This is a genomic window from Proteus hauseri ATCC 700826 (genome assembly GCF_001654965.1).
Taxonomy (GTDB): domain Bacteria; phylum Pseudomonadota; class Gammaproteobacteria; order Enterobacterales; family Enterobacteriaceae; genus Proteus; species Proteus hauseri.
Genome location: NZ_LXEV01000003.1, coordinates 57,672 through 115,342 on the forward strand (window position 1 = coordinate 57,672; position 57,671 = coordinate 115,342).

The 57,671-nt window shown below is 39.2% G+C and carries 52 protein-coding genes (2 of these 52 cut by a window edge); 29 read left to right on the top strand and 23 right to left on the bottom strand.

Translation table 11 applies throughout. The features are described from left to right. Positions 1-581: the 3' portion of an amino acid ABC transporter permease gene (locus M997_RS00630; protein WP_064718193.1), read on the top strand. 172 nt of this gene lie to the left of the window's left edge; the window shows 581 of its 753 coding nt (coding positions 173-753); its start codon lies beyond the left edge, outside the window; the stop codon is at positions 579-581. Positions 582-621: 40 nt separating this feature from the next. Here the strand turns inward: M997_RS00630 and M997_RS00635 are convergent, their stop codons facing one another. Together M997_RS00635 and M997_RS00640 are read right to left on the bottom strand one after the other, a co-directional pair. Beyond that, positions 622-1,023: a DUF1240 domain-containing protein gene (locus tag M997_RS00635; protein ID WP_064718194.1), complete on the bottom strand. Its 402-nt coding sequence runs from the start codon at positions 1,021-1,023 to the stop codon at positions 622-624. A gap of 2 nt (positions 1,024-1,025) precedes the next feature. Continuing rightward, positions 1,026-1,430, bottom strand: a complete 405-nt coding sequence (locus M997_RS00640; RefSeq protein ID WP_064718195.1) for a DUF1240 domain-containing protein — start codon at positions 1,428-1,430, stop codon at positions 1,026-1,028. A gap of 252 nt (positions 1,431-1,682) precedes the next feature. Between M997_RS00640 and M997_RS00645 the strand changes: the two genes are divergently transcribed. Both M997_RS00645 and M997_RS00650 read left to right on the top strand, forming a co-directional pair. Continuing rightward, the gene (locus M997_RS00645; RefSeq protein WP_420874848.1) at positions 1,683-3,035 is read left to right on the top strand and encodes an NCS2 family permease; all 1,353 of its coding nucleotides are present in this window, start codon (positions 1,683-1,685) and stop codon (positions 3,033-3,035) included. A 73-nt stretch (positions 3,036-3,108) separates the two neighbouring features. Then, positions 3,109-3,420, top strand: coding sequence for a monooxygenase (locus M997_RS00650; RefSeq protein WP_064718197.1), 312 nt, complete (start codon positions 3,109-3,111; stop codon positions 3,418-3,420). Positions 3,421-3,475: 55 nt separating this feature from the next. On the opposite strand, the gene M997_RS00655 is transcribed toward M997_RS00650, so the two are convergent. Continuing rightward, entirely contained in the window at positions 3,476-4,024 is a 549-nt protein-coding gene (locus M997_RS00655; protein ID WP_064718198.1) for a GNAT family N-acetyltransferase, read from the bottom strand. A gap of 17 nt (positions 4,025-4,041) precedes the next feature. Next, complete coding sequence (locus M997_RS00660) at positions 4,042-5,499, bottom strand: glycosyltransferase family 39 protein (RefSeq protein WP_064718199.1); 1,458 nt, start codon at positions 5,497-5,499, stop codon at positions 4,042-4,044. A gap of 188 nt (positions 5,500-5,687) precedes the next feature. Between M997_RS00660 and yihI the strand changes: the two genes are divergently transcribed. The 6 genes from yihI to M997_RS00690 all read left to right on the top strand — a co-directional run bounded on the left by yihI (position 5,688) and on the right by M997_RS00690 (position 12,184). Continuing rightward, complete coding sequence (gene yihI / locus M997_RS00665; RefSeq protein ID WP_064718200.1) at positions 5,688-6,191, top strand: Der GTPase-activating protein YihI; 504 nt, start codon at positions 5,688-5,690, stop codon at positions 6,189-6,191. Positions 6,192-6,760: 569 nt separating this feature from the next. Then, on the top strand, positions 6,761-8,209 hold the full coding sequence (locus tag M997_RS00670; RefSeq protein WP_064718201.1) for a DUF4026 domain-containing protein: 1,449 nt from the start codon (positions 6,761-6,763) through the stop codon (positions 8,207-8,209). A gap of 426 nt (positions 8,210-8,635) precedes the next feature. After that, positions 8,636-8,872, top strand: coding sequence for a ferrous iron transporter A (gene feoA / locus M997_RS00675; RefSeq protein WP_064718202.1), 237 nt, complete (start codon positions 8,636-8,638; stop codon positions 8,870-8,872). A gap of 49 nt (positions 8,873-8,921) precedes the next feature. Further along, positions 8,922-11,249: a Fe(2+) transporter permease subunit FeoB gene (gene feoB / locus M997_RS00680; RefSeq protein WP_064718203.1), complete on the top strand. Its 2,328-nt coding sequence runs from the start codon at positions 8,922-8,924 to the stop codon at positions 11,247-11,249. 19 nt (positions 11,250-11,268) lie between these two features. Next, a complete protein-coding gene (locus M997_RS00685) occupies positions 11,269-11,499 on the top strand; it encodes a FeoC-like transcriptional regulator (protein WP_064718204.1) in 231 nt (76 codons plus the stop codon). A gap of 214 nt (positions 11,500-11,713) precedes the next feature. Beyond that, positions 11,714-12,184 (top strand): OsmC family protein, encoded by a 471-nt coding sequence (locus M997_RS00690; protein ID WP_064718205.1) that lies wholly within the window; start codon positions 11,714-11,716, stop codon positions 12,182-12,184. Positions 12,185-12,254: 70 nt separating this feature from the next. Here the strand turns inward: M997_RS00690 and bioH are convergent, their stop codons facing one another. Then, a complete protein-coding gene (gene bioH / locus M997_RS00695) occupies positions 12,255-13,028 on the bottom strand; it encodes a pimeloyl-ACP methyl ester esterase BioH (RefSeq protein ID WP_064718206.1) in 774 nt (257 codons plus the stop codon). Between the two features lie 37 nt (positions 13,029-13,065). Here bioH and gntX point away from each other — a divergent pair, with 37 nt between their 5' ends. The 6 genes from gntX to glpD all read left to right on the top strand — a co-directional run bounded on the left by gntX (position 13,066) and on the right by glpD (position 18,395). Next, positions 13,066-13,758: a DNA utilization protein GntX gene (gene gntX, locus M997_RS00700; RefSeq protein ID WP_064718207.1), complete on the top strand. Its 693-nt coding sequence runs from the start codon at positions 13,066-13,068 to the stop codon at positions 13,756-13,758. A gap of 60 nt (positions 13,759-13,818) precedes the next feature. Further along, the gene (gene nfuA / locus M997_RS00705) at positions 13,819-14,397 is read left to right on the top strand and encodes a Fe-S biogenesis protein NfuA (protein ID WP_064718208.1); all 579 of its coding nucleotides are present in this window, start codon (positions 13,819-13,821) and stop codon (positions 14,395-14,397) included. 180 nt (positions 14,398-14,577) lie between these two features. Continuing rightward, positions 14,578-14,904, top strand: a complete 327-nt coding sequence (glpE, locus tag M997_RS00710; protein ID WP_064718209.1) for a thiosulfate sulfurtransferase GlpE — start codon at positions 14,578-14,580, stop codon at positions 14,902-14,904. An 18-nt stretch (positions 14,905-14,922) separates the two neighbouring features. Beyond that, positions 14,923-15,762 (top strand): rhomboid family intramembrane serine protease GlpG, encoded by an 840-nt coding sequence (gene glpG / locus M997_RS00715; RefSeq protein ID WP_064718210.1) that lies wholly within the window; start codon positions 14,923-14,925, stop codon positions 15,760-15,762. A 38-nt stretch (positions 15,763-15,800) separates the two neighbouring features. Then, entirely contained in the window at positions 15,801-16,559 is a 759-nt protein-coding gene (locus M997_RS00720) for a DeoR/GlpR family transcriptional regulator (protein WP_006534541.1), read from the top strand. Positions 16,560-16,898: 339 nt separating this feature from the next. Next, positions 16,899-18,395 carry a glycerol-3-phosphate dehydrogenase gene (gene glpD, locus M997_RS00725; protein WP_064718211.1) on the top strand — a complete coding sequence of 499 codons (1,497 nt, stop codon included), beginning with the start codon at positions 16,899-16,901 and terminating at the stop codon, positions 18,393-18,395. Between the two features lie 127 nt (positions 18,396-18,522). Here glpD and M997_RS00730 read toward each other — a convergent pair whose 3' ends face one another. Beyond that, complete coding sequence (locus tag M997_RS00730) at positions 18,523-18,873, bottom strand: DUF488 domain-containing protein (protein WP_064718212.1); 351 nt, start codon at positions 18,871-18,873, stop codon at positions 18,523-18,525. A gap of 318 nt (positions 18,874-19,191) precedes the next feature. On the opposite strand from M997_RS00730, the gene metF reads away from it, so the two are divergent. Then, the gene (gene metF / locus M997_RS00735; protein ID WP_064718213.1) at positions 19,192-20,091 is read left to right on the top strand and encodes a methylenetetrahydrofolate reductase; all 900 of its coding nucleotides are present in this window, start codon (positions 19,192-19,194) and stop codon (positions 20,089-20,091) included. A gap of 50 nt (positions 20,092-20,141) precedes the next feature. Here metF and M997_RS00740 read toward each other — a convergent pair whose 3' ends face one another. The 9 genes from M997_RS00740 to M997_RS00780 all read right to left on the bottom strand — a co-directional run bounded on the left by M997_RS00740 (position 20,142) and on the right by M997_RS00780 (position 30,384). Beyond that, the gene (locus tag M997_RS00740; RefSeq protein ID WP_064718214.1) at positions 20,142-20,732 is read right to left on the bottom strand and encodes a DUF4291 domain-containing protein; all 591 of its coding nucleotides are present in this window, start codon (positions 20,730-20,732) and stop codon (positions 20,142-20,144) included. 259 nt (positions 20,733-20,991) lie between these two features. Further along, the gene (locus M997_RS00745) at positions 20,992-21,993 is read right to left on the bottom strand and encodes a LacI family DNA-binding transcriptional regulator (RefSeq protein WP_064718215.1); all 1,002 of its coding nucleotides are present in this window, start codon (positions 21,991-21,993) and stop codon (positions 20,992-20,994) included. 54 nt (positions 21,994-22,047) lie between these two features. Beyond that, positions 22,048-23,565, bottom strand: a complete 1,518-nt coding sequence (locus M997_RS00750) for a tripartite tricarboxylate transporter permease (RefSeq protein WP_064718216.1) — start codon at positions 23,563-23,565, stop codon at positions 22,048-22,050. A gap of 19 nt (positions 23,566-23,584) precedes the next feature. Then, positions 23,585-24,046 (bottom strand): tripartite tricarboxylate transporter TctB family protein, encoded by a 462-nt coding sequence (locus M997_RS00755; RefSeq protein ID WP_064718217.1) that lies wholly within the window; start codon positions 24,044-24,046, stop codon positions 23,585-23,587. Positions 24,047-24,100: 54 nt separating this feature from the next. Beyond that, entirely contained in the window at positions 24,101-25,075 is a 975-nt protein-coding gene (locus M997_RS00760; protein ID WP_064718218.1) for a tripartite tricarboxylate transporter substrate binding protein, read from the bottom strand. Between the two features lie 20 nt (positions 25,076-25,095). Further along, positions 25,096-26,148, bottom strand: coding sequence for a sialidase family protein (locus M997_RS00765; RefSeq protein ID WP_064718219.1), 1,053 nt, complete (start codon positions 26,146-26,148; stop codon positions 25,096-25,098). 22 nt (positions 26,149-26,170) lie between these two features. Beyond that, complete coding sequence (locus tag M997_RS00770) at positions 26,171-27,100, bottom strand: dihydrodipicolinate synthase family protein (protein WP_064718220.1); 930 nt, start codon at positions 27,098-27,100, stop codon at positions 26,171-26,173. Positions 27,101-27,110: 10 nt separating this feature from the next. Then, a complete protein-coding gene (locus M997_RS00775; protein ID WP_064718221.1) occupies positions 27,111-28,757 on the bottom strand; it encodes a hypothetical protein in 1,647 nt (548 codons plus the stop codon). 40 nt (positions 28,758-28,797) lie between these two features. Further along, complete coding sequence (locus M997_RS00780) at positions 28,798-30,384, bottom strand: FGGY-family carbohydrate kinase (protein ID WP_064718222.1); 1,587 nt, start codon at positions 30,382-30,384, stop codon at positions 28,798-28,800. Between the two features lie 484 nt (positions 30,385-30,868). On the opposite strand from M997_RS00780, the gene M997_RS00785 reads away from it, so the two are divergent. Beyond that, positions 30,869-31,297: a hypothetical protein gene (locus tag M997_RS00785; RefSeq protein WP_064718223.1), complete on the top strand. Its 429-nt coding sequence runs from the start codon at positions 30,869-30,871 to the stop codon at positions 31,295-31,297. 57 nt (positions 31,298-31,354) lie between these two features. On the opposite strand, the gene M997_RS00790 is transcribed toward M997_RS00785, so the two are convergent. The 6 genes from M997_RS00790 to M997_RS00815 form a co-directional block, all read right to left on the bottom strand. Beyond that, complete coding sequence (locus M997_RS00790; protein ID WP_064718224.1) at positions 31,355-32,107, bottom strand: ABC transporter ATP-binding protein; 753 nt, start codon at positions 32,105-32,107, stop codon at positions 31,355-31,357. Between the two features lie 50 nt (positions 32,108-32,157). Beyond that, positions 32,158-32,961: an ABC transporter ATP-binding protein gene (locus M997_RS00795; RefSeq protein WP_064718225.1), complete on the bottom strand. Its 804-nt coding sequence runs from the start codon at positions 32,959-32,961 to the stop codon at positions 32,158-32,160. Then, positions 32,939-33,808, bottom strand: a complete 870-nt coding sequence (gene opp1C, locus M997_RS00800) for a nickel/cobalt ABC transporter permease (protein ID WP_064718226.1) — start codon at positions 33,806-33,808, stop codon at positions 32,939-32,941. Before opp1C ends, M997_RS00795 begins: the two co-directional genes overlap by 23 nt. A 2-nt stretch (positions 33,809-33,810) precedes the next feature. Further along, positions 33,811-34,737 carry a nickel/cobalt ABC transporter permease gene (gene opp1B, locus M997_RS00805; protein ID WP_064718227.1) on the bottom strand — a complete coding sequence of 309 codons (927 nt, stop codon included), beginning with the start codon at positions 34,735-34,737 and terminating at the stop codon, positions 33,811-33,813. A gap of 81 nt (positions 34,738-34,818) precedes the next feature. Then, positions 34,819-36,393, bottom strand: coding sequence for a nickel ABC transporter substrate-binding protein (gene nikA / locus M997_RS00810; RefSeq protein WP_064718228.1), 1,575 nt, complete (start codon positions 36,391-36,393; stop codon positions 34,819-34,821). Between the two features lie 21 nt (positions 36,394-36,414). Next, the gene (locus M997_RS00815; protein WP_064718229.1) at positions 36,415-37,197 is read right to left on the bottom strand and encodes a class I SAM-dependent methyltransferase; all 783 of its coding nucleotides are present in this window, start codon (positions 37,195-37,197) and stop codon (positions 36,415-36,417) included. Positions 37,198-37,638: 441 nt separating this feature from the next. Between M997_RS00815 and M997_RS00820 the strand changes: the two genes are divergently transcribed. The 12 genes from M997_RS00820 to M997_RS00875 all read left to right on the top strand — a co-directional run bounded on the left by M997_RS00820 (position 37,639) and on the right by M997_RS00875 (position 55,371). Further along, positions 37,639-39,159, top strand: coding sequence for a vWA domain-containing protein (locus tag M997_RS00820; protein WP_064718230.1), 1,521 nt, complete (start codon positions 37,639-37,641; stop codon positions 39,157-39,159). A gap of 565 nt (positions 39,160-39,724) precedes the next feature. After that, positions 39,725-41,206 (top strand): SrfA family protein, encoded by a 1,482-nt coding sequence (locus M997_RS00825; protein ID WP_064718231.1) that lies wholly within the window; start codon positions 39,725-39,727, stop codon positions 41,204-41,206. Positions 41,207-41,209: 3 nt separating this feature from the next. After that, a complete protein-coding gene (locus M997_RS00830) occupies positions 41,210-44,191 on the top strand; it encodes a virulence factor SrfB (protein WP_064718232.1) in 2,982 nt (993 codons plus the stop codon). After that, positions 44,188-46,905 (top strand): putative virulence factor, encoded by a 2,718-nt coding sequence (locus M997_RS00835; protein ID WP_064718233.1) that lies wholly within the window; start codon positions 44,188-44,190, stop codon positions 46,903-46,905. The genes M997_RS00830 and M997_RS00835 overlap by 4 nt, the downstream gene beginning before the upstream one ends. A 3-nt stretch (positions 46,906-46,908) precedes the next feature. Beyond that, positions 46,909-47,919, top strand: a complete 1,011-nt coding sequence (locus M997_RS00840; RefSeq protein ID WP_064718234.1) for a hypothetical protein — start codon at positions 46,909-46,911, stop codon at positions 47,917-47,919. Between the two features lie 9 nt (positions 47,920-47,928). Beyond that, positions 47,929-49,932: a vWA domain-containing protein gene (locus tag M997_RS00845; protein WP_064718235.1), complete on the top strand. Its 2,004-nt coding sequence runs from the start codon at positions 47,929-47,931 to the stop codon at positions 49,930-49,932. Further along, entirely contained in the window at positions 49,932-50,624 is a 693-nt protein-coding gene (locus M997_RS00850) for an ABC transporter ATP-binding protein (protein WP_082918365.1), read from the top strand. The genes M997_RS00845 and M997_RS00850 overlap by 1 nt, the downstream gene beginning before the upstream one ends. Next, positions 50,605-51,840 carry an ABC transporter permease gene (locus M997_RS00855; protein WP_064718236.1) on the top strand — a complete coding sequence of 412 codons (1,236 nt, stop codon included), beginning with the start codon at positions 50,605-50,607 and terminating at the stop codon, positions 51,838-51,840. Before M997_RS00850 ends, M997_RS00855 begins: the two co-directional genes overlap by 20 nt. Further along, positions 51,830-53,386: an SUMF1/EgtB/PvdO family nonheme iron enzyme gene (locus M997_RS00860; RefSeq protein WP_064718237.1), complete on the top strand. Its 1,557-nt coding sequence runs from the start codon at positions 51,830-51,832 to the stop codon at positions 53,384-53,386. The genes M997_RS00855 and M997_RS00860 overlap by 11 nt, the downstream gene beginning before the upstream one ends. A gap of 27 nt (positions 53,387-53,413) precedes the next feature. Continuing rightward, positions 53,414-54,097 carry a hypothetical protein gene (locus M997_RS00865; RefSeq protein ID WP_064718238.1) on the top strand — a complete coding sequence of 228 codons (684 nt, stop codon included), beginning with the start codon at positions 53,414-53,416 and terminating at the stop codon, positions 54,095-54,097. A gap of 11 nt (positions 54,098-54,108) precedes the next feature. Continuing rightward, positions 54,109-54,597 (top strand): hypothetical protein, encoded by a 489-nt coding sequence (locus M997_RS00870; protein ID WP_064718239.1) that lies wholly within the window; start codon positions 54,109-54,111, stop codon positions 54,595-54,597. A gap of 210 nt (positions 54,598-54,807) precedes the next feature. Further along, positions 54,808-55,371, top strand: coding sequence for an Ail/Lom family outer membrane beta-barrel protein (locus M997_RS00875; protein ID WP_064718240.1), 564 nt, complete (start codon positions 54,808-54,810; stop codon positions 55,369-55,371). 175 nt (positions 55,372-55,546) lie between these two features. Here the strand turns inward: M997_RS00875 and chbG are convergent, their stop codons facing one another. After that, on the bottom strand, positions 55,547-56,308 hold the full coding sequence (gene chbG / locus M997_RS00880; RefSeq protein WP_064718241.1) for a chitin disaccharide deacetylase: 762 nt from the start codon (positions 56,306-56,308) through the stop codon (positions 55,547-55,549). A gap of 39 nt (positions 56,309-56,347) precedes the next feature. Next, positions 56,348-57,671, bottom strand: partial view of a 6-phospho-beta-glucosidase gene (locus tag M997_RS00885; protein WP_064718242.1) — the 3' portion only. 32 nt of this gene lie beyond the right edge of the window; only the last 1,324 of its 1,356 coding nucleotides appear in the window; the start codon falls outside the window, past its right edge; it ends in the stop codon at positions 56,348-56,350.

Genomic DNA, 57,671 nt, shown 5'->3' on the forward strand with positions numbered 1-57,671 from the left:
GGGTTAACCTATTTGCTGCATTTTTAGGTTTTTTCCGCGCCATTCCCGTCATTATGTTGATATTTTGGGTCTATTTTTTATTACCTGTTGTACTTGGAATGGATATTCCTGAAATTACTACCGTGATTTGTGCCTTGGCGCTTATTACTTCCTCTTATATCGCGCATGGTGTAAAAGCTGGCATTTTAGCAATAGGCAAAGGGCAATGGCAGGCTGGATTATCACTCGGGTTGAATCGTTGGCAAGTACTATGGCATATCGTGTTACCACAAGCATTACGCATGATGGTGCCTTCTTTTATTAATCAATGGATAGCATTAATTAAAGACACTTCTTTAGCTTATGTTGTGGGGGTAGGAGAACTTTCTTTCTTAGCCACACAAGTCAATAACCGCAGCATGGTCTATCCAATGGAAGTATTTTTATTTGTTGCTTTTATTTACTTTGTGCTCTGTGTTTCATTGGAAATTATCGCCAACAAAATAGCCAAATTATTTTCAACACAAAAAGAAAAACATCCTTTTTGGCAAATAATCTTTCCTGTTAAAAAACAGAAATTCATTGAGAAACGTTTAGGTTAATCACTCAAAAGCACTCATTTTCTAAGTAAAAGTTATGCTGTTAACGGCATAACTTTGGCGATATCACATAAGTATTTGATTTAGGCGAGGGGCCTTCTTTACAAATAAAATATCCCTGCGAGACAAGTTCATATCTCACATATAAATTAAAAAAAATGCCGAAGACAATACCAAAAAGAAATATCATTACAGTTGCTATAAAGAGTTTATTATTAATTTTTATTAACTTATCTTTTATTGCAGATATCAATAACAAAGAAAAAAGATAACAAACAAAAGGCAGCGTAAAAGGTATGCTTGCAGTGACAACAGAAAATTTTATTTTTTCTGCTAAAAAGAAATAGTCCGCATAATCCATGATTGACGCATAGATAACAAAAAGAATGAGAGGGAGAACAATTAATGAGATTAAATAAATTTTATCTTTAACTTCAGTATCCATAATTAATTACACATCATAAGTGATTTAACATAGAGATTAGATTCTGTAAAATTGTTTGTTTCACAAATAAAATAGCCTTTAGAAAGAAGATCTTTTTCGACATAATTGGAAAAGAAAAAGCTAAAGATATAGCCAAAAAGAAAGAGCATGAGAAAAAACATCATTAATCTTTTACTTTTTTCTATGGTTCTCTTTTTTGATGATGGAAAGACCAATAAATAAATAAGATAAAAAACAGCAGGTACAGTAAATAAGAAAATAGATGTTTTAAATGAAAACTGAAACTTTTCAACAAGAAGAAAATAATTGATATAGCTCTCTATTGAGAGATATAACTCTATAGAGAAAATAACAAATAAAATACCTGATACTAGATATATTATTTCCATTAAACGCCTACCCGACATTCCCTATCTCCTTTTCTATCCTTAAGGAATAAAATATACGGAAAAAACTTATAATCAATACTGTATAAAAATTTAATATTTTTAAGATAATACGACTATTTGTTTCTACGTATTAATAACAAGACATTTCCCCAGCTTATCTAAATTTCATCCTTTACAGACGCAATCGATTACTTTTTTAGGTGCAGTTCTAGTTTTATTTGTGTAGGATAAAGCGAAAAACATTTTTTTTGGGATCTTTTGTCTATGAGCATGTCATCACCAAACTCTGCACCGCAGGGTTTGCTTCAGCGAGTATTTAAGCTGCAAGAACACGGCACAACAGCCCGCACAGAGCTGATTGCGGGTATCACAACTTTCTTAACGATGGTTTATATTATCTTCGTTAATCCTCAAATCCTCGCTGCGGCGAATATGGATATTAAAGCAGTTTTCGTTACCACCTGCTTAATTGCTGCTTTTGGCAGTATTTTAATGGGATTAGTGGCTAATCTACCTATCGCGGTCGCCCCCGCTATGGGCCTTAACGCCTTTTTTGCTTTTGTGGTTGTTGGTGCTATGGGTTATTCATGGGAAGTCGCTATGGGAGCGATTTTCTGGGGTGCAGTTGGATTATTTCTTCTCACTTTGTTCCGTATTCGTTACTGGATAATTGCCCATATTCCACTAAGCTTGCGTGTCGGTATTACTAGCGGTATCGGCCTTTTTATCGCTATGATGGGATTAAAAAACTCCGGTATTATCATTCCTAATAACGATACCATCGTTACCATTGGTAACTTCGCTTCCCATAACGTTTTACTTGGTGCTTTAGGCTTTTTTATTATCGCCATTTTAGCTGCGCGTAATATTCATGCAGCAATTTTGATTTCTATTGTGATCACCACCGTTATTGGTTTGCTATTAGGTGATGTCCACTATCAAGGTATTTTCTCTCTTCCCCCTTCTATCACTACCGTTGTAGGTAAAGTTGATATTATGGGTGCCTTAGATATCAGCTTGTCTGGTGTTATTTTTGCTTTTATGCTGGTTAACTTATTTGATTCGTCAGGTACTTTAATTGGTGTAACTGATAAAGCAGGTCTTACTGATGATAAAGGTAAGTTTCCTCGTATGAAACAAGCACTTTATGTGGATAGCTTAAGTTCTGTTGCCGGCTCTGCAATGGGAACATCTTCAGTAACTGCATTTATTGAAAGTACATCTGGCGTTTCTGTCGGTGGACGTACAGGCTTGACTGCGGTTGTTGTGGGTATTTTATTCTTACTCGCTATTTTTCTTTCACCGTTAGCGGGCATGGTGCCAAGTTATGCCACTGCGGGTGCACTGATTTATGTTGGGGTATTAATGACCTCAAGCTTAACGCGTGTAAAATGGGATGATTTAACCGAATCTGTTCCAGCCTTTATCACAGCAGTAATGATGCCATTTAGCTTTTCTATTACTGAGGGTATCGCTCTTGGCTTTATCGCTTATTGTGTGATGAAAATAGGGACTTTCCGCTGGAAAGAAATCAACCTGTGTGTCGTTGTTGTATCATTACTCTTTATTTTAAAAATCCTACTTATCGACACTCATGTTATTGATTTAAATAATTTATTTTAAACTAAATTGATATTGTTAGATAAATAGCAAAGCGGCACTTATGTGCCGTTTTGTATTAATAGAAGAGGTCATTATGCAAGTTATTCTACAAGTAGATTTCCCTTATCAAGGGCCTTGGGGCGAAGAAATGACTCAGGCGATGGATGCATTATCAACCTCGATAAATCAAGAGCCTGGTTTTATTTGGAAGATTTGGACAGAAAATAAAGAGACTCAAAAAGCGGGCGGTATTTATCTTTTTGCATCTGTTTCAGATGCACAAGCTTACCTAAAAAAACACAGCGCTCGCTTAAAATCTTTTGGTGTGCCTGAAGTTCGCGGTGAAATATTTGCGATAAACCAAACCTTAAGCCAACAAAATCAAGCATTATTTCTAGCAAAATAGTCAGTAAGAAAACACAAGTGGTACACACCACTTGTGTTCGATAGCAAAACAGGGGTTATTGCGTTTTCGTAGTGAGTAACAAACCATAAATTGCAGAATCTGAAATTTCATCACCCACAACCCAGCGCTGTTTAAGATACCCTTCTTGTTCAAAACCCAGCTTTTCGAGTAATGCAGCAGAGGCTTTATTACTTGGATGAATATCAGCTTCTAAACGGCGAACAGATAAATAGGTTTGCAAATAATCAATAAATGCAACCATCGCCTCTTTCATAATCCCTTTGCCCTGATATTGCGTATCAAGACAATAGCCAATTTCGCCACGTTGCGAATTAGGGTAATGATTAAAAAAGACGCACATTCCTTGCATAACGCCACTGGTTTTATCTATTACCGCTAAACGCAAATACTCTTTTCTCTCCATGTGAGTAATATCTTGAACAATATCTTCTTTTGCTTCTTGCAAGGACAGCCAAGGAAGATGGCTCCAGTAACGAGTCACCTCAGGTGAACTCATCATCTGAAACCAAGACTGTGCATCATTCATTTCAAATGGACGCAATAACAACCGCTGCGTTTCAATACGAACATCTGCATAACGCATGATTTATTTTCCTTTTTTTATTTCGGCGCAACAAAAGCAATGCATACTGGCTCTGCTATAGCCGTTGGTTCAGAGCGAAATAAAATTTCTTGAGTACTCGCTATTTTCAAACTTGGCCAATGCTTTAATCCTGTATCAAAATGCGCATTTGTACAGTTATCACCCACTTCTGAAACCAATACAACGCCTTTATCTTCAAGCTGTTGTAAGGTGATATGTCGATTATAAATATTTGGCGGTTGAATATTTTCTTCTAATAGCCAGGGTTGCGATGATAAAGGCCTATCTTTGCCATAAAATGTAACCCATTCATGCATATACTCACCACCAACATATGATAAAGGTGTGTGATAACGTTGATGCCAAGCCTGTTCAACCTCTTGCACAAATGTTTTTATACCAATAAATTTTTGCCCTGCATTACGCACGTTTGCAGCTTGTACTACGGTATAGCCTGACAACACCAACATCCCAAATACACCTAAACCATAGAGTGCGCCACGTAATGAGCGCTTAGGCATAACTGTAATTGAGCCGACAAATAACGCTGTTGCTACCGACATAAAAGGTTGTAGCCACTCAGTAATTCGTCCACCGTCATTAAAACTAAACCAGACAAAAATAATCGCCAATGGAAATAGCAAAATAAAATTGAGTAACCGGCTATCTTGAGATGCCGACCAACTAACACGCCCACCATATAAGTGCAAAATACCCCACATAATAATCACAGGGTAAAATACCGTTAATGCAGCACGCGCAGTACGCAGATTAAAGCGGTGATCTATTTGTGAATCGACCCATTTAAAAGCGGCAAAATCGTTATGCCATAACCAAATAAAGTTGGGTATAACAAAAGCAAGCCAGATAGCGATAGCCAGATAAAAATAAGGTGAACAATAGCTTTGACGTACTTTAGGAACAAATAGGCTTAATAAGAAAACGGAACCTATAATGGCTAGCGAAGAATATTTTCCCATGGTCGCAATACCCATGGTGATAGCAAAACAAAGCCAATACTTAGGATTCTCATTAATAGCAAAAACAAAGAAATAAAGTGCCCAAGCCCAACAACCAACTAAAATATAATTATCATTGTAAGGAATAATATCAAAATTAATTATTCCTGATAAATTAAGCCCTAACAGGGCAAACCAAGCTAAGTACTGATTTTTTGTTAGTTGATAAGCTAAATTCCAAATACCTAATAACCCTATGGCAATCACAATAAAGTGGATAAAATACCAATAAAAGCTAAAATCGATGCCACCATAGATAGCAGGCCACATTAAAAAGCCAACAAACCACGGATTCTTAGGGGAACCCCATTCTCCATTAGTACCCCAATTGACCGCTTCCACTGCATCATAAGGCACAGTAGGATCGAACATATAACTGACGATAATCCATAACGTCGCATAACCAATAATCCACCAATATACTGGTTTGCGTAATTGAGCAGATGATAATGTCATAATAAAAAAAAAGTTAAGTTGATAAATTTAAATTTATAGTTAATTGATGTCACAACACAGTAAAGTATAGTGAAACGAGCCGTGTATTGTACGTGAGCAAAAATTAAATTGTCTTAAATTCGCGCTTTTATCGCAAAATAGTTTCTGATAGATTGCGCAACCAGAAGATCACAAGCCGAGTTACCATTATGAATATGATTAAAAGAAAGCCAGCCGCAAAAGTTCGTAGAAAAACGCGTGAAGAGCTAAATGCGGAAGGACGCGACCGTAAGCGTCAAAAGAAACACCGTGGCAATCCTGCTGGTAACCGTCAGCAGGAATCCATTGATAACAAAAAAACACAAGCTCAAGAGCCGAAAGATCCACGTATTGGTAGTAAAAAACCTATTCCGTTGATCGTGGCTGATAAACCAAAAGTAACAAAAGCAGTTAAAAAAGCGGCTCCAGCAAAAGCTGAACCCGTTCGCTTATCACCCGCAGAAGAGCTAGAGCTGTTAGAAAATGATGCTCGTTTAGATGAACTTCTATCTCGTCTTGAAAGTGGTGAAAAATTAACGGCCGAAGAACAAGCTTATACTGAAAAAACACTTGATCGTATTGATGAGCTAATGGTTGAGTTAGGTATTGAGTTTGAAGATGATGACGACGAAGAAAAAACCGAAGACATCATGCAGTTATTAAAAGGTAAGTAATTTATCTTACTGAATTTTATCTGACAGAAACCAATAACAGGTTTCTGTCAGATTTTTTATATTTTAATTTAAAAATTGAATATCTCTCTTTTTTATTTATTTATACTCATGTTTATTAATATATTATTAATTGGACGTAAAAAGCTTCACACATATAAATAAAATTTAATTTTGATGGCATTTTTATTAATCTATTACTGATCTGTATTGCTTTATCATATTCTAAATATGTGATTACAATATTATATATACATAAACACTCATAGAGTATTTCAAATGTTACGCAATTTTCTCTGTACTAAACATAGGCTAGCACAGCAGATAAGCGTTCAATATCCCATTGCTCATCAAATCATTTTTAATAAAAATCTTATCTATTTTTTTATTATGATATCCTGTTTTTTAGATAAATAAATCTTTAATGATAATTTTGCCGTTAATTACTCTTTATAAGTGTAACTCGCGATAATTTAAATAAATAAATAAAAGCTAAGATTACTCTATCTATTTCTTCGCTACTAACCCTGATATTATTATTTCCTATTTTAAATATACGAGTAATAAAAAACATGGATAATAAACAACAATATTTAGATATCATCACAGGGCAAGGAAAAAAAGAACCCTCTCGTATAGTGGCATTCCCTGCACAGCCGCTAAACTATGCTTTAATTGAGCAACGTCTAGAACAGCAAAGCGATTATACAGAAGGTGAAATTGATTATTTAACTGAAGATATTGAAGACGGTTTCTTTTATACCTGTCAGCAAGATGGCGATGAACTGCGTTTTTTTGTCTGTCTATTAGCTCGTTCTCCTGATTATAAGATTTGCCCAGCTTATTCTACAGATACACTCACTCCGGAATTACTGGCACATGCTAATGCGACCACTCAAGATATTTTATTAGAAACCTTATTTTCGGATGCGTTGCACCCTCTTGCAAGTTATCACCATCAGCTTAATTTTCTCAATATCATTGCGCCAGAAATGGTATTGGCACTCGATGAATCCGCAGCAGGTAAAGCATTAACACCTGAGTGGATACGTTTTCAGTTAGAAACACCGGATCTTTATCCTGAAGTTGAAAGTCTGTATGTTATTCATGCAGTTTATGATACTGAAAATGATCCACCAACAATGTTTTGGTTCCATACTCATGGTTTAGAACGTTGTGGTCTAACCGAAGTCGATTTAGTCATTCCTAGTATGCTTGAATCTTATTATGGTATTCCTGATATTTTTCGCTGCTTTGTCAATAACAGCATCAATCATCAGCAAATCGAATTTGGTGAACCTATGCTTTGTGGGCAAACATCCTCCGGCTTAGAATACCTTGTGGCATTACCTTACGAAGAAGGTATTCGTCACGTAAATCAATCTACACCGCTAGATAATCTTCGTCCTTTAGAAGAAATGCGTTATGACACCAATGATGCACCTAGTGGCATATTTTTAGGTGATATGGCTGACCGTGATGAATATCATCAGCACCCCTCCTCGATGCTATTTCGTACCAATGAAGAAAATCCCGTATTGGAAACTTTCTTCAAAGGCTATGAAGAACAACAAGCAATAATGCTATTGCGCACCAATGAAGAAACGTATGAAATGTCAGAAAAAGCGAAACTTCGTTGGGAATATTTTGTATCGATGTTTGATAATTATAATCAGCCCCCTGTAGAACAAAAAAATAACTTATTCTCAAAATGGCTGAGTAAAGGTAAAACGGAAGAAACCGATAACCCATGGCAATTTATGATTAAGTTTGGCATCCCTTATGGTAAAAATGAAAAAGAAAAAGAACTAGAACATATGTGGTTTATTCCTCAATCTCTCGATGGTAATACGGTATATGCCAAATTGATTAACGTACCATTTTATATTGAAGATATGGACGAAGGAAAAGTATATCCTATTGATATTGCGTTAATAACAGATTGGGTGATTACTTATCAAGATAATAATTATACCCCTAATAATATTTATCAATTATTTAGCCATCAACAAACTCACTAATTTTTCATTATCCCTACGAATAATGCGGGCTATTTCAGCTTTATTGTGAAAGAAAACCCGCAAATTTATTATTTTGGCAATCTATTTTAGTGTCGTGACCCGTTAACACCATTAATTAGTTGTTACTTTGTTGCTACATCATCAGCCAAAAAAAATACATTTCATTTTTTTTCTAGTAACAAACAGCGCCCTCTCTACATTTAACGCTCAGTTTCCCTTGGTTATCTTTTCTAGGATTGATTTAAATCAAGAGTAGGTAAGCCTAGAGTAGGCTAAATTATACCCAATAAGGATAGTTATAATTCTCATTAGCATTAAAAATATTTATTATAATTACCTTAATTATCTTGTGTGATCATTTTTTACATGCGTTAATAATTATCAGTATCATTATTTTTTGTATCAACATCTGTGGAAGGACGACTTATGTCTCTAATCCCAAATCATAGTTATAAAATCCTGGGCTATTCACCTCAGATAAGCCCCGCTTATCGCCAAAAATTATTATCATTAGGAATGCTACCAGGAGCTGTATTTAACGTTATCCGTATCGCACCACTTGGCGATCCCATTCAGATAGAGACACACCGCGTATCTTTAATTCTGAGAAAAAAAGATCTCGCGCTAATTAATCTTAGCGAAGTGATCCATAACGAAAAATAACCGTTAATTTCTCTCTCACTCTGGCAACGCAACTATTGGCATCACAATTATGACTCCTCTCACTATTGGTCTTATCGGTAATCCTAATGCCGGTAAAACAACACTCTTTAACCAGCTGACAGGTTCCCGCCAACGTGTGGGAAACTGGGCGGGTGTAACGGTTGAACGTAAAGTGGGCCGCTTTACGACGGCTAACCATAAAATTGAGTTAGTTGACTTACCAGGCACTTACTCATTAACCACAATTTCAGAACAAACATCTCTCGATGAGCAAATCGCCTGCCATTTCATTCTTAGCAATGAAGCCGATATGCTTATCAACGTTGTTGATGCCTCGAACTTAGAACGAAATCTTTATCTAACATTACAACTACTTGAGCTTGGTATTCCCTGCATTGTGGCGTTAAACATGTTGGATATAGCAGAGCATCAAGATATACAAATTGATATTGAGGCGCTTTCACAACAACTGGGTTGCCCTGTTATTCCGATGGTTTCCACCAAAGCCTCTGGTATTGATAAATTAAAAGAAGCTATTGATGCTTTTCCTGCTGAAAAGAAAAAACCTCAAGAACTCCTTACTTCATACCCAATTTGGTTATTAAATGAAGTAGAGGCATTAGCGGGAAAAATTAATCATGATGAATTCAATATTCAACAACGTCGTTGGATGGCATTACAGTGCTTAGAAGGTGATATTTACACCCACCAGCGCGCACAAGTAACTGCGGAAGATATCAAAACTATTCGTCAACGTATTCAAGATGAGCATAATAACGAAGCTGAATTAGTCATTGCAGATGCCCGTTATCAAAATATTGAACGTATTTGTCATGCTGTTATTAATATGGAAGCGATAAAACCCAATCGACTCACGCAAAATATCGATAAAGTGATATTAAACCGTTGGTTAGGTGTCCCTATCTTCCTATTTGTGATGTATTTAATGTTCGTGCTAGCCATTAATATTGGTGGTGCTTTGCAGCCTGCGTTTGAAGGCGGCTCTGAAGCTATCTTTATTCATGGTATTCAATGGATTGGGGCAACCTTTAACTTCCCTGAATGGCTGACTATTTTCCTTGCTCAAGGTGTTGGTGGCGGTATTAATACTGTTTTACCATTAGTACCACAAATAGGGATGATGTATCTCTTTCTATCTATTCTTGAAGACTCAGGTTATATGGCTCGAGCTGCCTTTGTAATGGATAGATTAATGCAGGCATTAGGTTTACCGGGTAAATCTTTTGTTCCTCTCATTGTTGGCTTTGGTTGTAACGTTCCTTCTATTATGGGTGCTCGTACATTAGATGCGCCTAGAGAACGTTTAATTACCGTTTTAATGGCACCGTTTATGTCTTGTGGTGCTCGCTTAGCAATCTTTGCGGTTTTTGCCGCTGCATTCTTTGGCAAAAATGGCGCGAGTGTTGTTTTCTCTCTTTATATCCTTGGTATTTTGGTTGCCATCTTAACGGGTTTACTACTGAAACATACCATTATGCGCGGTGATGCATCTCCATTTGTGATGGAGCTGCCGGTTTACCATGTGCCTCATGCAAAAACATTATTACTGCAAACATGGCAGCGTTTAAAAGGCTTCGTTGTCCGTGCGGGTAAAGTCATTATTATCGCCAGTATGTTTATCGGTGCGTTAAATAGCTTTACCTTCTCTGGTAAACCTGCAGATAACATCAACGACTCTGCACTTGCTTCTGTTAGTAAAGTTATCACTCCATTACTGCAACCTATTGGTGTGCATAATGATAACTGGCAAGCGACTGTCGGCTTAGTTACAGGTGCAATGGCAAAAGAAGTGGTCGTGGGTACATTAAATACCCTTTATACCGCTGAAAGCATTGTTAATGAGCCATTTAATGCCGAAGAGTTTGATCTTTTGGGCGAAATTGGCGATGCCTTTGGTGAAACATGGGATAGCTTAAAAGAGACTTTTACTTTAGCCGCACTCTCTAATCCAATTGAAGCCAGTAAAGGTGATGGCGAAATGGATACTGGGACGATGGGCACCATGGGTGCTAAATTTGGTTCCGGTATTGCAGCTTATAGCTATCTAATTTTCGTTCTGTTGTATGTGCCTTGTGTTTCTGTCATGGGTGCAATTGCCCGTGAAACTAGCCGTGGATGGATGACATTCTCCATTCTTTGGGGCTTAAATATTGCTTACTCACTGGCAGCATTGTTCTATCAAGTAGCAACATTTAGCGAGCACCCAGAAAGTAGCGCTATTACCATTGCTGGCGTAGTCATATTTAACTTAATTCTCTTTCTTCTATTGCGTAAATCGCGTAATCGCCTAACAATTAACTTAAGTAACAAACATTCATTCGCAAAACAGTGTTGTTCTAAAGGTAATTGTCACTAAGTGATAAAGGAAAAGTAAGATGGCAAGTTTGATACAGGTCCGTGATTGTGTCGCACTTAATGGCCGAGCTGATGCTCGACTCATTAGCCATCAATTAAACGCACCAGAACCATTGGTGCAGGCTATGCTTGAGCGACTCACACTGATGGGTAAGCTTGATGAAGTGGATGTGGAAGAGTGCCTTAGTGGCAGTTGCAAAAGCTGCCCTGAAGCCACTGCGTGTCAGACAAAGCTTTATCAATTAAGCTAAACTCATTCGTCTTGATAAAAAATCCCCGACAAAATTGGGGATTTTTTTTATCCATTATCACCCGATTTTTCACACAAAGCGCCAAAATGAATCACTTTCATCTTCCTACTTCTTGATTTACTTTTCTCACCATCACGGCATAATTTCATTTATCTTTAGACGTAAAGACGTCCATTCACATTAAAAATAATATATTACAATAAGGATATGAAATATGCCGATAACCGAATTTTCATCAATAGTCACAAGTGGCGAACAAGGTGGATTACAAATGCAGTGCGCGTCACGCCAGTTTCAGCTTTTACTCGATGAACCTACATCATTAGGTGGAAAAGATAGCGCCATGAACCCTGTGGAAGCGCTATTAGGAACCTTAGGTGCATGTAAAGGTATTGTCGCTAAAAGCGTTGCTCGTATGCATCGCATTAAGCTCAACGATATTCGCATTGAAGTCAAAGGTGAACTTGATACAGATGGTTTTACAGGTAAAAACAAACAAGCCAAAATTGGCTTCAGTAAAATCACAACACACTTTTTTATTCAGGCAGATAATAGCGAAGAAGAAATAGCTGCGTTTATTGCCTTTATTGAACGTACTTGTCCTGTCTTTGATACCATTAAAAATCCCCCTATTTGTGAGACGTCATACAGTCTCGAAAAGAGTACTGAGGATATTGCCATTTAAATAAGTACAGCCCTAAGATCAGGGCTGATTATAAAATCAAAACGATGTAGAAATAACATCACTTGGCTATTTAATGGATATCTTTAACCGCATTAACTAATGCCTGACTAAACTCATCAGGGTGTGAAATAAAGGGTGCATGAGCCGCATTACGGAAAATAACACTCGGAGAATCGGGATATATTTCATCTAATAAATTAGCCACTTTTCTCGGCACTAGCCCATCTAGATAGCCATAAAAACGAATAAATGGGCAGCTCACTGTTTTTAATTCTTCACGTAAATCTTCTGTACGAAGTATTTCTAAACCACCATTAAGTATTTCAACAGATGGCAAAGGTTGTTCTAATACCACTGATTTTAACGCTTTCATATCTTCACGAGCACTTTGTGTACCTAATGTTTGCAAGGCTAAAAAACGCTCAACAGTACGATGAAAATTTTCACTGAGCTGCTGTTCAAAGCCTTTTAATACTTCAGGTTTGATACCCGGCCAATCTTGATGAGCACTAAAACAGGGTGAAGAAGCAACGGTCACTAACGCTGCAACTTGATGTGGATTATCTAACACAATGCGACTTGCAACTAATCCACCTAATGACCAGCCTAGCCAAATTGCATTTTTCGGCGCTTGTGCAAACACAACATCAGCCATCTCTTGTAACGTTAATACAGGAAAACCTTGGCTACGCCCATATCCTGGTAAATCCACAAGATGCAAAGTAAATGTCGAGTTCAATCGCATTATTAATGATTGCCAGACCTGTGCGTTCAAGCCCCATCCATGCAATAGCACAAGATGCGTTTTACCTTCTCCAATTGTCTGCCAATACAGCTTATTCATTGTTATGCTCTCTTCTCTTCTTACTAAGGCTTTCTTTATGCTTATAACGATAGCAGGATATTGCTGGGTATGTCGCCAACCATTGCATTATGATAATAAAGGTATTTGTTCGATTTGTATTCGCCATTTACCACTGCAAAAAAATCGTTGCCCTACCTGCCTGTATCCTTCAACGCATTCAATGATATTATGTGGGCGATGTTTAAAATCGCCCCCGCAGTGGAAACAGATGTTGACGGTGGCAGATTATCGCCCGCCATTAAATAAATTATTACACCTTTATAAATACCATCCTCGCCCTCAAATAGCTTTATGTCTTGCACGACTTTTTTTATTACGGTGGTTATCACATCGTCGAGAAAATATCGTGCATAAACCAGATAGAATTATTAGTGTGCCTTTGCATCGATACCGTCGTTGGCATCGAGGATTTGACCAAGTCAGCGTTATCGCTAAGCCTTTGGCTACGTGGTTAAATTGTCCTTATCAGTCAGATACCTTGATAAGAACTCGTGCTACACTAGTGCAAAGTCATCTGAGTGCCCGTCAAAGGCAACAGAATTTAGACCATGCATTTGTATTAAATAACACAGTGTTGGTATCAGGGAAAAATCTGGCACTGATTGACGATGTTATCACTACAGGTGCGACACTCAATGCCATCGTGCCGTTGTTAATTCGTGCGGGAGCACGCTCTGTTGAGGTATGGGCAATTTGTCGAACCTTGTAGTTAACCGCCAATTGGGCGTATGATAACCAACCAGAACAGTCAACTATTGAGCAAGACGATATGATTACAATTACTGATGCCGCACAGGCGCATTTTGCCAAACTACTGGCTAACCAAGAACCCAACACCCAAATCCGCGTATTTGTTATTAATCCCGGAACGCCTAATGCTGAATGTGGCGTTTCTTATTGCCCACCAGATGCAGTTGAACCTAACGATACTGAAATTAAGTTCGAAAAAATTTCTGCCTACGTTGATGATATTAGCGCCCCTTTTCTGGAAGAAGCTGAAATCGACTTCGTTACTGACCAATTAGGTTCACAATTAACACTGAAAGCACCTAACGCCAAAATGCGTAAAGTAGATGCTGATGCTCCATTAATTGAACGCGTTGAATATGTGCTTCAGTCGCAAATTAACCCTCAATTAGCCGGTCATGGTGGTCGTGTTAGCCTGATGGAAATCACTGAAGATGGCTATGCTATCTTACAATTTGGTGGTGGTTGTAACGGTTGTTCAATGATAGATGTCACTTTAAAAGATGGCATCGAAAAAGAACTTCTCAACCTATTCCCTGATGAATTAAAAGGCGTGAAAGATTTAACTGAACACCAACGTGGTGAGCACTCCTACTACTGATCCTCAGTTTCAAATCCCCTTTGGTACTCACCTGCACTGATATCATTGGGGATTTGTATACAAAAAATTATCATTTACAAAAGCTAACGTCATTTTTACTAATTTGACGCTATTATAGATGTATCGTTCTCTCGCTCAGAACATAATAAATTACTTAACAATATAATAAACAAGACAATTATGGATCGTTTTCAATTTCTTAGTATTGAACAAGCTTATCAATTCTGGGTATCTCAATCAGCCATTTTAGTTGATGTAAGAGATCCACAGAGTTACAGACTTGGTCATGCAACAGGTGCTTTTCATCTCACCAATGAAACTATAAATCAGTTCTTACAAGATGCTGATTATGATATTCCAGTAATGGTAATGTGTTACCACGGCCATAGCAGTCAAGGTGCCGCACAATATCTGGTCAATATGGGCTTTGAAACCGTTTATAGTATAAATGGGGGTTTTGAAGCGTGGCGAAGAGAGTTTCCACAAGCGATAACTTCTCTGCAATAACTACAGATGAGTTTCCCGATGATCCACATTATCACGCTATCCAATCCTCAACTCGCTGATCTATTTGTTAATTATATGGCGACTCAACATGTTCGCATTCATACACAAGTAGAATCTCAGCAAGTCAGCCTTTGGTTAGAAGACCAACAACAGTTGGAAATGGTTGAAAAAGAACTAAAAACTTTTCTTCGTGAACCTTTCCACCCACGATATCAAGCTGCAAGCTGGCAAGCGGGTAATCCGCAAAGCACGGGTATTAAATATCGCCCATCCTTTTCACTAAAAAACATGGTGCAACAATCAGGTCCTTTAACTGTACTTGTGGTGATCTTATGTGTGCTTATTTATATTTGGCAGCAAGTGGTTGGTGACTACGATGTTATGATTCATCTGGCCTGGCCATATGATGAAAGTTTAAACCTAGAAATTTGGCGTTATATTACCCCTGCATTTGTCCATTTTTCACTCACTCATATCGCGTTTAACCTTGCGATGTGGTGGTATCTGGCAAGCCAAACCGAACAAAAATTAGGTACCGGAAAGCTTTTTGTCATTATGTTGGTTTCCGCGCTGTTTAGTAATTGGGCGCAATCGCTGTTTACTGAATCCAATTTTGGCGGGCTATCTGGCGTGGTGTATGCGCTCATTGGTTATGTGGGGCTGACGGGTTTACGTCACCCAGAAAAAGGGATTGGCGTACCAACAGGGCTGATTATTTTCTCGATTATTTGGATTGTTGCCGGCCAAATGGGAGCATTAGGTGATTCAATTGCGAATGCTGCACATTTCGCAGGTTTCCTTATCGGCTTATTGATGGCTTTGTGGGATAATCGACACCAATTATCTCGTCGATCATAATAAAATTAACATGATATTTTTAACATTAGGGGATACCTGTGAAGCAAACACAACGACATGATGCCATCATCGAACTGGTACGCCTACAAGGCTATGTCAGCACCGAAGAATTGGTGGAGCATTTTGAAGTCAGCCCACAGACAATCCGACGTGATTTAAATGAATTAGCGGAAAAGAACAAAATCCAACGTCATCACGGTGGCGCAGCATTACCTTCTAGCTCCGTCAATACAGCGTATCATGATCGCAAAATCATGTGGTCTGATGAAAAATCACGTATAGCACAACGTGTCGCCAGTTTAATACCTGATGGCGCAACGCTATTTATTGATATCGGCACTACGCCAGAAGCCGTAGCACATGCGCTAATTAACCATAAAAATCTGCGAATTGTGACCAATAATCTCAACGTTGCTACTCTACTGATGGGAAAAGAGGATTTTCGATTAATTCTTGCGGGTGGTGAAGTTCGCACACGAGATGGCGGTATTGTAGGCGAGGCAACCCTTGATTTTATCTCTCAATTCCGTCTCGATTACGGTATTTTAGGGATAAGCGGTATTGATATGGACGGCTCATTACTTGAGTTTGATTATCATGAAGTTCGCACAAAACGCGCAATTATCGAAAATTCACGTTGTGTCATGTTAGTGACAGACCATTCAAAATTTGGTCGTAATGCAATGGTTAATCTTGGCAATATGAACCTCATTGATTATCTCTTTACAGACCAAGAGCCACCCGCCGGTATACAAAAAATAGTAGAGCAACATAACGTCCAGTTAGAGCTTTGCTAACTTTATCTCTGACTAGAAAAAAGTACCTTCTAAGGTACTTTTTCTTTTGTATTTCGACCTATTAACTTTTTCTCGTTTTCCTTATTGTTTTTCTATTTTCGTCTATTCTTTATACTTTCTCTTCATTAATTATCTTTTCTATTTTTATCAATCAATTAGCCATGTTCCCTTTGTACCAATAAACACACTATTTGTGGGGATATGATAATAAATTGTTATCTATATCACGCACTAATGTTTTTTATCAGTTATATAGTTGGCATTTTCTGCAAATATCATTACAATTATGAGCGAAAACGAACATTAAAGAATTTTTTCGCGCATTCTTAGGAGGATGTTATGGAAACCAAAGACTTGATTGTCATCGGCGGCGGAATAAACGGCGCTGGAATTGCGGCGGATGCAGCAGGCCGAGGCCTTTCAGTGTTAATGCTGGAAGCTCAAGACTTGGCAAGCGCAACGTCTTCCGCTAGTTCAAAACTAATTCATGGTGGCTTACGCTATTTAGAGCATTACGAATTCCGTTTAGTTAGCGAGGCGCTAGCTGAGCGTGAAGTATTATTAAGACTGGCGCCACATATCGCATTTCCAATGCGTTTTCGTCTGCCACATCAACCCCACTTGCGCCCAGCATGGATGATCCGTATTGGTTTGTTCCTTTATGATCATTTAGGAAAACGCGTGAGTTTACCAAGCAGCAAGGGCATCAAATTCGGTGCAAATTCTGTACTAAAACCTGATTTTACTCGTGGTTTTGAATATTCAGACTGTTGGGTTGATGATGCACGTTTAGTCGTACTTAATGCGCAAGAAATCGTTCGTCGTGGTGGTGAAGTACTAACTCGCACCAAAGTCACTCGTGCATGGCGCGAAAATGATCTGTGGATGGTCGAAGCACAAGATATGCGTTCTGGCGAAACCACGTGTTATCAAGCCAAAGCTTTAGTTAATGCGGCTGGGCCTTGGGTTAAAACCTTATTTGATGAAGGCTTAAAACTCAAATCACCTTATGGTATTCGTCTCATTAAAGGCAGCCATATTGTTATTCCTCGTGCCCATAACGAGCCACAAGCATATATCTTACAAAACGAAGATAATCGTATTGTCTTCGTTATTCCTTGGATGGATGAGTTCTCTATCATCGGTACAACAGATGTAGAATATAGCGGTGATCCTAAAGATGTGGCCATTGATGACAACGAAGTTCAATACTTACTGAAAGTCTACAATGATCACTTCAAGAAACAACTGACTAAAGATGACGTTGTTTGGAATTACTCCGGTGTTCGCCCATTATGTGATGATGAATCTGATTCACCGCAAGCCATCACCCGTGATTACACTCTTGATGTACATGATAACAATGGTAAAACGCCACTGCTGTCTGTTTTTGGTGGTAAATTAACCACTTACCGTAAATTAGGTGAGCATGCCGTTGATAAACTTAATGCCTATTTCCCTAATATGGGTAAACCTTGGACTAAAGAGGGGCAGTTACCCGGCGGTAATTTAGAAGGTTGTGACCGTGATGGTTATTCACGCTTAATTCGTCAACGTCATACATGGTTACCAGAAGCATTGGCTCTGCGTTTTGCTCGCACTTATGGTAGCAATACTGAATTGTTGCTTGAAGGTATTAGCGATTTAGCCGGTATGGGCGAGAACTTTGGCCATAATCTGTATGAAGCTGAATTGCGTTATTTAGTAAAACATGAGTGGGTAATTGGTGTTGATGATGCTATTTGGCGTCGCACCAAACTCGGCATGTGGTTAAATGACGAACAAAAACAACGTATTACCCAATGGCTAGAGACCAATACAAAAGTAACTGTTTAACTCACAAACGGTAAACGTATTCTCTGACTCTGTTTAATGTTCTTATTAGCAATTTTTGTGGCGCCTTATACCGCGCCACTTTTTTTGTTTTTTCACAAAGAGTCTCTTAAATGATAACCTACTGATATCACAATTTTTTATCTAAAAAATCCTTTAGTACTATTGCGTTATTTTGCTGCTCATTTTTACCTGAATAGAGTAAAACTAATGTTTTCTCTTTGGCTATTTGCAACAACGGCTGCCAATTTTCAGGAGCGACTTCCAGCTCTTTAATATAGCGCTGAGTAAACTCAATAAAATCGCCTTCACCGCCATGAAACCACTTTCTTAATTCAGATGATGGTGCAACGTTTTTATTCCACTCATCATAATGAAAATCTGCTTTTTTAATACCTCTAGGCCAAAGTCTATCAACCAATACTCGATAACCTTCATTCTCGCCTTCTTTATCACCATAAACTCGCTTACATATAATCATTTAGCCTCCAATGACAACTTAATTTAGTTTTATTGTAGAAGATAACGACTTTTATTTATCAGACAAAGTCCTTATTTTTTCGCCTTAAGTACCCTTTTTCTTTCTTAAACTCTACGTAATCCATTACCTCAACATGAAATTTTTTCTTATTTCCATTGAATTATCCTCATCAAAAATAAGGTGAATAACTGTTGACTAAATAACCTAATTAAGAGAATCTACTTCTAGACGTCTAAACGTTTGGACGGTTAAATAAGTGGTAATACGTAATAAAATAAAAATAAAAACACAGTGACATTACATCAATGAGGTATAGGTATGAGCTTTTATCACGCAAGCCAACATGAGGCACTTAACCAAAATCTAGCTGAGTTAAATGGCAAGATTGATGTTTCTTTTGAGTTTTTTCCGCCTCGAACCGAAGAGATGGAAAATACCCTTTGGCAATCGCTCGCACGTTTAAATACCTTAAAACCTCGTTTTGTTTCTGTGACTTATGGTGCAAATTCAGGTGAGCGAGATAGAACACATTCGATTATTAAAGGAATTAAAGAACGTACAGGATTAGAAGCAGCACCACACTTAACCTGTGTAGATGCAAGCCGTGAAGAACTACAACATATCGCCCAAGATTATTGGCAAAACGGTATTCGCCATATTGTTGCATTACGTGGTGATTTACCTGATAACTCAAAAAAACCGCAAATGTATGCCACTGATTTAGTGCATTTACTGAAAAGTGTGGGCGATTTTGATATTTCTGTCGCTGCTTATCCAGAAGTTCACCCTGAAGCAAAAAGCGCCCAAGCTGATTTAATCAATTTAAAGAAAAAAGTGGACGCCGGAGCAAACCGAGCAATTACACAGTTTTTCTTTGATGTAGAAAGCTATTTACGTTTTCGTGACCGCTGTGTTTCAACAGGAATAGACGTCGAAATCATTCCGGGTATTTTACCCGTGACCAACTTTAAACAGCTTACCCGTTTTGCTGGATTAACTAATGTTAAAATTCCTGGTTGGATGAATAAAATGTTTGATGGGCTAGAAAATGACGCAGAAACACGTAGTTTGGTGGGCGCTTCTATCGCTATTGATATGGTGAAAATTTTAAGCCGTGAAGGCGTGAAAGACTTTCATTTTTATACACTTAATCGCTCAGAATTAACTTATGCAATTTGTCATACACTGGGTGTACGTCCAGAACTGGTAACAGCATAAAAAACAATTACCCCGCCAATCAATATAGCGGGGTGACTTTTTGGCAAAGACTACTCACCAAAACAGTAAGGTTTTTCTACTGGCAATAAGCGGTAAGCTGTATCTAAATCACCATTTGCGATACAGGCATCAATTTGATGAACCTTATCAGTGATATCTGTAATATTCACAATCCAATCTTTGCAATATTGTTCAACGGCTTGATTACGTAAACCGATTTGAATAGTGCGATAATTTAATCGGTTAAGATAAATATCTCGCTCTGGATCCCATTGAATGCGAATATCACTAGCTTCGGCTGCTTTTTTCCATGCTTCACCACTTGCGTAGCTGTCTGGATCAAAATGACTTATAACGCCTTTGGTAAGCATCGTTTGAAACCCTTCATGGGTAATATCAACCGCTAAAATAGAGGCTTGATTAGGATCTTTACGTCCCCAACCAGAACGATACATCATCCAAAGAAAAGAGGGTTTTACCCATGTCATACGCGTTAAGCTGAAAGGTGGGGAAACAAAAGTCCCGTTTGCGACTGCGCTCTGAGCAATTGTATTCGAGTAGGCTTGATAAACACGAACAAATTTATCCGTATAAAATGCCCTTACTTGACACTCAGGACATCGGTCAACATCATCGTTCATCTTTCTTTAATATCCTTTTATATTAATAAAATGGAACTATCTGCCTAAATTATGAGCCTCTGATTAATGATAATCAAGGGCTGCTATTTTCATTAAGACAACAGATAGGGTAACGCGCAATAAAAGAAATAAAAAAAAGAATAGCAATAAAACAAGCGGACTAATGTCACGATAGTGTGTTAAATACACCACAATGAGACAAATACTGACTCTATTTAACTTCATAAAGTAAGCAAAATAAGAAAATTAATTGCCTTATCTAAGCAGAAATAAGGCGTTCGATCAGCTGAGTTTTAACCAATGGCGGCGATTTTACAGTTTCACCTGAAATTTTTGCAGCCATGATTTTAAAGGCTTTTTCTACCAGTAATGCCTCGTCTTGCTTCATTGACCACACATTATTAGGCAAAAAACTCAGCATAATATGTTCATCAAATGTGCCAATATGCAAATGCTCAGGAATAGCACCCTGTTGTTGACGTATTACGCTTAATATTCCTTCCAAAACAGGCAATGAAGACGCAATGAAATGGGAAGGTATTTGTTGGTATTGCGCTAAATATTGCCTCATCATCTGCTCACCATCTTTTGTGGTGTTGTGTTCAGCATAAGAGACCGTCACTTGGTTATCATCGCCATAATGCGCTTTAATAGCTTGAATATAACCACGTAAACGCGCAGCGATAGTCGGCAGCAAAGCATCTCCCGCAAAAAAATGAATGGGTGAGTTCTCTCTTATCATTGCTTTGGTTAGTTGCAAACCACTGTCGCAGTTATCTGAAGCAACACAAATTGCATCAGGTACAGAAAAATCTCTATCTAAAAAAACTAAGGGTTTTTGGCGATGTTTAACATGATGTAGCTGATTTTTTCGGCTTGCCGATACAATAAAAATACCATCAACATTGCGTTCATCCATTGATTTAACAAGCTTATTTTCATTTTTGATATCACCATAGGTACAGCTAATCGTTAGCTGACAACCAATTTGGTGACAATGCATTTCTAATTTTTCAGCTAAAGCCGCAAAAAATGGATTGGAGAGACGAGGAATAACCAGACCATAGGTATCTGTTTTATTCAGTTTTAAGCTTCTTGCTGCATGGTTAACGGTATAACCAAAAACTTCAACATAATCAGCGATTTTCTTTTGTGTTTTTGCACTGATCCGATATTGGTCACCTTTACCATTTAATACTAATCTAACTGTGGTAATAGACAAATTCAGGTCGTTTGCAATCTGTTCAACTGTTTTTGCCATTAATATTCCATCATTAAGATTGCCCTCACCTTATCAGTGAGGGCGGGTTAACCATTATTGAGCGGGTTTAGCTCGCCATTTCTTCCACATTGATTTTAACGTTAGCCCCACTATCGGCAATACCAGCGTTAATAGTGCAATTGCTAAAAATGTTGCGGTAATTGGGCGTGTATACAGAATAGATAAATCACCCTGAGACATCATTAAAGCACGACGTAAATTAGATTCCGCCATCGGTCCAAGAATAATGCCAATCACAACCGGTGACATAGAGAAATCAAGCTTAATCATGATATAAGCTAATAACCCAGCCCCCATCATCACAAATACATCAATGATACTATGATTAACTGAATACGCACCGACACTGCATAGTACAAAAATAATGGGGACTAAAACGCGACGAGGTACATCCATCACTCGAACAAAGAGTTTCATACATAAGAAACCTAAGATACCGAGGAATATATTCGCCATCATTAAGCCAATAAAAATACTATTAACCTCAACGGGATTATCAGTAAAAAGCTGTGGTCCTAAAGCAAGTCCTTGCACCATAAAGGCACCCATAATAATGGCTGTTGCACCATCACCGGGGATCCCTAAGGTCATTAAAGGCACCATTGTTCCGCCTGTTACTGAGTTTGCACCAGCTTCTGGTGCAGCAACACCTTCTGGTGAACCGTGGCCAAACTCTTCAGGGTGTTTTGACCAACGCTTTGCTTCGTTGTAAGAGATAAATGATGAGATATCTCCACCCGTTCCCGGAATAGCACCAATGGTCGTACCTATTGCAGATGAGCGGAAATAGGTTGGCAGTACACGTTTAAAATCAGACCAAGTTGGTAATACACGATGAATACGAGCATTAATCTTTTCACTCTTCTTCTGTTTACGCTCGCGGTATTCCTCTTCAAAGCTAATCAATCCTTGAGAGAATGCAAACAGCCCAACCAGAATTGGAATAAAAGAAACTCCCCCCATTAAATACACCGTATCAAAAGTAAAACGAGGGCCTGATGTCATCGGGTCTAGCCCAATAGTTGCGATAGCTAAACCAATTGCGCCCCCCATCAATCCTTTCACAATCGATTGCGATGATACACTGGTAATAATACTTATGCCAAATACAGCAAGTGCAAAGTATTCAGCAGCAGAGAACCCCGTTGCCACTTTGGCCAACTGTGGCGCAATCACAATAAGTGCGATGGTACTGAAGATCCCACCAAACATGGATCCCATCGTAGATAAACCTAAAGCGCGCCCAGCTTCACCTTTTTTCGCCATTGGATAACCATCCAATACCGTTGCAGCTGATGCAGGTGTTCCCGGTGTGCTAATTAATATTGCTGTAATAGACCCGCCATATACCGCACCGCAATACATACCAAGTAGTAATAGAATTCCTGTCATTCCTTGAAAGGAATAAGTTAATGGAAGAAGAAGGGCAATTCCCATATTTACTGTTAGACCAGGTAATGCGCCGATAATAATACCCGCGAATACCCCTAACAGGATCATCGTTATCGTTTCCAAGCTGAAAACGACCATTAAAGCATCTAATATTTCCATACCAAAGCTCCTTTACCGCTTACTCAAAAAAGACAGAGGTTGGCAGAGGTGAATTAAAGATAATGTCAAAAAAGACATAAACAGCAGCAACAATCACGATAGGAATAATGACCATTGCGATAGGTTTTCTCTCATTCATCAACCACATAATGATTGGGATAAGAAGCAATGACGGAATAATAAAACCTAAGAAATGCAAGCCGGTTGCATACAGCAGCATAAAAATACCTAAGCCATAAGCACGCTTAACCGCAGTCGAACTTAGATCAACAGATTGATGGATATGCTTAACTTTTTGCACAACCACACTTATCCATTGAAAAATCCCCAGTAAAACAAATAAGATGGCTAAACCATAAGGCCAAAAACGCTCCCCTGGTACACCATATTCATCAAACATACTCATATCACGGGAGAGATAGATAATTAGTAACCCAAAAGCTACTGAAATCGCACCGATGATTGTATTGATTTTAGTCATGTCGGGATCTCCCCGACCCTATCCGGCTAGCGGATAGGGTGGTTTATAGAAAGGTTATTTTTTCAGAGTTGTTGAAATTAATTCAGCGTACATCTCGTGGTCTTCTTTCATCATTTGGTAAGCATCGTCACCCGTGATGAATACAGGCATAATACCTTGTTTTTTCAGCGCTTCTTGATATTCAGGTTTTTGAACAACTTCAGAGAAAGCACCCACTAACTCGTTTTTAACGTTATCTGGCACACCTGCCGTTGTTGCTAATACAGCCCAAGCACGCATTTTCACGTTAGTATCTAACTTCAATGCTTCTTTAAAGGTAGGAACGGCTGGGAATAATGGAAAACGGCGCTCATCCATTACACCTAATACACGTAAAATACCAGCATCAACTTGGGATTTTACTGCACCCGGAGTCGTTAATACGCCATCAATATGATCACCCACTAAAGCTGCGATAGATGGCCCAGTACCTTCGTTGTAAGGGATATGGTTAAACTTAGTTCCCGTAGTACGTTCGATATTCACACCCGCAAGGTGGAAGATTGCTCCCATACCAGAGTTACCTACTTTTAATTTACCTGGATTCGCTTTCGCACCATCGATAAATTCTTGTAGTGTTTTATAAGGTGAATTAGCATTAACGACTAATACAACAGGGTCAGCTATTGTGGTCGCAATCGGTGTAAAGTCTTTATAAGTGACCGGCGATTTACCCTGATGTGGGAACATCGCCAACTCAACCGTTGTCATGACTAACTTAGTACCATCAGGACGAGCATTTGCGACTTCAATCAAACCTGTTAAACCATTACCTGCTGGTTTATTCACTGGAACAAAAATACGACCGGCTGGCATAACATCTTTCGCAAACTCAGCGATAGTGCGCGCAGAAGTATCTGTACCACCACCCGGATTTTTCGGGATAATTACATCAATATTTTTTGTAGGATACGTTAACTGTTGGGCTACTGCATTCCCCATGCCCAGTGTCATCGTAATCGCCAACGCTGCGAGTAGACTCTTTTTCATAAAACCCTTTCTCCACTTTTTTATTGAGTAGCTACTAGTTGCTGATAGACAATGTTTTTTCTGTTCCACGTAAAGGTAACATGTAGGGTATTGTCCTGAGCAATAATAGCCGGATATGAAAATTCGCCTTCCCCATCCAGTAAATCGAACGGTTCAGACCAAGTACTGCCATTATCGGATGAAAGACTGACAGAGATGGGATAACGTCGGCTCCAGTTTCCTGAATTCGGGTTATACACCAATGCCAACTGACCATCTGCGAAGGAGACGACATCAATGCCGCTATTATTATTTGGTAATATTGTTGCATATGCCGGACACCAATTGCGGCCATAATCCGTTGAATCGCTGCGATAAATAGCGCCGCGAGTACTTCGCATCATGGCATGCACATGTCCAGGCCGGGATTCCCATAGTGTTGGTTGTATTACGCCGTCCCATTGAAAAACGCGCTGTAGATCTGTCTCCCATAAGGCATCATCCTTTAAGCCTTGCCAGATTTCATGTTCCGCTTGCCCACCTTGATGGTGTTCTATTGGAATATCCACTCGCTGCCAGTGTTGACCATTGTCGCCAGAAATATCGACAAACGCATCCCAGAATTGGTCATCCTCGACCGACCCTGGTGCCAACCACTCGCCATTTGACATCACTAATACTTTATTTTTCACAGGACCTCTAGGTGTCACATCACCAGAAACCAGCTCACTGGGTAAACTCCAGCTATTTCCGCCGTCCTTCGAAATAACATAGTGGGTTGTCCAACTATGTACATCGGGGCCAGTTTTGTAAAACAGCCAGATATTACCTGTTGATGGCTCAACATGTAAGACCGGATTCCAATGTGCAACGCCCGGATTTTTAACAACAGGCTGAGCATGTTGCCAACTATCACCTTTTTTTATCGCCAGCCAGATAGCAGTATTACCGCTACCTTCTTTATCACCAGCGAAAAAAGCGGTTAACAAACGCTCAGTATTAGGCACACGCACAATCGTTGAAGCATGGCAGTGATTAAAAAGTGAATGTGCATTATCTAGCACAAACTGAGTTTCCTTCATCACGAAAGGCATATTCCTACTCCTGTGTCCTAAATTAAGATAACGAAAGCCATTTCTTCATGTTTTCACCTAACGCCGTCATACTGTTAACGGCACTTGGGAAAAATGAATTTTCAAACTGACTGCTGTTACGGGAACGGCAGACCAGCGTACTGAAATTACCAATAAGGCGCTGATGATATTTGGCGCACGCTGGATAATCCAGTGTTTCGGTCATCGCTGCTGTTGATAAATATTCAGCTAATACTGCTGCCTGCTCTGGTTTATCCTGCCAATTCTCATAAAGCCAAACATAAAGCTCTGGATGGAAATTGGCCATTACACCGCTATAAGCCTGACATCCTGCTTGGAAAGAGGCTAATAATGTTTGGCTGTTTGCATTGGCTAAATGCAAGCGACTACCTTCGGCTAATGCCAGACGACGTTCTATCATCGGCAGAGAACAACAGGTATCTTTGATAAAGGTAAAGCGATTGCTTTTCGCACACCACTCGACAATTTCTTCTGATAACAATCGTTTATATGGATAAGGGCATTCATAAATGCCCAAATCGATCTCTTGTGGTACAACAGCAGTTAAAACTTGTAGTGTTTCTAACGCTTTCTCATCAGGCTCCCCGACTAAAGCCAAGCGGTTACTGATCATAATGACGCCATCGACGCCGGTAGCAGCCATTGCTTGCAATTGTTCTTTTTGCTGACTCAATGCTGTTGCAGTATGACCAGAAGCAACTACAGGTACTCTTCCATCTGTTTTTGCGACGATAAAACGGGTCAGTGCTTGAGTTTCCTCATCACTTAAATAAAACATTTCGCTTGATTGACAGGCGGCAAATAACCCATGTACACCCGAATCGATATACCAGTCTACAAGGCGTTCTAATGACGCCCAATCAATCTCCCCTTTAACATCAAAGGGGGTTAGCATAACAGGCCAGATACCAACGTATTTTTGCTGACTCATCGTGATGTCCTTACAGTAAGTTAATGGCATCGCCTGCCACTTTCACTTTGATACCTTGTGTTAATGCCTGAGCAACAAATGCCTGCAGCACAAACGCCAGTTTATCTTCATCGATATAAGCCACAGTAATGTGGTTACTTTGATGTCCACCCATAAGGTCATCACGAGTGACGCCATCTAACGTACAGTTCAATAATGGCCATTCATAGTTAGTTGCTCTACGGCGGCGCTCAAATTCTGCTTCTGGTAATTCAACAGCAACACCCGTACCAATATGCATAATCACATCAGTACCTTCATAGTGTGCACGACCCCATAACAAGCGTCCTGCCTTGCCTTGACCTGCGATAGTAGAACCCCCTTTAGGGAAGAACATTGCAGGCTGTCTATAACCTGTCGCACCTTTAAGGCCACCTTTGAGATGCTCGAATGGAACAGAACCTGAAATTTCCATATCCCAGTAGAATGTTCCTTCGTATTCACTACCCCAACGAATATCATGCAGCGTGGTTTCTGCTGGTAATCCTAACGAAGTTAATAAACGCCATAACATCGTTTGAGGAATAGCCGTTCCCATATCCACTTCATTAATACAAGGAATTGGCGTATTAGGGCAGATTATTTCGCCATTTTCGTCAGGCAGAGGGAAGCGTGCGGTTGAACCAATTGCACCTTCAGCAAAATCAGATGCAGGGCAACAATCTTTTAAGCCCTGCTGATATTGCACACCCACTGCGGTTAAACCGAAACGTTTAACGAAACGCGCCATTGCAATCATCATGGCGCACTGCTCCATTACCTGTTCGCGAGTCAGTTCAGTTTTGTCATCCTGACCAAACATAAACGTCATCCCGTTATCTTCATACCACTGCAAACATGCTTCTCTTAATTCCACTGGCACTTTGGCCATTTCGACCAGTAACGCAGACTGAGAAAGTGATTCAATTGGCATACCAATATTAATCATTGCCTGTTGTGGGAAGACCCCGTTAATCATTCCCATACAGAATGTATCGAACAAACCAATGATTTCTTTATTTTTAATTATGTATTCGCCGACTTGACGACCAACATTTCCGGCCTCTGTCGCCATCACTTTATGCGTTGGTGCGATATCTTTTAAATAGCTAAGCTTATGATTTACCGAGCCATAATCTAACCAAGTAGCCAATCCATCAACAAAGAATTTGTCATCAAAATTCTCTGACCATAAACGTGAATAATTTTTACCTAAGCTGGTCATGGTGCCGGCTAAACACAGCATTCCAACTAAACCTGGCCATGTACCATCAAAGTTAGCCAATAGTAAAATTGGGCCACGGTGATGCGCTAATGAAGAAGCAATATGATGTGAATATTGCCATGCGGTTAATAACACAATAACGGGTGCATCAGGGTCGATAGCAGCAAACATATCGCAACCTTCGCGCTGACTACTGATAAAACCATGACCACGTGCTTCATTAATTGCATGAGCACGTTTCATTTTGTAGCCTTGCGCAGCTAATGCTGACTCTAATTTATCTTCAAATTTTTTCTGTACGGGCCAACAAGTCACGTTTGCAGGCTCACGTAAGTCTGCGTTAGTTACCATCAAGATCTCTTTCGGACCTGCGGTGATGGTTTCTGGTAATTTTGGTAGGTTTAAGTTCAACATAAGATATCCCTGGTGAAGTAAATTCGTTCGTTATCGATGCTCAGCAATCTGACATCATCTCGTTGTAGCGCTGCTGATCTTGATACATCTGTAAATAAACTTGATATTTGGCTTGATGGAATGCGTAAGTATCGCTATCGGGTGAAATTACACCGCCTTCACGCACCATAGCACTGGCTGCTTGAGAGAAATCATCAAATGCTTTACATGCAACAGCACCTAACAAGGCAGCACCTAAATTCACCGCATCTTCTTCTTGTGCCAAATGAATTTCACGACCTGTTGCATTGGCATACTCGCGTAACCACAATGCATTTTTCGTTGCACCACCACACATAACAATACGGTTGATTTGGTGCCCTGCATCTTCAAGGGTGTCGATAATATGGCGAGTGCCATAAGCGATAGATTGCAATGTAGCTAGATAATAACGAGCCAGTGATACACGGCCACTTTCGAGTGTTAAACCGCTTACCATTCCTTTTGCTGATGAATTAGCTCGAGGCGAACGATTACCGTGATGATCGGCTAAAACATGAAATTGGGCTGTTGGATAAGCTTCTAATGTTTCTAATTCTGCAACCGCATCGTTAAGCAATGCGTAATAACTCACGCCTTTTTGTTCAGCTTCTAGCGATAATTCAGCCCATGATTCATGGCGACGAATCGACCATTCAACCAATGCACCAGCAGCACTTTGTCCACCTTCGTTTAACCATAAATCAGGCAACATAGCGCCAAAATAAGGCCCCCAAACTCCCGGAACCATAATTGGATATTGGCTAACAATCATATGGCAATTAGATGTGCCGCTAATAATTGCCAAGCTGCCTTCAGGCTGTGCCGCTGTTAAAGCAAGTCCACCTGCGTGGGCATCAATAATGCCGGAAGCAACAATCACTCCCGTATGTAATCCGAAAGCCTCAGCCACAGAATCACTAAGGCAGCCGGCCTGTTCACCTAAAGCAAGGATGGTTTGAGGTACTTTTTCTAATAATTCATCCAATCCTACATCGGCTAACAAGGTCTCGCTAAACTGGCTTTGATGAGCAAGGTAATTCCATTTACAGGTTAATGTGCAAGTACTTGCTACATCTCCTGCGGTTGCTTTCCATACTAAAAAATCGGCTAAATCAAAGAATCGCCAAACATCCTGATAACGTTCAGGGTAGTTATTCTTCAACCAAAGAATTTTGGGTAATTCCATTTCAATACTGACTTCACCACCGACATATCTCAGTGAAGAATCATTGGTCAGATTAATCGTCATCGTTTCTTCGACTGCACGATGATCCATCCACATGATGATATCTTGCTCAGGATGACCACTTGGCGAAACTGATAGCGCTTTTCCCTGCTCACCAACAGCAACCAAAGAACAAGTGGCATCAAAGCCAATAGATTTCACATGAGCAGGGTCAATAGCAGATTGCTTTACAGACTCTTTTACTGTTGTGCAAACCTGTTGCCAAATATCACGCGAAGATTGCTCAACAAAATCTGTTTTAGGACGAAACTGAGCTATAGGCCGAACAGAAAAGCCTAAACGCTTTCCATTGCGATTAAATACCGCTGCACGGACACTGGCTGAGCCAACATCAACGCCAATAAAATATTGTTGTTCCATGCGAACCCTCATCATTTGCTAACGCTATGCTAATTTTTGCTACTTCGAGTTAGCAAGTTAATTCGAGCATGATGAAAAAACAATCTCAATGAGACTATATTGTGATACAGATCTACATAGATAATTTATTTGATTGATTTAATTGAATATTTAATAAATGAAGAAAATTACATAGAAATATAGCGACTGAATCGATTATGTTCGTTATTAAAATAACGAGCATTACTAAATAAAAGAAATATAAATAATACTAAGTAATAACACTCAAATTAAGCTTAATTAGATAATTAATTTACTTATTTAAAGTCGTTATTGATTAAATAACAAATAAGAAGTGTATTTTCAAAAAGTAATATTATAAATACAATTTAAATATTATTAAAATAGTAAAAAATTAACACCATTCTTATTGATATCAATTTATATACGACTACATTAAATAGATATTAATTTTTATGTCTATTCAATTTTGGAGCATCTTAATATGTTTAAAAAATACATAATGACTTTTTCTTTATTACTCATTTCAACTTCTGCATTTTCAGCCACATTAGCTGAAAAAGAACTACAACAGAAATTTGAAGATAATATTCAATCTCGTATCGCCGATGTTAATAAAAGCTGTAACGCTAATATTAATGTGGCATTTGATTGGGCTGCATTTACTGCTGATGACCTAAAAACAACAGGCGTTGATGGCTATTGCAACGAGGGTTTAACCGGTGTTATTCATGTGTGTGAAAGCTCCAAAGCAGCACAAGAAACAGTAAAAGAGAAAATTCAGAATATTACCTGCACAAAAGCAACACCACGTACTATTGATATAAAAGAAGGTACACTGTTATTTGGTATCGATTTTAATGCGAGCAATGATGCAAAAGCAGTACAAGAATATTTAATGAATAATCTTTAATCACTCTTCTATACCTATCTGATAAATAGCGATTTAACTTTTTTAAATCGCTATTGTTTAAATAACACTAGCTAAAAGTTGTTTAGAATAATCTTGAGTTACTTGATTAAGCTCCGTGATATTACATTGCTCAATCTTTTTTCCTTGAGAGAAAAACATCACTTTATCGCAAAAATAAGCCACTGTTTGAATATCATGACTAATAAAAAGATAAGATAATTGAAACTCTTCTTTTAATGATTTTAATAGATCAAGTATTTGTACTTGTGTCGGTAAATCTAAAGAACTCAGAGCTTCATCTAATACAATAAATTGAGGATAAGAAGCCAAAGCTCGACATAAACAGACCCGTTGTGCTTGCCCACCAGAAAGCTCATAAATATAACGTTGATAGTGACTTTTAGCTAAACCTACTCTATCTAATAAAGAAAAAATAAGCTGTTGTGTTCCTTGATTCGTCAACGCGCTATTCATGATCCGTATTGGCTCAGCAATAATTTCGCCCACGGTTAATGTAGGATTGACCGATGTCGTATAGTCTTGAAAAACAATGCTAATAATACCTTGGCGATGCAATCTTTGGCTGACAGGCTTATTATTTAAATAAATAGCGCCACTGTCAGGTAATTCTAAACCACCCACTAATCGTGCTAAGGTACTTTTTCCACTACCACTTTCACCCACCAAACCAAAAGCTTCACCACTGGCAATATTAAAGGAGAGTGAATCTATTACAGTTTTATTTTTACGCCCAAAAAGAGAACCATTTTGTGAGTAATATTTACTGATATTATCGACCCGCAATAACATTATTTATCGCCCCCTCTTTTTAAGTATGATTTTCTATTACTCTCGATTAATTAATTAATTAATTGATTAAAACGTATCGAAAGCCGTGTTCTCGCATCAATAAGATAACGGGTATAATCCTGTGTGGGATAATTTAATACTTGGTTTTTTTCACCATATTCCACCACTCGCCCTTTTTTCATCACTAAAATATCATCGGCAATTTCATTAACTAATCCCAAATCATGAGAAATAAAAATCAGTGTCGATTTTTGACTTTCAATTACCTGCTGAAGTAATTGTAAAATATCTCGTCGCAGTGGTGCATCAAGAGCGGTTGTTGGTTCATCTGCAATTAAGAGCTTGGGTGATAACGCCAACGCTATAGCTATCATCACGCGTTGTAATTGGCCACCACTTAATTGGTTTGGATAAGCACGCATGACTGTTTGATATTGTGTCGGAAAAATATGAGATAATACGTCACGGGTTTGAGCTTCTGCCTGCTTTTTATTTAATGAAAAATGATAAATTAACGTTTGGCTAAATTGTTTACCAATGGTCATTAGGGGATCAAACGCACTCATGCCATTTTGTACAATCACGCCCAAAGTAGTACCTAATAAAGCGCGTCGCTGAGATAAAGATTGATGCTCAATAGGTTTTTCTTCTAAGTAAATTTCACCGGAAAATTGCAATGTTTCTGGTAATAAACCCATTATCACTTTACTAAGAAGGCTTTTTCCGCAGCCACTTTCTCCAACAATAGCTAAAGTGCGCCCCTTATTTACAGAGAATGAAATATCCTCAATCAATTTTTTTTCTGAGTTTTTATGTTTTATTGAAATTGAATTAAGCGTCAGTAATTTGTTCATCTTTTTTTCCTACTGACTGACGATTATCAGGATCAAACACATCTCGTAAAAAATCACCCCAAAAATTAAATGCCGTCACAACCACGGTTATCGCAATACCTGCGGGTAGCATTTGTTCAGGGTGTAATATCATCACGTTTTTAGCTTCGCTTAGCATATTTCCCCATTCTGGCGTTGGTGGTTGCACACCTAGTCCCAAAAATGAGAGTGCAGAGATCATTAAAATAACACTACCAATATCAGCTGAGGCTAAAACAATAGTTTCTGCCAGCGTCACTGGTAATAAATGACGACGTAAAATATGGCTAGATGGCGCACCAATAACACGAGCATAAGCAATGTAATTACGATGAGAGTATTGTCGTACTACGCCGCGTATCATTCGGGCATACCATGCCCATTTCACTAAAATAACGGCAATTAAAATATTACCAATTCCAGGACCCATAATTCCTACTAATGCCAAAATCATTATTTCAGCAGGAAATGACAGCACCACATCACATAATCGCATAATAAAGGTATCTGTTTTGCCCTGAAAATATCCGGCTAACATCCCCATTAACCAACCCATTATTAAGGTGACGCACATTGCCAATAACGCGTAAAAAACCGTGGTGCGTATACCAAATAATAAGCGCGAGAAAATACAGCGCCCAAGATTGTCAGTACCTAGTGGGTAATTAATACTTATTGGCTGAAATTTTAAGCGTATCGAGGTTAAAGTCGGATCATGTGGCGCAATCCAAGGCGCAAATATTCCAGCAAAAATAACAACAATAATCACAAAAAAGCACAGTTGTGCACTTTTATCTTGAGAGAGTCTTTGCCAGAAAAGTTGCCACATAATTATTTCCTCAACCGAGGATCAGCCGCAATTTGAATGATATCCATTAAAAAATTAAAAAAGAGAAAGAGTAAAGACATCAATAAAATATAGGCTTGTATCATAGGATAATCACGACCAAATATAGCGCTAATACAAAGACGCCCCACGCCTGGCCATGCAAATATATTCTCAATAACCACTGTTCCTGCAATAAGTTTAGGAATACTCATACCCAAGGCAGTTAATGATGAATAAAGCGAATTGCGTAAAATATGGCGGCGTAAAATTAGGTTATCGGGTAAACCTCTTGCTCTGGCATAAAACACATAAGGCTGATGCCATTGGTTCAACATCGCCCCTCGTAATAAACGCAAATAAGTACCGATATAACCCAAAGCCAATGCTAATGCAGGCAAAATAACCGATTGTGGCGACAACATACCACTAACAGGTAACCAATCTAAATAAACAGCAACGCCCCAAATTAATAAAAGCCCCAGCCAGTAGTTAGGAATTGCAGTTAAAACAAAAACAACAAACCGAATACTTTTATCAGCAAAACTTTGTGGTTTAGCAACACACCATAAAGCCAAAGGCAGTGCCAGAATTATCGTAAAGAAAAGTGCCGTTGATGCCAGCCACAATGTTGGCGGTAACGCTCTTAGCATCTCCTTAATAACAGGTGTTCGAGTAAGAAACGAAGTACCAAAATCAAATTGTAAACTGGCAGCCAACCATAAGAAATAGCGAGTAAAAAAGGGCTTATCAAGGCCTAATTCTTGACGCATTCCTTCAATAGCTTCTGGTGTGGGTACAATTTCATTAATGCGCAAAGCGACTTCCGCTGGATCTGACGGCGCAAGATCCAGCAAAATAAAAGCAACAAATGAGATCATTAATACTAGCGGAATTATCGCCAGTAAACGCCAGAATATATAACGCAGCATAGTTTTTCATCAGTGTGGTAACTCATTTAAGTCACCACACTTGTTAAAGTTAAATAACCTATTTCTAATAAAGTCTAAAAGTTAAGGTTTAAAACGCATTTTCTCAAACGGTATTTCATATTGTGACGGATTAAAGCCAACATTTTCCAGCTCACTACGGTGAATCGCCTTAGTTCGTGAATACGTTAAAGGAATATAAACCGCCTCATCTGCTAAAGTAGTAAACAAGGTTTTATAAAGTGTCTGACGCTGTGTTTCATCTGGTGTAATTAATAATTCACCAATCATGGCATCAAGTTGTGCTTTATTAGCTAATCCTTTTTGCCCTTGATAATCAGCATGAGCAGGAATTCTAAAGGATGAAACAAAAGAGGCAGGATCATACGGCGTTCCCCATGAAAGCGAATACTGTAAATCAAAATCACCATTTTTTTGTCTATCTAAAAAGGCTTGTTTTTCTTCACCTAATACCGTTAAAGCAACACCAATTTTTTTGAAATCATCTTGAATAAGCTCGGCTATCTCTTTTTCAACCGCGTTATTCACATTGTAAGAGAGCAATAATTGCAGCTTCTGCCCTTGCTTTTCACGAATAGTTTCACCCTTTGGTAGCATCCAACCATCGGCCTCTAGCAACATGGCCGCTTTTTGTATTTCGTAATCATAGGTTGGTGAATCAAAATCACAATAAGGCACACTACGCGCCATTAAAGTATCTGCAACTTTTTCACTACCCGCCAAAATACCCTGCGCAATGCCTTCTTTATCTACCGCATATTGCAAGGCTTGGCGTACTTTTTGACTTGATGTAATAGCACGACTGCTATTTAACACCAAAGCACGAGAAGCAATAGGTGCACTCATTTGTGTTTTAAACTTATCTGAATTCATTAATGCTGCAAAAGAGTCCATATCCAACATGTCGCCATCTGCACCAAAAATAAGCTGAATATCGCCTTTTTGCAGAGAAAGTAGCATAGTTTGTCTATCGGGGATCACTCGCCATACCACACCATTTAATACGGGTTTTTCACCCCAATAATTCGGATTAGCTTTAAATTGGGCATATTGATCTTTTTTATGTTCTGTTAGCACCCAAGGACCTGTACCAATATAATCGCTGACACCTGTTTTTGTTTTGCCATTAATAAATGATTTTGGCGAAATAAAACGAAAAGGTCGGGTTAAACCTAGTTCAGTTAAGGTTGGATAATAAGGATTTTTAAGGTTCAGCTTAACCGTAAATTCATCAACCACATCCACACTATCAATTTGGCGCACTAACTCTAACCATGCATGGCGCTCATAGTTATCTAATACCGCATCCATATTCAGTTTTACTGCTTGCGCGTTAAAGGGCTCACCGTCACTAAAAGTCACATCATGGCGTAAGAAAAAAGTATAGATTTTGCCATCAGGTGAAATATCCCAACGCTCAGCCAAATAAGGTGCTACGCCTTTATCCGTATTTAATACTAATGATTCAAATACCATATTCTGCGCGGCCATTTCGCCAGAATAAAGATGCGGATTAATATCACGAATATCTTTTGTGCTGGCATAATCCAACATATTATTGCTTTTATCTGCTAACGCAGGGAAAGCACATGCCAACGTTAATAATAGCGTTGGGATCACTGAAAATAAGGACTTCACACTCATCTCCTTCTTTTTTTATTAACGTGTTTTCTGTTTTTGTGCGTGGATCATAAACATTGGTGTCGAGCCATAATTAATCTTTTCTTCTTTATCCCAGACTAAATCACCAATATTGAGATCCACCATATAACGACTAAATCCAATATCCATTAGAGTATTAAGATCCCATTGAGGGCGTTTAATTCGACTTAAGGGGAGTTGGCGCGCAATTCTTTCCATCTCTTTGGTATCCGTATTGACATAATGGTCAGAGACTTGCTGGCTTGCTGCTTGTTCTCTATCAGCAAGAAAACCCTGCCAATATGCATCATCAAAAAGATGTAAATACCAATTAGCATCAAAATTAATCAAACTGCCACCGGGTTTAAGTACTCGAAACCACTCTTGGTATGCCTGTTGTGGTGCTTTTAAATTCCATGTCACATTACGACTCACAACTAAATCAAACTGTTCATGACCAAAAGGCAGTTGATGCACATCGCCACGAACAAATTGAATGTTGGCATTATGATGAGCTGCATTATTTTTTGCTTCTAACAACATGCCTTGAGTTGCATCAATTGCCGTGACATCGTGCCCAGATAACGCTAATAAAATAGCGAAAAAACCAGGCCCAGTCCCAATATCTAATACTTTTAAGGTTTCACCTTCTTTAACGTGACTTAGCAGCAAATGACGCCATTTTTGTTGTTTTTCACTGAGTAATTCTTGCTGATTTGACTCGCTATAGCTCTCTGCTCTGATATTCCAGTAGCGGGTAACATCATTAAGTAATTGGCTATTGTTAATATTATTTGTCATCAGAAACCTGCTGTTGTATCAACGTAAAGAGAGGAATTTATTCCCAAAAAAAGAGGGGTTGACTATTTTTTAGTGTGGCTAACATACCCTGTAACCCCTGTATGCTCTATGTGCTATATCAATGAACATTAGTGATCAATTAAGGCTTATCATTAGTTTGTGAACATATCGATACTCAATAATGTGCATCCTAAGATGGAGTAAGATAACTAAGCAAACAGATTATGTGCAGAGAAAGGGGATTGCGAAGATATAGTAATAATTTGCGCGAATTCTTAAATAAAAGCGCAAAATAAAACCAAAATCTGATTTTTAATCCGTAGTCTGAAAGATTAATACGTTAATTTTACCTTTTTTATAAACGCGTTATAGTCAATAATCTTTATAGACAATAATATCCATTATTAAACAAATATAGCCGTAGAATAAGGCTCGCTAAATATGAATCGAATATCACGATTAACGGCTGATATAACACGCGCCGATTTTGCCTTAACCCATCAACAGCAATTACTTCAATTGTTGACGCAACATTTTCCGATAAAATATCGCACTCTTTTTGCGACGCCTGAAAAAAAATCAGATGGCGTTATTGAATGGTATAGCGCGGTTTCAGGCAATCCTATCGCTCTCTCTTTATTGCAAGGGCAAGAGCAACAAGAAATAAGACGTATTTTAGATGAGCGCCTTAATGATATTAAAACGCAAACAGCGTTATTAGCATCACAAAATAGGATCACAGATGAAGAACGCCATCTTTTAGATACTGCGTCCACACTACCCGATACTGAAAGTATATATGTAATTAATGGCCAACCGGTTATCACATGGTGGCCAAGAACAACACCGTTACCACCTCCTATTGCACAAATCACAGGGGGTGCTTCTGCCGCTGCGGCAGGCGCTGCACTTGCTAATATTCCAGCCCAAACGCGTCGCCGTTGGTTACGCTGGTTATTATTATTTTTATTCTTACTCTTTTTACTGCTATTGGCGTCTTGGCTAAAAGGCTGTTTTGACCCTAAAGCTGTTCCCCCTGTTGTTGACGAAAAGCCACAACTGGTTACGCCACCAGAACCTGTACCCGAGCCAGTTCCTGAGCCAGAACCCACGCCTGAACCTGTAGCTGAGCCAATACCAGAACCTATTCCTGAACCCGTTCCTGTGCCTGAACCTAAACCAGAGCCAAAACCAGTTGTACCGCCGAAAAAACTCACTCCACTAGAGGCTTGTGTCCAAGATGAGCTAAAACAATCAGGGGTGAGCGAGAAAACGGCAAATGTAACTTGTCAAAATCGTTTAGCCAATAAGATTAAACAGATGTGTCCATCTGAACGCCCTGCTGAGTTGGCTCCACAAGTTATTTTAATTTTTGATGCATCCGGTTCGATGGCACTTAGCATGAACTTAACGGAAGACGATTTAGACTTTATTGCTAATACAGGTACGTTATTTGCAGGCTATGATGCAGAACCTCGCCGAATTACCGTAGCAAGAAATGCCGCGACTAAAATTATTAATAGCATTCCATCAGATATGAAAATCACTACCGTGGTGGCCTCTGATTGTGGTGTGGTTAAATCAAGCCCTGCTTATGGTGGTAATGAACGTTCTAAACTGTTGAGCTATATCAAACGTATTGAACCTGATAGCGGCACACCTTTAGCCGAGTCAATTAAACGAGCTGGCTCGTTAATTCAGAGTAACAACCGCGATACACTGATTGTGTTGTTATCAGATGGCTTAGAATCTTGTGACCAAGACCCTTGCGCTGCCGCGAGTGCATTAAAACGTGCGCACCCTCGAGCGGTCATTAATGTTGTTGATATTTTAGGTACTGGTGCAGGTAACTGCGTAGCTAAAGCAACTGGTGGCCAAGTCTTTACTGCGCGCAATGCTAACGAAGTTAATGTGATGATGAAAAAGGCAATTGATGATTATATTCCTAAAAACTGCCGATAATCATTGATAACATTTACTAATAATTTCTTAGCCCTCTTTAGTTAATAATTGAGGGCTTATTCTTTCGAACACTAATATACGCTGGGTTAATCAATCACCAAGCTAATTAAGACTATTCTTTATTTTTAGCTTTTCTCATGTTTTAAATATTTTTAACATGATTAAAAATAAGAATATTTTGTGATTATTATCGCACCAATCTTATATTTTTGATGGGCTATTCTTTTATATTCCTTATCAATTCAATCCAAAAGCGTTATTTTTTAATGAAAAAGGTAATATATCGGTGGTTTACGCCATATATTTAAGAAAATATAGCGCATTATGTAATGCCACACGGTTATTCTCTATTATGTTATTTCAATATTCACCATTGTTATCAAGAAAAACTAAAAAGTGTTTAATAATAATTAGTTAGCTATTATTAAATAATCCGCTAGATAGACACTCAATTTCTGATAATATAAAATACATTCAAATTATATATGTATATTTTTAGCCTCAAAGCCTATTTACGGATAAGCCAACTTACCCATAGATAATCTTGCCTAGCGGAATGATCGTCGTGAATAAAGCATTCTTACGAAGTGGTAAATTAGAAAGTTACCTCCCAATGGGGGAAAATGGACAGGCTGTTTATATCTCTGCATTGCAGCTGCGTGAAACACTCCGATTAAGAGGAAAAGCGCACATTTCTCAATGTCTCGCTATTCCTCAACCAAATGAAACCGGAGAACGTATTGATTGGTATTCAGCTATTGATGGTTCTGTGATCCCTTGGTCCGCAGCATCAGAGGAAGAGCGGACATCAGCTTATGAGATATTAAAGCAGAATCAAGCTGATTTACTGGCTTTTAGCGAGAAAGAACAGCAAAAAGCAGACAAAGAGAGTCAACTGTTTGGTGCCTTACTCAGTAAAACGATCCAATTTCCCGATGAAAACCACGTTTTTATCGTTAATGGGCAGCCTGTTATCACTTTTTGGGGCTTTGTTAGCGCAAATCAGGTATTGAGAGTCGACCCTGTTGCCTGTCTTAAACCGGCTGTCGCAGCCCCGCTACAACCTGCCGCAACAATTATTCCATCAGTACAAGAAACCGCTGTAATAACCGAACGAAAACGCCCTTGGTGGCGCTTTTTATGGTGGTTACTGCCTTTGTTACTTCTTTTGCTGGCAATCTTATTTTTACGAGGCTGTTTCTCAACGCCATCACTGCCATTGGTGAATATCAATACGCCAACTATCGAAAAACCAGCGTTGCCTGATCCAACATTAGAAAAACCACAACTGCCTACAGTTGTTACCAATGGACACAGTGTTAAAGTACCTACTGGCACTATTGCTACCGGAACAAATGGTGTCATTAGTGGTGTTGATGCGAATGGACTCGCCATTGATGGTACAGCCATCGATCCTAATACGGGGCTGCCTTTAGTTGATGCTCAGACAGACAACAATCAAGGTGCTTTACCAGAAGGCACGCAACCGCCAGAAGTGCCGCCCGTTGACCCATCAGCGCAAAATGAACAGCCTAAAACTGACAACAATAAAACCGATGATGGCCAAAATAGCAGTGCTGAAAACAAGGCCACTGATAATAAAACTGCAAATAATCAGGAACAACCCTTACCTCCTGATGTCACACCACCCGCTAGCGCCAATAACACCACGCCGCTGACCATACCAGCTAGCGCATTAGCCAATGGTTCAACTGACTTTTTAAATGGTCAATGGCGTGCAGGTGCCGGCATCCAAGATCAAAAAACAGGTAAACCATTAAGCCTAGATTACCAATTAGATAATGGTAAAGGGCAAGTCGTGATGACGCGTAGTGATGGTGTGACCTGTAAGGCACCTGTTAATGCAGCCGTTAATCAAGGTGGCTTAAATATTAACAATCAAGGTCAGGCAAATTGTAGCGATGGTTCTAATTACCTCATGCCAAATATTATCTGCCAACCAGGAAGTCAAAATATCGCTGATTGCCAAGGGAAATATGACAACAGCCAGCCATTCCCATTATCAATGAAGCGGGAGAATAAATAATTCATGTTAGCGCCACTGACCGATTATAAAGATAAAATTACCCTTATCCGTGACAGTAATATTCAGTTTCTGGATTTTGGCTTTACACTGCCTCAGCGTAAAGAGTACGGTGAATTTGTTAAAAAAGGCGAGAACGGCCCGTTAATGCGACTCATCTATAATGAGCGTGATGATAACTACCTTTACCCAGCGCCAAAAAATCAACCTCAAACCCCAAGAGAAGCTGAACTTAGCTTTTCACTTGAAGAATCACTCACCTTATTAAATGAAACATGGCTACCAGTGCCATTTTTCCGCTTTAATCCACCGCGTGCTTTTTCTCAAGGCCCTGATAACTGGGTAAGAATGATGTTTCATCAACTGCCAGAGCCTGATGAAGATGGTCATACTCATCGCATTGTTGTGGCGTTTGATACCCGTATTGAACCTAATCGCGCCAATACCGCTTATCTTGCTCCTAACGAAGAAGATATTCGCTCTGGCGTCGCGTTTGCTCTTGCCTATTTAGGCTATGAAGTTGAAAACTTTCTTGAAACACCGTGGATTGATGGTTGGTTAAAAGAAGTGTTTAGCGAAAAAGCACTGACTGTCAGTAAGATGTACCACGATGAGCTAGAAGAGGCGCTAAAAGAGTTTCAACATCAAGCGCATTATCTTAATTTGCTCAATATATTAGGTGAAAAAATTCGCCTACCTGAGATCAAAATTAATGAAACCAAAGCACAAGAGCCTGCGATAGAAGTAGACCTTATTCTTGATGTAGGCAATTCTCGTACTTGTGGCATTTTAATTGAAGACCATATCAACGATAACAAAGGGCTCACGCAACTTTATGAAATGACGCTGCGTGATTTAAATCGCCCTTATCAAATCTATAATGAGCCTTTTGAAAGCCGCGTTGAATTTGCTCAAGCTGATTTTGGTAAACAAGATTTCTCAGTGAGCAGTGGACGTAATAATGCCTTTATGTGGCCGACAATTGGGCGTGTTGGCCCAGAAGCTAATCGCATGGCGGCACAACGTTTAGGTACTGAAGGATCAACCGGGATTTCAAGCCCAAAACGTTATTTATGGGATGATTCGCCTTATTCGCCGGGCTGGCGTTTTAGTCACTCTTTTGGTCAAACCGACAGAGAACCTTTAGCTACCGCTGTTCCAATGACCTATTTATTAAACGATCATGGTGAGCCACTATTTCGCTTAGATGCTGATGATCGGATGCCTGTTTTTACGCCAAACTATACGCGTAGTTCACTAATGACCATGATGCTAACCGAAGTGTTAGCACAAGCATTAACGCAAATGAACAGCCCAGCTCAGCGTCTTAAAATGAGTCATGCAAGCGCCCCTCGCCAATTGCGCAATATCATTTTGACCATTCCACCAGCGATGCCAAAACCAGAGCGCGCCATTTTTGAAACCTGTATGGAAAACGCATTAGGTTTAATTTGGAAAGCAATGAATTGGGATCCAACGGATGAAAAGCTGCGTTTTGATGGCAAAGATGAACAATGTCGTCCACCACTACCAAAAATTCACGTTAAATGGGATGAAGCAACCTGTGGTCAGCTTGTTTATCTTTATAACGAAACTCAAATTAAATTTGGTGAACGTACTGAAGCCTTTTTTGCCAGCCAAGTACGCGAAGACAACCGCTTACTCACCGGTGATAGCACATTAAAAATCGCTTCTATTGATATTGGCGGTGGTACGACCGACTTGGTTATCACACGCTATAAACTCGATACCGGTACAGGTAGCAACGTTAAAATTATTCCAACACAACTATTTCGTGAAGGATTCAAAATTGCTGGTGATGATATCTTATTAGATATCATTCAAATTTGTGTTTTACCCGCGTTGCGCACGGCATTAACAGATGCGGGCATTACGGATGCTGATGCATTAATGTCTTCACTCTTTGGTAGTGAAGGATTAGATGCCGGACAGCAAGTATTACGCCAACAGCTCACATTACAAATCTTCAGCCCTATTGGGTTGCGTATTTTAAGCCAATATGAAAATTACGACCCACTGGTTCCTCATGAGGGGATTAACAGTACCTTTGGTGAATTATTAGCGGTTCAACCGACTGAACACGTTCGTCGTTATATTGATGACGCAGCCAATAAAGAGCTAGGCGGTGGCGATGCATTCTCTGTTTTAAATGTGCCTGTTCAAATCAACTTTGCACAACTTCATGCTGAATTTATTTCTGGTGAACGGATCAATATCACTCGTAGCTTAAAAGCATTGTGTGAAGTGCTCTATTACTACTCTTGTGATGTTTTATTACTGACGGGTCGTCCATCTCGCTTACCGGGTATTCAGGCACTATTTAAAGTTTTACAACCTGTACCACCATCGCGCATTTTACCACTACATGGTTATAAAACGGGTGGCTGGTATCCGTTTAATAAAAAAGGTCGTATTGATGACCCAAAATCGACAGCCGCAGTAGGCGCAATGCTATGTTTAATGGCTGAGAATGCACGTTTACTCAATTTTTATTTCTCAACGGGTAACTTTAAAACTTACTCAACAGTACGCTATTTGGGCATGTTAGATAACAACAATACTATCTCTGATAACGATGTTTATTATCGTGATATCCAAGATAAGTTTGAGCCAGATCCTGATACCTACTTTGAAGTAAGAGGTGGTATTCGCTTAGGTTTCCGTCAGTTAGATAATGCTCGTTGGCCAGCATCGCCACTTTATACTTTACGTATTAAGAGCCAAAAACTTGCACAGCAATTAAGCCAAGAAAATAGCGTATTGCATATCAAACTGGGTAGCGAAAGAGGGGCATCTAGCCATGAAAATGATGACAGTAAATCAGAGAAACTACGAATTGAAGAAGTCAGCATTACTAACGGCAGAGCAACGAAAAATGAATTAAGTTTTAAACTCAATACGTTAGCAGATAGTGGTATTGGTGAAACATCCTATTGGCTAGATAGCGGGAGTGTATTAGGTAAATGAATATGATTGATGAAAAACAGTTAACCGCTAAGTGGGATGCAATTTATCAAGGTGCAGATAAAGCTATCGATTGGATAACCTCCGTCAGAGGTAATGCTCCACGCTTAAATACTGAAGCCGATAGCCTGATTTATCGCCTACGCCGTAGTCGTAACATGGCAAAAAACTTGTCATTAGCAACCCAGCGACCAATGTCTGTGGGCTTTTTTGGCTTATCACAAGCAGGCAAATCTTACTTAATTTCTGCATTAGCTGCGGGTGAAGATGGCCGACTTAAAACCAGTATGTCGGGTAAAACCCTTGATTTTATTGAGCATATTAACCCACCGGGTGGTGGTAAAGAAGCGACCGGATTAGTCACACGCTTTAGCCGCAAAGCAACCAAAGGCACGCAAGATTATCCTGTTGAGCTGCATCTATTTAGTGAAATCGAAATCATCAAAATTCTCGCCAATGCTTACCTGTATGATTTTAATCAGGAAAAAATTGATTTTGAGTTAGATGAAGAGAAGGTTTCTCGCTTAATCAATACCTTAAGTACCCAACGAAATGCAACGCCTATCGCGGGCATTACACATGATGATGTTGTCTCGTTATGGGACTATTTACAACGTCATGCTGAGAAAAGTCAGAAGAAACTAGCAACCACATTTTGGCCTAAAGCAATTGAACTCGCGCCTTACCTCACCATTGCACAACGTGCAAAATTATTTGCTGTATTGTGGGGTGAAATTGATGAACTTACCGCAGCTTATCAACGTTTTAGTACCACATTAAGCCAACTTGGTCATGCGCCATTAGTGTTAGCACCACTGTCTGCGCTAGTCAAAGAGCAAGACGGTATGTTGGTGCAAAACGACAGCATTATGAACGTTGATATGCTAGAGCGTCTGAATACTGAAAACGACAATCAAATTAGCGTTTGTCCTGTTAAGGCTGACAGCATCGGAGCTCCTGTTAGGCTCTCATTAGCAGAGCTAACCGCATTAACGGTCGAATTAGTTGTGCCACTGTTAGATGCACCAAGTAAGGCGTTATTTGAACACGTTGAACTACTCGATTTTCCGGGTTATCGCGGTCGTTTAGGCGTTGAAACAATGGATGATGTACGTCGCCAAGTTAATGATGATAGTGCAAACCCGCTGGCTCAGCTTATTTTACGTGGTAAAGTTGCCTACCTTTTTGAGCGTTATACCGATAATCAAGAAATGAATGTACTGGTTGTTTGTACCGCATCAAATAAACAATCTGACGTAAAAGAAGTCGGTGGCGTATTAACTGAGTGGATCCATAACACTCAAGGTAAAGATGCCCAAACACGCGCTAAGCGCCCTTCAGGTTTAATCTGGGCGATGACAATGTTTGATATGCGTATCACCAACTCACTGAATATGAATGAAGCATTGCTTCGTCAGTCATGGGGTAAAGGTGGCATGATCAAAATGGCCATGTTAGAGCGTTTTGGCCAATACCCTTGGATGTCTGATTGGGTGAATGGTGAAGCCTTTAATAACACCTTCTTAGTGCGTAAACCGGGTGTGCCCACACCATTTATTCAAATCAATAACGGCAAAGAAATCGTCTTAAATGATGGTAGTGTTTCACAGCTACGCGTGATGAAAAAAACCTTTGCTGAAGATGAGACCATTCAACGTTATATTAAAGAGCCAGACCAAGCTTGGGATGCCATGCTATCGCTTAACGATGGTGGTATGCAGCGCCTTGCAAGCTATCTTGAAACTGTTGCACTAAAATCTCTAAAATTAGAGCGAATTAACGAGCAACTACAAGAAGTACAGCGTGACTTAATTGGTCATCATCTTGAAAAATGGTATCAGTCTGGTGGCGAAGAAGAGTTACTGGTGAAGCGTCGTAATGCAGAAACTATTTTACGTTTTATGCAAAGCCGTCCTTATCTTCAAGGGGCACTGTTAGATTATCTGTTGCCACCTCGTAAAGCGCTTTACGACTTGTATATGCAAGAAAAAGAAGTGCTCAATACTTTAAATAGCGCAGATAAAAAAGCGGTTTCACCGGCACCGGTTTCTGCCTTTGCCGCAATGGAACAACCCACTTTTGATTTGCTGGGTGATGCACCAATTTCATTAGTACCACAAGAAGATGAAGCGCCGAAAGGGCATGGTAACGAAGTCGCTTATCCTCGCAAAGTAATGGCGCTATGGATAAACCACCTACGCAGCTTGCCTGATAACAATGCCTTATTAAGTTATCTAGGGATTGATCAAGAAATCATGGTGTTATTAGTTGATGAACTAATCACCGCAATTAATCGCCTTGGTGTTGAACAACGTATGTTAAAAATACTCGCGGGTACTGAAGCCATTGCTCGTCGTGACGACTTAGCAGAACAGCAATCTTCTCGTGTTCATAATGTTCTGGGTGATTTTATTACTTGGTTTAATTTCAAAGATGTCGATGCCGAGCGTCCTGATAGCAAAATTAACGCAGGTCATAAAATCTTTGAACGACCTGACAGCAACAGCGTGCAGTGGGGTAACGATGAACGTTTAGTTCGTTTACCTACCACGCCTGTTAACTACACCTTTTTGTTTGTATTTGACTGGCTTATCGCTCTATCAGCAATTATCACTGAGAATGCAGGACATTCCGCAGGTAGAGAAATCAGTGCTGAACAAAACGCACTGTTAGGTCAAATTATTCAAACCATGAAATCCTCTGTCGTGGAGTCATAATTCGTGTTTAATCCAGAATTAAAACCCGTACAGCCGGCTCGCCCTGGCTTTGCGGTATTAAGTATTCGTAATTGGGAAGGCGAAGCTTCCCCTGTTTATTTAAGTATTCAGCGTAACCAAGACCGTTATTTTCTAAATGATCAAGGTGAATGGGTAGGTAATGCCTTTTTTCACCAACTTTCTCTTGATGAGTGTGATGACGGCTATCAAATTGTTCTTGATAAAACCTTGGTCGATCCATTAGTCAGTAATTTACAAATGGCGTACCAGTTTACGTTAAAAGACGATAACGAAACGCAAGATATTGGCCGATTACGTATTCGCGATGGTGTATTAGCATCACAAGCACAGGGCCAGAGTGAGTCGTTAAAATCAACGGCAACGCTTAATCAGCAAGCAATTCCACCAGCACCAGTGGTAGAAAATAGCCCTGAACCCGAGCCAATCAAAGCACCAGAACCTATTGTAAAACCCGAACCTATTATTCCTGAAATAACAGCAGATGAGCCCCCTTATCGCCCTACACCCACACCTAAAAAATCAAAAAATGGCCTTATTTTCGCCATTATTCTAATTGTTATTCTGGCTGGCGTATTAACATGGTTCTTCTTACTTCGTGGTAATCCTGCCGGAGAACCCGCACCAGAACCGACCCCAGAACCATCAGCGCCTGCGGTTTGTAGTGTCGAAAATATGAAAACAGGTACAGCGCTAGCTTTTGTTCAAAGTTGTCTACAAAGCCAACCTGATAGCAAAGCAATTATCACGATTATTGAACAAGCAAAACAAAATCAACAGTGTGATATCGCTCAGCGTTTATATGCTTATAAAGCACAGGCTGGAGATATTGAAATCGCACTAAATTATGCCCGTGAATACGACCCTGCGTCGGCATCTTCACAAGGTTGTTTTAATGCTGATAAAGAGACTGCTATTTATTGGTATGAAGCCGTGTTAAATCACGACTCACAAAATAGCGAAGCAAAAACGCGTCTTGAAGCACTGAAAAAATAGGAAAGTCAGATGAAAAAAGCTCATTGGCTCACGCTTATTCTCAGTAGTTTAATACTGGCAGCACCCGTAAGTGCTGAAGAGAAAAAACCACTGTTACAAGATGGCAAAAAAACGTTGTACCAACGTGTATTAACTTATCCTGGCTGCCAAATTACAGATGCAGTGGGTAAAACAGGAAAAGAACAACCTGCTTTTAGCCGTTTTTATGTTTATCAGCGCCAAAAACAAGGTACAGATGAGTGGCTACAAGTAGGGCCAGATAGTTTAGGTCATGTTAGTGGTTGGATGAATGCTAACTGTACTTCTGAGTGGAAAATGCAATTAACGCTGGCATTTACGAACCCAGCAGGTCGTAATCCTATGTTGTTTTTTAAAGAGAAACAGACCTTAGAAGGCTTATTAGATAGCCCTGATCCTAAAAAACAATATCAGCCATTTTTAACTGACATTAAAAATCAAAAAGTTAATCCGGCGATTTTAGCAAAAGAGCCTGATTATATGATTGATCAGAAAAGTAATTTTTATCTATTACCTGTTTTAGATTCAGATGAGGTCTTTACTGATGCGGGCTATAAAGTACGTGTATTAAATGTAGCTTCCGTCTCTTCACAAGCCAAAGACAACAAAGAAGCGCAAAATACCAATACTACGGCTAATAAAACTAAACCAACCTCACCAGAAGATGCTAATGCAGAAAATATGATGCAAGGTTTCTCTGCGGCAGTGGTGTTTGTTATTGACTCGACCATTTCAATGGATCCTTATATTGATAGAACCAAAGAAGCGATTCAAAAGGTTTATGCTCAAGTCGAAAAAGACAACATGCTTGATAAGGTAAAATTTGGCTTAGTTGCATTCCGCTCTAATATCAAAGCCGTACCTGCATTGGAATATGACAGCAAAATGTTTGTTAATCCCAATGATGTGAAAGATGGTCCTGATTTCCTTAATAAAGTAAAAGAGCTACGCCAAGCAAAAGTCTCAAGTAGTCGTTTTGATGAAGATGCTTATGCTGGTGTTATGCAAGCGCTAGATGATGTTGATTGGACCCGTTTTGGTGCCCGTTATGTGATTTTAATTACTGATGCTGGCGCGTTAACTGGCGATGACCCGCTTTCATCAACCAAACTCGATGCAGAGCAAATTCGTCAAGAAGCCGCTTATCGTGGTGTTGCGCTTTATACTTTGCATTTAAAAACACCATCAGGTGCTAAAAATCACGCCTCTGCGCAAGCGCAGTATGAAGCGTTAACGCTAAATCCGTTTTTACACAAATCACTTTACTACCCAATCAATTCAGGTGACGTAAATAATTTTGGTAAAATGGTCGACAGCTTAGCCACGGCGGTCACGACACAAATTCAGACCGCTTATCGTGGTGAAGCAACCGTGGGTAGCGCATTAAATGCCGATCCTACCTATAGCAAAGATAAAGAAACCAACACCTTACTAAACGATGCTCATGATTTAGGTTACGCCATGCGTTTGGCCTATTTAGGCGAAAAACAAGGTACGAAAGCACCGCCTGTATTTAAAGCATGGATTAGTGATCGCGATTTATTACAACAAAATGTACCCACCACAGAGGTTCAGGTTTTACTGACCAAAAGTGAGTTGAGCGATTTAAGTGATGTAATGAAAAAAATCGTTAATGCCGCTAACGAAGGACTGATTTCACCTGACAATATGTTTGCAGATTTACGCTCTATTGCTGCAACAATGGGTAACGATCCAAATCAAATCAAACAAGGTACAGCCACTAAGCTTGGCGAAATGGGCTTATTAGGTGAATACGTCGAAAACTTGCCTTACCTTAGTGAGGTATTGGGTTTAGATGAAGAAACATGGAAAAGCTGGGATGGCCTTGAGCAAGAGAAATTTATTCGCCGCTTAAATACGAAACTACAGTATTATCAGCGTTATAACGAAGATGTAGATCGTTGGATATCCCTTGCACCACAAAGCGATCCTCGCGATCACGTTTATCCCGTGCCTCTGGAAAACTTACCTTAATGATCCAGATTGAAGGAATGGCAATTACCCGTGGTGATGCGCAACAAGGTTTTCGGGTTGCGCTTCCTTCACTAACGCTTGATAAAGGCGAAATTGGTGCATTAACGGGATTAAGTGGTTGTGGTAAAAGCACTTTACTAGAGATGATTGGGCTTATTTTACGTCCTGATGAACTCAGTCAATTTCAATTAGGTGATAATCTCTCGATAACACAAGCCGTATTAGGTAATGAACAAGCTCAACTTTCTGCACTACGTGCTGAAAAGCTGGGGTTTATGCTGCAAAATGGTGGGTTATTGCCTTTTTTAACCGTCATGCAAAATATCCAATTACCACGAAAAATGTTGGGATTATCTCCTCATTCTGACTGGCTTGATCACGCTATCGACCATTTACAATTACGCTCTTTTCTTAATCGTCTACCTCGCCAGCTCTCTATTGGCGAACGCCAACGTGCTGCTTTTATTCGAGCTATCGCCCACGAACCGGCATTATTGCTCGCTGATGAGCCAACAGCAGCGCTTGATCCTCATAACGCACAAGCGTTATATGCGCTTATTGTTGAGATGGTAAAGCAACTTAATATTTCGGCATTAGTGGTGAGTCATGATTGGTCTTTGGTTGAACGCTTTGGCTTTAGCCATTACCACGCTCAATTAGAAGGAGGCGGCAGTGTCTTTATCAAACAATAATCAGACACCTAATCGCCTTGGATTACTCTGTTCATTAGCATGGCGTGACTTACTTTATGATCGCAAGGTCGCGTTATGTATTGTGTTTTCATTGGTTTCTGTGATTGCACCTTTACTTCTGCTATTTGGTTTGAAAAATGGCATTGTGACGCAGTTGCATCATCAATTACTCAACGATCCTCGTAACCTCGAAATTCGTATGTTAGGTAATGGCAATTACCCACCATCGTGGTTTGATGAAATTGCGCAAAAAAAAGAAGTTCGTTTTGTTATTCCTCTGACTCGTAGCCTAAATACACAAGCTGATATTGTTATTGATGGCCAGCATTTTATTGATAATGCAGAAATTATTCCGACTGCGAAAAATGACCCATTATTAGAAGATGTCGCTATTCCACAAAATAATGACACCTTGGTGCTCTCCGCCAACGCTGCGCAAAAACTCCAAGCCAATGTAGGGGATAATGTCCGTTTGTTTATCAGCCGTAAACTTAATGGCGTTAATGAACGGGCTAAACGTACTTTTGTTGTTGGTGCCATTATCAGTGATAGCAAATTTTCAAGAGCGGCAGCATTTGTCTCTCTTGATGTATTAGTTGCAATGGAAGATTATCGCGACGGCTATCAAGTCCCCCTTTTTGGTATTAATGAGGGGGTTGAAGCAAAACCCCGCAATCAATTTGCTAAAGCCCGGCTTTATGCCACTGACTTAGATGCTATCACCCCTTTAGATAACTGGTTTACGCAACAACATATCGATGTGATCACGCAAAAAAGCCAAATTGACTCGGTTAAAGCGATTAGTTATGTGCTGAATGTCATTTTTTCTGTCATTGCATGGGTTTCTTTATTGGGTTGTGTTGCATCTCTTATTGGTGCTTTTCTTGCCAATATTGACCGCAAACGCAAAGATATGGCGGTATTGCGCTTATTAGGTTTTCGTCAATTTGCGGTTTCTTTATATATCGTACTGCAAGCCCTATTGTTAACCAGTCTCGCCTTTATATTAGCGCTAATGCTCTATGGCGTTGGCAGTCAGCTATTTACAACATTATTAGGTACCCATCTTCCTGAACAGGCATTTGTTTGCCAACTCACATTTTGGGATTTATTGATTGCAATGGGCAGTGCATTGCTCGTGGCATTAGTGGTTGCTGGCATTGGCGCATTACGCGCTGTCTCTATTCAACCCGCGGAGAGCTTACGTGAAATTTAATTTATCGCTATTAACTTTATCATTCACGCTGTTATCTAGCAGTTTCACAGCGTCTGCGGCGTGGGATAACAAGTTTGTTAATCCAAAACCCCTCCCTGATGATGTGATTTTGCCCTTTCCTTGTGAAGGTTCCATGGTTTTTCGCCCAGTCACTATTCCACTTAGTCAGCCGCTACAAGATTACAGTGTGACACTAGGGCAAGAAGGTGATGAATGGGGATACTTAGAACAATCACGCGCTGAATATATTTCAGGCAGTTTTCCGCTAAAAACCAAAGAAAAAGGACGCTATTATTTACTGGCTAAATACCCGGTAACTGATTTGCAATTTAACGCAATGCAAAGTGTGATTAATGGTAAAGAGTGCCCAACAGCATCTAATAAATTACGTTTGCCTAAAGTGAATGTGAGCTGGTATGAAGCAATGCAGTTTGCTGATCAATATAATCAGTGGCTAAGAAGTAAACATCCTGAAGCCCTACCCGTAGAAGATGGCACTAAAGGTTTTGCTCGTTTACCAACAGAAACTGAGTGGGAGTTTGCTGCTCGTGGTGGCTTAAAAGTATCTGCTTCAGAATTTCGTGATACTCGCTTTCCAATGCCTGAAGGCGCGAAAAACTATATTTGGTCAGCAGGAAGTCAATCCGCTAACGGCTCTTTACAACTCACTGGATTACTATCGCCAAACCCGTTGGGATTACACGATATGTTAGGTAACGCGGCTGAAATGATGTTTGAACCTTTTAGACTGAATAAACTCGACCGCTTACATGGTCAAGCCGGTGGCTTTATTGTACGAGGCGGAAGTTATTTAACACCAGAAAGCGATATGCGCAGCTCATGGCGTCAAGAAGAACCTTATTACACCAATACGGGTGCAAATAAAAATAAATACACGGGTTTTCGTTTAGCGATTGTCGCGCCAACTTTAACGTCTAGAGACAAAATTAAAGAGATCGAAAAAGAGTGGCAGCAGTTAGGAAATGAAAAGCCGGCGAACAATAAATCGAAAGCCAATAGTGATAGCTCAATTAATAGTTTAAATACATTATCCACGCAAGTTGAAGATGAAGCGCTGAAAAAGCAATTGGCTGAGTTAAAAAATACCTTACGAGCCAATGCGCAACTGCGTGATGAACAACGAGATCAAGCAATTAGAACCTCATTGCAATTAGGTGCATTTCTGTGCACTAAATTAAAAGATGATGGCGAATTTTATGACCGGCTCATTGCGCTTCATAATAAAAACTGCCCTGCTGGCACAAAAGATGCCACTTGTGAGCGTCGCCAAGAACAAGTTAACGAACACAAGAAAACACTCGATTTTGTTGTTAGCTATTACGCTGACACTTTGGTGGATATGGCAACAACCTATGATGCATCACTTGTGAAGCCTCAGGTTGATGTTGTCCGTCAACTCATGGAAGCAAGAGGAAAATCAAATTTAAATACGTACCTTTCAACTTATATGCAAGGGCTCCAAGGATATTGGACAAATGGTAAGGTTTCACGGAACGAATGGCTTGAAGCGTGCAAAAAACAATAACATTGACTTGAGATAGATGGGTGTGAAATGAAAAAGCGGTTAATGGCTGTGCTTGGCTTAAGTACTGTGTTGGTCTTATCGGGATGTCAAAGCAATAATGGCGCAGATCCTCGTATCACCAACAATAGCGATATGGAGTTCTTCAGCAAATCAGGTATTACAGCTTGTGCTGGTGGTGCTGCTATTGGTGCTCTAGGTTGCTTAGTATCAAATTCAAGTAACAAAGGCGCATGTATGCTTATCGCCGCAGTTGCTGGCTGTGGTGTGGGTATTGGTGCTAACGCCTATTTAGATAATAAACGTAAAGATTATTCTTCTAAGGAAGAGATGCTTAACTCGATGATTGCTGATATTAAAAAAGAGAATCAGCATTTACAAAGTGCATCTAATGCGGCAAGAGCGGTCATTGATGACGACAAAAAAGCATTAGCTAAAATCGAGCAAGATATGAAGCAGCAACGCTTAAATAAAGCGGCAGCTGAAAAACAATTAAAAGGTATCGATGCCAATATCGCCGCTTTGCGTTCTCGTTTATCTGATATGACAAAACGTGAAGCAGAATGGCGAGATATTGCGGCTAAAAGTCGTGATGACGGTATAAAAACAGCGCAACTTGATAAGCAAATCACTGGGATGAAACAACAAGTAGCCTCTTTACAAGAAGAGCTAGATAGCCTCTACTCTCAACGCACTGCAATAAGACTTAGTTAAAAAGGATGATAATGAAACTTTTACCTCTCTCCCTTGTGGGTATGACACTACTGTTAAGTGGTTGTGTAACAAATCCAGCAGATTGCGACCCTACCACAGGTGATGTCAGTATTATTACAAAATTTAATTGTAATTATTCAGGCACTTATGATAATCGCATAGAGCAGAAAAAAGCTGTCTTAGGTAATGAACAAGCATTAAATATTGAGTTTAAAGCCGTACTTGCTGCTATTGAGAAAGAAAAACAGCAAAGCAATGCTGATTTAAAAACGCAACAAGCTAATCAACGTGCTTTAAATCAATCAATGAATAATTTGTTAAATCAAATTCGCCAAAAAACCAAAGGCCAAAGTGATATTCAAAAACAAATTGATGATATTGATAAAAGAATGAAAGCTGTACAAAACAATCCATCAAAATCTGTGATGGAAAAACAGCTCGAGTTAGAAGGTCTACAAAATAAAGTGATCGATTTACAAAGTGATTTAGGGCTGAAGTAAAATACTTTATAACTCCTCATATAATTTATGGGGAGTTATAATTAAAAAAATATAGTTAATTATAATGCTGACACTAAATAAATTCTAAATTCGTGATGTGTTTTTTATAAAAAACACAGTTATCAAATTAAAGAACCTTTTTTAATATCCTAAAAAATATCCTCATTACTATAATCCCGCTTCTTTACAATTAATAAAGGGATATAACAAATGAAAAAACAATTGCTATCAGCTTTACTTATCACAGGTTTATTTTCTATTTCTTCTGCCAATGCACATGATGATCTACAATTTGGTAAAACAACGCTTTCTGCGGGTTATTCACAAATAAAAATGGAAGGTCAAAATCCAATGCATGGCGGTGTTATTTCACTTCGTCAAGAACTCAATAAACAATTTGGCATTTTAGCAACAACCACCTATACCCAGAACGAATATGATTTAGATAAATCATTCAAAAGAGTATTAAAAGACATTAATACTCGTTATTATTCTGTTATGACAGGACCTACTTTACGCTTAAATGATTATTTCAGTGTTTATGGTGTTGCGGGTATCAGTCAAATACAATTTAAAAATTTAGATAAAAGCGAATTTAATAAAAATAAAATTAAAAAAAATGCATTTAGCTGGGGTGCAGGTATTATGATTAACCCAACTGAAATGCTGTCTATTTCTTTAGGCTATGAAAATAGCCGCTATAAATTTAGTGAAATTGCTAAAAATAAAATGATTATCGATGGCTTTATTGCCAATGTTGGTTATCGTTTTTAATCACAGCAAGCACATATTATTAATATAGTATGTGCTTATTTTAGTTAAAATAATACGATAACATTTACTCAAATAAAAACGCCTCTGCTTTATATAAACACAGAGGCAAATTAAAAACCAAAATGAATCACACCAGGGTATAACACTAATACATCCGTTTTAAAGACCTACACGATTAAATTAAATTTTGATAAGTCCCTAATTGATATCCTCGCTCTACTATTGCTTTTTTTAACGATAATTCTGTTAATACGTCAAGCTCCACTAAACGTTGAAAACAATAACCGCTTGCACGTAATGGATTATCAATAAACGCGGGATGCGTCATCACCTCTAAAGAATGCTCATTACGCGCTAATGATCCATCAAGTACTTTTAAAAACAGTGCTTGTGATATTTCATCACCATAAAATTGGCTATCAAAACCATCGCTACTTAAAACACCTTGAGTATCAATAGCACCTTGTTTTGCCAAAGGTCTATCCACTCGTAATGGCAGTGATTTTTCTTTTGCAAACTCCGCAACAATAGGGAAAATTTGCTTAAACATATGCACATGATGGTGGCTATCAATATGGTCTGGTTCACAAGCAAAAATATCGATAAAACGCTGATATTGAGCCTGTAATTCAATGCGTATTTCATCTAAAGGTAAATCACCCTCTTCTGCCATCTGCCAAACCCACTTACCTAATACACCCTCACGCGTTAAAGAGGATAAAGGAGACAGCGGCTTACCCATTGTCAGCGTAAAATGAAGCCCTACACCCAAGTTAGGTAACTCTTTACGTAATTGCGCTGCATGTTCAATGCCTTCGGCGTTAACTAATGCGGTTGTTGATGTCACCACACCATAACGATGACACTCTGCAATGCCGTAGTTTTGTCCCTTGCTAAGCCCGAAATCGTCTGCATTAACAATCAATAAACGCGCCATTTTGTCTCCTTTTTACTTATTTTCGCATCATTTTAATGATTAATGAGTACTCTTTTCTAACTGTGCTATTGCTTTAGCAAAATTAGGTAGATGCGCTTTATGTGCTAATAATAATTCTCGCGTTAATACTTCAGCATCTTTATCTGAAAGCACTAATGGTGTTAAATTCATTGCCAATAATGCATCATTTAATTCACCTGTTATTGCTGCTTTACTTGCTGCAATTTCAAAACCTTTAATGGTATGAATTAAACCCATTACTTTCTCATCAAAATGCGTTAAACGCGGGTGTGGTTTAGCGCCATCGCGCCCTAAAATAGCTGTAACTTCTATCGACCAATCCGCAGGAATATTATCAATATGCCCATGATGTGGAATATTGACATAATGCTCAGCTTGTTTGTCGTTATAGATGGCATTAATAACTTCACATGCAGCATCGGAATAATATGCACCACCGCGTAATTCAAGCTCTTTAGGTTTGATATTTAAGTCCGGATCTTTATAAAGGTCGAATAATTGTTTTTCGACTTTTTGCACCACTTTAGCGCGAGCACCGCCTTTATAATATTCACCCATTTCTATTGCTAGCATCTCTTTTTGCTTAAAGTAATACAGCAAATAAGAACACGGCAGCATATTAAGAGAACGAATTAATCCTTCACTAAATGGTAAATCAAAAATATTTTTTACTGAGCCCGCAGTTAATGTGCCAGAAGCAACACCATCTAATAACTCAGGGAAACGAGACTGACCATTTACAATTACATCCTTAATAAACACCATGTGATTTAAACCAAATAAATCAATAGAAAGCTCATCTTTATCTGTAAGATCCAGAACATCTGTAATAAACATCTTCATACCAATAGGAATATTACAAACACCAATAAACTGCTTAAAATTGGTATGACGATAAACGGCTTCTGTCACCATGCCTGCTGGATTAGTGAAGTTAATAATCCACGCATTTGGGCATATTTCTTCAACATCTTTAATAATGTCAAAAATAACGGGAATAGTACGTAAACCTTTAAATAAACCACCTGCGCCATTAGTTTCTTGACCTAAATAACCATGACTTAAAGGAATAGACTCATCAAGTTCTCTCGCTTTTAATTGCCCGACACGTAATTGTGTTGTGACAAAATCGGCATTTTTTAATGCTTCACGACGATTTAATGTTTTATGAATAGTTAAAGGAATACCCGCTTTTTTTACCATCCGCTGGCAAAGCTCAAAAATAATATCGAGCTTTTCTTTACCCTCAGCAACATCCACTAACCACAGCTCTGTAATAGGTAACTCATGGTAGCGTTTAATAAAGCCTTCTAACAACTCAGGTGTATAGCTACTTCCACCA

Excerpts from the sequence above, each read along its gene's own strand:
- M997_RS00635 (WP_064718194.1), bottom strand. The coding sequence starts at position 1,023 with ATGGATACTGAAGTTAAAGATAAAATTTATTTAATCTCATTAATTGTT.
- M997_RS00640 (WP_064718195.1), bottom strand. The coding sequence starts at position 1,430 with ATGTCGGGTAGGCGTTTAATGGAAATAATATATCTAGTATCAGGTATT.
- M997_RS00645 (WP_420874848.1), top strand. The coding sequence starts at position 1,683 with ATGTCATCACCAAACTCTGCACCGCAGGGTTTGCTTCAGCGAGTATTT.
- M997_RS00650 (WP_064718197.1), top strand. The coding sequence starts at position 3,109 with ATGCAAGTTATTCTACAAGTAGATTTCCCTTATCAAGGGCCTTGGGGC.
- M997_RS00655 (WP_064718198.1), bottom strand. The coding sequence starts at position 4,024 with ATGCGTTATGCAGATGTTCGTATTGAAACGCAGCGGTTGTTATTGCGT.
- M997_RS00660 (WP_064718199.1), bottom strand. The coding sequence starts at position 5,499 with ATGACATTATCATCTGCTCAATTACGCAAACCAGTATATTGGTGGATT.
- yihI (WP_064718200.1), top strand. The coding sequence starts at position 5,688 with ATGAATATGATTAAAAGAAAGCCAGCCGCAAAAGTTCGTAGAAAAACG.
- M997_RS00670 (WP_064718201.1), top strand. The coding sequence starts at position 6,761 with ATGGATAATAAACAACAATATTTAGATATCATCACAGGGCAAGGAAAA.
- feoA (WP_064718202.1), top strand. The coding sequence starts at position 8,636 with ATGTCTCTAATCCCAAATCATAGTTATAAAATCCTGGGCTATTCACCT.
- feoB (WP_064718203.1), top strand. The coding sequence starts at position 8,922 with ATGACTCCTCTCACTATTGGTCTTATCGGTAATCCTAATGCCGGTAAA.
- M997_RS00685 (WP_064718204.1), top strand. The coding sequence starts at position 11,269 with ATGGCAAGTTTGATACAGGTCCGTGATTGTGTCGCACTTAATGGCCGA.
- M997_RS00690 (WP_064718205.1), top strand. The coding sequence starts at position 11,714 with ATGCCGATAACCGAATTTTCATCAATAGTCACAAGTGGCGAACAAGGT.
- bioH (WP_064718206.1), bottom strand. The coding sequence starts at position 13,028 with ATGAATAAGCTGTATTGGCAGACAATTGGAGAAGGTAAAACGCATCTT.
- gntX (WP_064718207.1), top strand. The coding sequence starts at position 13,066 with ATGCTTATAACGATAGCAGGATATTGCTGGGTATGTCGCCAACCATTG.
- nfuA (WP_064718208.1), top strand. The coding sequence starts at position 13,819 with ATGATTACAATTACTGATGCCGCACAGGCGCATTTTGCCAAACTACTG.
- glpE (WP_064718209.1), top strand. The coding sequence starts at position 14,578 with ATGGATCGTTTTCAATTTCTTAGTATTGAACAAGCTTATCAATTCTGG.
- glpG (WP_064718210.1), top strand. The coding sequence starts at position 14,923 with ATGATCCACATTATCACGCTATCCAATCCTCAACTCGCTGATCTATTT.
- glpD (WP_064718211.1), top strand. The coding sequence starts at position 16,899 with ATGGAAACCAAAGACTTGATTGTCATCGGCGGCGGAATAAACGGCGCT.
- M997_RS00730 (WP_064718212.1), bottom strand. The coding sequence starts at position 18,873 with ATGATTATATGTAAGCGAGTTTATGGTGATAAAGAAGGCGAGAATGAA.
- metF (WP_064718213.1), top strand. The coding sequence starts at position 19,192 with ATGAGCTTTTATCACGCAAGCCAACATGAGGCACTTAACCAAAATCTA.
- M997_RS00740 (WP_064718214.1), bottom strand. The coding sequence starts at position 20,732 with ATGAACGATGATGTTGACCGATGTCCTGAGTGTCAAGTAAGGGCATTT.
- M997_RS00745 (WP_064718215.1), bottom strand. The coding sequence starts at position 21,993 with ATGGCAAAAACAGTTGAACAGATTGCAAACGACCTGAATTTGTCTATT.
- M997_RS00750 (WP_064718216.1), bottom strand. The coding sequence starts at position 23,565 with ATGGAAATATTAGATGCTTTAATGGTCGTTTTCAGCTTGGAAACGATA.
- M997_RS00755 (WP_064718217.1), bottom strand. The coding sequence starts at position 24,046 with ATGACTAAAATCAATACAATCATCGGTGCGATTTCAGTAGCTTTTGGG.
- M997_RS00760 (WP_064718218.1), bottom strand. The coding sequence starts at position 25,075 with ATGAAAAAGAGTCTACTCGCAGCGTTGGCGATTACGATGACACTGGGC.
- M997_RS00765 (WP_064718219.1), bottom strand. The coding sequence starts at position 26,148 with ATGCCTTTCGTGATGAAGGAAACTCAGTTTGTGCTAGATAATGCACAT.
- M997_RS00770 (WP_064718220.1), bottom strand. The coding sequence starts at position 27,100 with ATGAGTCAGCAAAAATACGTTGGTATCTGGCCTGTTATGCTAACCCCC.
- M997_RS00775 (WP_064718221.1), bottom strand. The coding sequence starts at position 28,757 with ATGTTGAACTTAAACCTACCAAAATTACCAGAAACCATCACCGCAGGT.
- M997_RS00780 (WP_064718222.1), bottom strand. The coding sequence starts at position 30,384 with ATGGAACAACAATATTTTATTGGCGTTGATGTTGGCTCAGCCAGTGTC.
- M997_RS00785 (WP_064718223.1), top strand. The coding sequence starts at position 30,869 with ATGTTTAAAAAATACATAATGACTTTTTCTTTATTACTCATTTCAACT.
- M997_RS00790 (WP_064718224.1), bottom strand. The coding sequence starts at position 32,107 with ATGTTATTGCGGGTCGATAATATCAGTAAATATTACTCACAAAATGGT.
- M997_RS00795 (WP_064718225.1), bottom strand. The coding sequence starts at position 32,961 with ATGAACAAATTACTGACGCTTAATTCAATTTCAATAAAACATAAAAAC.
- opp1C (WP_064718226.1), bottom strand. The coding sequence starts at position 33,808 with ATGTGGCAACTTTTCTGGCAAAGACTCTCTCAAGATAAAAGTGCACAA.
- opp1B (WP_064718227.1), bottom strand. The coding sequence starts at position 34,737 with ATGCTGCGTTATATATTCTGGCGTTTACTGGCGATAATTCCGCTAGTA.
- M997_RS00815 (WP_064718229.1), bottom strand. The coding sequence starts at position 37,197 with ATGACAAATAATATTAACAATAGCCAATTACTTAATGATGTTACCCGC.
- M997_RS00820 (WP_064718230.1), top strand. The coding sequence starts at position 37,639 with ATGAATCGAATATCACGATTAACGGCTGATATAACACGCGCCGATTTT.
- M997_RS00830 (WP_064718232.1), top strand. The coding sequence starts at position 41,210 with ATGTTAGCGCCACTGACCGATTATAAAGATAAAATTACCCTTATCCGT.
- M997_RS00835 (WP_064718233.1), top strand. The coding sequence starts at position 44,188 with ATGAATATGATTGATGAAAAACAGTTAACCGCTAAGTGGGATGCAATT.
- M997_RS00845 (WP_064718235.1), top strand. The coding sequence starts at position 47,929 with ATGAAAAAAGCTCATTGGCTCACGCTTATTCTCAGTAGTTTAATACTG.
- M997_RS00850 (WP_082918365.1), top strand. The coding sequence starts at position 49,932 with ATGATCCAGATTGAAGGAATGGCAATTACCCGTGGTGATGCGCAACAA.
- M997_RS00865 (WP_064718238.1), top strand. The coding sequence starts at position 53,414 with ATGAAAAAGCGGTTAATGGCTGTGCTTGGCTTAAGTACTGTGTTGGTC.
- M997_RS00870 (WP_064718239.1), top strand. The coding sequence starts at position 54,109 with ATGAAACTTTTACCTCTCTCCCTTGTGGGTATGACACTACTGTTAAGT.
- M997_RS00875 (WP_064718240.1), top strand. The coding sequence starts at position 54,808 with ATGAAAAAACAATTGCTATCAGCTTTACTTATCACAGGTTTATTTTCT.
- chbG (WP_064718241.1), bottom strand. The coding sequence starts at position 56,308 with ATGGCGCGTTTATTGATTGTTAATGCAGACGATTTCGGGCTTAGCAAG.